The organism is Nonomuraea sp. NPDC000554 (assembly GCF_040300065.1).
Classification (GTDB): Bacteria; Actinomycetota; Actinomycetes; order Streptosporangiales; family Streptosporangiaceae; genus Nonomuraea.
Genome location: NZ_JBEPDC010000017.1, coordinates 170029 through 227699 on the forward strand (window position 1 = coordinate 170029; position 57671 = coordinate 227699).

The 57671-nt window shown below is 70.0% G+C and carries 43 protein-coding genes (1 of these 43 running past the window's edge); 17 read left to right on the top strand and 26 right to left on the bottom strand.

The annotated features are described in order from the left end of the window. The 3 genes from ABT294_RS29835 to ABT294_RS29845 form a co-directional block, all read right to left on the bottom strand. Positions 1 to 1154 carry the 5' portion of an ABC transporter ATP-binding protein gene (locus ABT294_RS29835; protein ID WP_350809603.1) on the bottom strand. Its footprint begins 799 nt before the window's first position, so the window shows 1154 of its 1953 coding nt (coding positions 1-1154); the start codon lies at positions 1152 to 1154; its stop codon lies off the left edge, out of view. A 132-nt stretch (positions 1155 to 1286) separates the two neighbouring features. Next, positions 1287 to 3023 (bottom strand): ABC transporter ATP-binding protein, encoded by a 1737-nt coding sequence (locus tag ABT294_RS29840; RefSeq protein ID WP_350809604.1) that lies wholly within the window; start codon positions 3021 to 3023, stop codon positions 1287 to 1289. Then, on the bottom strand, positions 3023 to 3646 hold the full coding sequence (locus ABT294_RS29845; protein ID WP_350809605.1) for a TetR/AcrR family transcriptional regulator: 624 nt from the start codon (positions 3644 to 3646) through the stop codon (positions 3023 to 3025). The genes ABT294_RS29840 and ABT294_RS29845 overlap by 1 nt, the downstream gene beginning before the upstream one ends. A gap of 134 nt (positions 3647 to 3780) precedes the next feature. On the opposite strand from ABT294_RS29845, the gene ABT294_RS29850 reads away from it, so the two are divergent. Beyond that, positions 3781 to 4122, top strand: coding sequence for an RpnC/YadD family protein (locus ABT294_RS29850; RefSeq protein WP_350809606.1), 342 nt, complete (start codon positions 3781 to 3783; stop codon positions 4120 to 4122). 179 nt (positions 4123 to 4301) lie between these two features. On the opposite strand, the gene ABT294_RS29855 is transcribed toward ABT294_RS29850, so the two are convergent. Further along, complete coding sequence (locus ABT294_RS29855) at positions 4302 to 5447, bottom strand: MalY/PatB family protein (protein WP_350809607.1); 1146 nt, start codon at positions 5445 to 5447, stop codon at positions 4302 to 4304. Next, positions 5444 to 7072 carry an APC family permease gene (locus ABT294_RS29860; RefSeq protein ID WP_350809608.1) on the bottom strand — a complete coding sequence of 543 codons (1629 nt, stop codon included), beginning with the start codon at positions 7070 to 7072 and terminating at the stop codon, positions 5444 to 5446. The genes ABT294_RS29855 and ABT294_RS29860 overlap by 4 nt, the downstream gene beginning before the upstream one ends. 73 nt (positions 7073 to 7145) lie before the next feature. On the opposite strand from ABT294_RS29860, the gene ABT294_RS29865 reads away from it, so the two are divergent. After that, positions 7146 to 8066 carry a LysR family transcriptional regulator gene (locus tag ABT294_RS29865; protein WP_350809609.1) on the top strand — a complete coding sequence of 307 codons (921 nt, stop codon included), beginning with the start codon at positions 7146 to 7148 and terminating at the stop codon, positions 8064 to 8066. Positions 8067 to 8180: 114 nt separating this feature from the next. Here ABT294_RS29865 and ABT294_RS29870 read toward each other — a convergent pair whose 3' ends face one another. The 6 genes from ABT294_RS29870 to ABT294_RS29895 all read right to left on the bottom strand — a co-directional run bounded on the left by ABT294_RS29870 (position 8181) and on the right by ABT294_RS29895 (position 12352). Next, on the bottom strand, positions 8181 to 8996 hold the full coding sequence (locus ABT294_RS29870; RefSeq protein ID WP_350809610.1) for an alpha/beta fold hydrolase: 816 nt from the start codon (positions 8994 to 8996) through the stop codon (positions 8181 to 8183). A gap of 163 nt (positions 8997 to 9159) precedes the next feature. Further along, positions 9160 to 9519 carry a hypothetical protein gene (locus ABT294_RS29875; protein ID WP_502912159.1) on the bottom strand — a complete coding sequence of 120 codons (360 nt, stop codon included), beginning with the start codon at positions 9517 to 9519 and terminating at the stop codon, positions 9160 to 9162. Then, a complete protein-coding gene (locus ABT294_RS29880) occupies positions 9500 to 10123 on the bottom strand; it encodes an erythromycin esterase family protein (RefSeq protein ID WP_350809612.1) in 624 nt (207 codons plus the stop codon). The genes ABT294_RS29875 and ABT294_RS29880 overlap by 20 nt, the downstream gene beginning before the upstream one ends. A gap of 152 nt (positions 10124 to 10275) precedes the next feature. Then, positions 10276 to 11085, bottom strand: coding sequence for an alpha/beta fold hydrolase (locus tag ABT294_RS29885; protein ID WP_350809613.1), 810 nt, complete (start codon positions 11083 to 11085; stop codon positions 10276 to 10278). Beyond that, positions 11082 to 11363: a hypothetical protein gene (locus ABT294_RS29890; RefSeq protein ID WP_350809614.1), complete on the bottom strand. Its 282-nt coding sequence runs from the start codon at positions 11361 to 11363 to the stop codon at positions 11082 to 11084. The genes ABT294_RS29885 and ABT294_RS29890 overlap by 4 nt, the downstream gene beginning before the upstream one ends. Then, positions 11360 to 12352, bottom strand: a complete 993-nt coding sequence (locus tag ABT294_RS29895) for an MFS transporter (RefSeq protein ID WP_350809615.1) — start codon at positions 12350 to 12352, stop codon at positions 11360 to 11362. Before ABT294_RS29895 ends, ABT294_RS29890 begins: the two co-directional genes overlap by 4 nt. Before the next feature lie 125 nt (positions 12353 to 12477). On the opposite strand from ABT294_RS29895, the gene ABT294_RS29900 reads away from it, so the two are divergent. Then, positions 12478 to 13152 (top strand): TetR/AcrR family transcriptional regulator, encoded by a 675-nt coding sequence (locus ABT294_RS29900; protein ID WP_350809616.1) that lies wholly within the window; start codon positions 12478 to 12480, stop codon positions 13150 to 13152. On the opposite strand, the gene ABT294_RS29905 is transcribed toward ABT294_RS29900, so the two are convergent. The 3 genes from ABT294_RS29905 to ABT294_RS29915 form a co-directional block, all read right to left on the bottom strand. Beyond that, positions 13116 to 15524: a glycoside hydrolase family 84 protein gene (locus tag ABT294_RS29905; protein ID WP_350809617.1), complete on the bottom strand. Its 2409-nt coding sequence runs from the start codon at positions 15522 to 15524 to the stop codon at positions 13116 to 13118. The genes ABT294_RS29900 and ABT294_RS29905 overlap by 37 nt on opposite strands. A gap of 77 nt (positions 15525 to 15601) precedes the next feature. Further along, positions 15602 to 19999 carry an alpha-L-fucosidase gene (locus ABT294_RS29910; protein ID WP_350809618.1) on the bottom strand — a complete coding sequence of 1466 codons (4398 nt, stop codon included), beginning with the start codon at positions 19997 to 19999 and terminating at the stop codon, positions 15602 to 15604. A 117-nt stretch (positions 20000 to 20116) separates the two neighbouring features. After that, the gene (locus ABT294_RS29915) at positions 20117 to 22468 is read right to left on the bottom strand and encodes a glycoside hydrolase family 20 protein (RefSeq protein WP_350809619.1); all 2352 of its coding nucleotides are present in this window, start codon (positions 22466 to 22468) and stop codon (positions 20117 to 20119) included. 475 nt (positions 22469 to 22943) lie between these two features. Here ABT294_RS29915 and ABT294_RS29920 point away from each other — a divergent pair, with 475 nt between their 5' ends. Continuing rightward, positions 22944 to 24704: an alpha-L-fucosidase gene (locus tag ABT294_RS29920; RefSeq protein ID WP_350809620.1), complete on the top strand. Its 1761-nt coding sequence runs from the start codon at positions 22944 to 22946 to the stop codon at positions 24702 to 24704. Between the two features lie 118 nt (positions 24705 to 24822). Here ABT294_RS29920 and ABT294_RS29925 read toward each other — a convergent pair whose 3' ends face one another. Further along, a complete protein-coding gene (locus ABT294_RS29925) occupies positions 24823 to 25296 on the bottom strand; it encodes a nuclear transport factor 2 family protein (protein WP_350809621.1) in 474 nt (157 codons plus the stop codon). A gap of 127 nt (positions 25297 to 25423) precedes the next feature. On the opposite strand from ABT294_RS29925, the gene ABT294_RS29930 reads away from it, so the two are divergent. Next, positions 25424 to 25978: a TetR/AcrR family transcriptional regulator gene (locus tag ABT294_RS29930; protein ID WP_350809622.1), complete on the top strand. Its 555-nt coding sequence runs from the start codon at positions 25424 to 25426 to the stop codon at positions 25976 to 25978. Positions 25979 to 26038: 60 nt separating this feature from the next. Here the strand turns inward: ABT294_RS29930 and ABT294_RS29935 are convergent, their stop codons facing one another. From ABT294_RS29935 to ABT294_RS29975, 9 genes are all read right to left on the bottom strand, one after another. Beyond that, positions 26039 to 26872 carry an amidohydrolase family protein gene (locus ABT294_RS29935; protein WP_350809623.1) on the bottom strand — a complete coding sequence of 278 codons (834 nt, stop codon included), beginning with the start codon at positions 26870 to 26872 and terminating at the stop codon, positions 26039 to 26041. After that, positions 26869 to 26997: a hypothetical protein gene (locus ABT294_RS29940; RefSeq protein WP_350809624.1), complete on the bottom strand. Its 129-nt coding sequence runs from the start codon at positions 26995 to 26997 to the stop codon at positions 26869 to 26871. Before ABT294_RS29940 ends, ABT294_RS29935 begins: the two co-directional genes overlap by 4 nt. After that, on the bottom strand, positions 26994 to 28529 hold the full coding sequence (locus tag ABT294_RS29945; RefSeq protein WP_350809625.1) for a sugar ABC transporter ATP-binding protein: 1536 nt from the start codon (positions 28527 to 28529) through the stop codon (positions 26994 to 26996). Before ABT294_RS29945 ends, ABT294_RS29940 begins: the two co-directional genes overlap by 4 nt. Then, positions 28529 to 29521 (bottom strand): ABC transporter permease, encoded by a 993-nt coding sequence (locus ABT294_RS29950; RefSeq protein WP_350809626.1) that lies wholly within the window; start codon positions 29519 to 29521, stop codon positions 28529 to 28531. Before ABT294_RS29950 ends, ABT294_RS29945 begins: the two co-directional genes overlap by 1 nt. Next, positions 29518 to 30588: an ABC transporter permease gene (locus ABT294_RS29955; protein WP_350809627.1), complete on the bottom strand. Its 1071-nt coding sequence runs from the start codon at positions 30586 to 30588 to the stop codon at positions 29518 to 29520. The genes ABT294_RS29950 and ABT294_RS29955 overlap by 4 nt, the downstream gene beginning before the upstream one ends. After that, positions 30585 to 31670, bottom strand: a complete 1086-nt coding sequence (locus tag ABT294_RS29960; protein WP_350809628.1) for a mandelate racemase/muconate lactonizing enzyme family protein — start codon at positions 31668 to 31670, stop codon at positions 30585 to 30587. The genes ABT294_RS29955 and ABT294_RS29960 overlap by 4 nt, the downstream gene beginning before the upstream one ends. Positions 31671 to 31697: 27 nt before the next feature. Then, positions 31698 to 32750 (bottom strand): sugar ABC transporter substrate-binding protein, encoded by a 1053-nt coding sequence (locus ABT294_RS29965; RefSeq protein ID WP_350809629.1) that lies wholly within the window; start codon positions 32748 to 32750, stop codon positions 31698 to 31700. 115 nt (positions 32751 to 32865) lie between these two features. Further along, entirely contained in the window at positions 32866 to 35229 is a 2364-nt protein-coding gene (locus ABT294_RS29970) for a glycoside hydrolase family 95 protein (protein ID WP_350809630.1), read from the bottom strand. A gap of 75 nt (positions 35230 to 35304) precedes the next feature. Continuing rightward, positions 35305 to 35967, bottom strand: coding sequence for a GntR family transcriptional regulator (locus tag ABT294_RS29975; RefSeq protein WP_350809631.1), 663 nt, complete (start codon positions 35965 to 35967; stop codon positions 35305 to 35307). Between the two features lie 220 nt (positions 35968 to 36187). Here ABT294_RS29975 and ABT294_RS29980 point away from each other — a divergent pair, with 220 nt between their 5' ends. Next, positions 36188 to 38314, top strand: a complete 2127-nt coding sequence (locus ABT294_RS29980; RefSeq protein ID WP_350809632.1) for an alpha-L-fucosidase — start codon at positions 36188 to 36190, stop codon at positions 38312 to 38314. Here ABT294_RS29980 and ABT294_RS29985 read toward each other — a convergent pair. Next, entirely contained in the window at positions 38280 to 41066 is a 2787-nt protein-coding gene (locus ABT294_RS29985) for a helix-turn-helix transcriptional regulator (protein ID WP_350809633.1), read from the bottom strand. The genes ABT294_RS29980 and ABT294_RS29985 overlap by 35 nt on opposite strands. 133 nt (positions 41067 to 41199) lie before the next feature. Here ABT294_RS29985 and ABT294_RS29990 point away from each other — a divergent pair, with 133 nt between their 5' ends. Continuing rightward, complete coding sequence (locus tag ABT294_RS29990; RefSeq protein WP_350809634.1) at positions 41200 to 41670, top strand: SAM-dependent methyltransferase; 471 nt, start codon at positions 41200 to 41202, stop codon at positions 41668 to 41670. A 19-nt stretch (positions 41671 to 41689) separates the two neighbouring features. Further along, positions 41690 to 42865: an FAD-dependent oxidoreductase gene (locus tag ABT294_RS29995; RefSeq protein WP_350809635.1), complete on the top strand. Its 1176-nt coding sequence runs from the start codon at positions 41690 to 41692 to the stop codon at positions 42863 to 42865. A gap of 31 nt (positions 42866 to 42896) precedes the next feature. Here ABT294_RS29995 and ABT294_RS30000 read toward each other — a convergent pair whose 3' ends face one another. Beyond that, positions 42897 to 43253 carry a hypothetical protein gene (locus tag ABT294_RS30000; protein ID WP_350809636.1) on the bottom strand — a complete coding sequence of 119 codons (357 nt, stop codon included), beginning with the start codon at positions 43251 to 43253 and terminating at the stop codon, positions 42897 to 42899. Between the two features lie 213 nt (positions 43254 to 43466). Here ABT294_RS30000 and ABT294_RS30005 point away from each other — a divergent pair, with 213 nt between their 5' ends. The 9 genes from ABT294_RS30005 to ABT294_RS30045 all read left to right on the top strand — a co-directional run bounded on the left by ABT294_RS30005 (position 43467) and on the right by ABT294_RS30045 (position 57295). Beyond that, entirely contained in the window at positions 43467 to 45758 is a 2292-nt protein-coding gene (locus ABT294_RS30005; RefSeq protein ID WP_350809637.1) for a serine/threonine-protein kinase, read from the top strand. 127 nt (positions 45759 to 45885) lie between these two features. Beyond that, positions 45886 to 47769 carry a serine/threonine-protein kinase gene (locus ABT294_RS30010; protein WP_350809638.1) on the top strand — a complete coding sequence of 628 codons (1884 nt, stop codon included), beginning with the start codon at positions 45886 to 45888 and terminating at the stop codon, positions 47767 to 47769. A gap of 117 nt (positions 47770 to 47886) precedes the next feature. Then, entirely contained in the window at positions 47887 to 48660 is a 774-nt protein-coding gene (locus ABT294_RS30015) for an FHA domain-containing protein (RefSeq protein ID WP_350809639.1), read from the top strand. Positions 48661 to 48767: 107 nt separating this feature from the next. After that, positions 48768 to 50150: an ATP-binding protein gene (locus ABT294_RS30020; protein ID WP_350809640.1), complete on the top strand. Its 1383-nt coding sequence runs from the start codon at positions 48768 to 48770 to the stop codon at positions 50148 to 50150. Continuing rightward, positions 50147 to 51334, top strand: coding sequence for a tetratricopeptide repeat protein (locus tag ABT294_RS30025; protein ID WP_350809641.1), 1188 nt, complete (start codon positions 50147 to 50149; stop codon positions 51332 to 51334). The genes ABT294_RS30020 and ABT294_RS30025 overlap by 4 nt, the downstream gene beginning before the upstream one ends. A gap of 160 nt (positions 51335 to 51494) precedes the next feature. Then, positions 51495 to 52118 carry an ATP-binding cassette domain-containing protein gene (locus ABT294_RS30030; protein WP_350809642.1) on the top strand — a complete coding sequence of 208 codons (624 nt, stop codon included), beginning with the start codon at positions 51495 to 51497 and terminating at the stop codon, positions 52116 to 52118. Next, positions 52108 to 53286: a hypothetical protein gene (locus ABT294_RS30035; protein WP_350809643.1), complete on the top strand. Its 1179-nt coding sequence runs from the start codon at positions 52108 to 52110 to the stop codon at positions 53284 to 53286. Before ABT294_RS30030 ends, ABT294_RS30035 begins: the two co-directional genes overlap by 11 nt. Continuing rightward, on the top strand, positions 53283 to 55022 hold the full coding sequence (locus tag ABT294_RS30040; RefSeq protein ID WP_350809644.1) for an ABC transporter permease subunit: 1740 nt from the start codon (positions 53283 to 53285) through the stop codon (positions 55020 to 55022). Before ABT294_RS30035 ends, ABT294_RS30040 begins: the two co-directional genes overlap by 4 nt. Next, positions 55019 to 57295, top strand: coding sequence for a tetratricopeptide repeat protein (locus tag ABT294_RS30045; protein ID WP_350809645.1), 2277 nt, complete (start codon positions 55019 to 55021; stop codon positions 57293 to 57295). Before ABT294_RS30040 ends, ABT294_RS30045 begins: the two co-directional genes overlap by 4 nt. The last annotated feature ends 376 nt before the right edge of the window (positions 57296 to 57671 follow it).

The window sequence follows — 57671 nt, forward strand, 5'->3', positions numbered from 1 at the left end:
TCCAGCAACTCGAAGACCCGCTCGGCCGAGGCGACGCCCGACTGCACCAGGTTCGCCATGCCGGCCACCTGGGTCAGCGGCTGGCTGAACTGCCGCGAGTACTGGATGAAGGCCTGCACGTCGCCCAGCGAGATCGAGCCCGAGGCCACCTTGAACCCGCCCACCACGGCGACCAGCACGTAGTTGAGGTTGCCGATGAACATCATCGCCGGCTGGATCATCCCGGAGATGAACTGGGCGCGGAAGCTGGAGGTGAACAGCGCATGGTTGTGCTCGGCGAAGGTCTCGGTGGCCTCCTTCTGCCCGCCGAACACCTTGACCAGCGTGTGGCCGCCGTACATCTCCTCGATGTGGCCGTTCAGCTTGCCGGTCGACGACCACTGCTTGATGAACTGGGGCTGCGACCGCTTGCCGATGACCGCGGTGACGTAGATCGACACCGGCACCGTGACCAGCGCGATGAGCGCCAGGACCGGCGAGATCCAGAACATCATCACCAGCACCGCCACGACCGTCAGCACCGACGTGATGAGCTGGCTCATCGTCTGCTGCAGCGTCTGCGCGATGTTGTCGGTGTCGTTGGTGGCGCGGCTGAGGATCTCTCCGCGCGGCTGACCGTCGAAGTAGCTCAGCGGCAGCCGCGCCAGCTTGGCCTCGATCCGCTCGCGCAGCCGGAACGCCGCCCGTTGCACGACGATCGTGGTCAGCCGGAACTGCACGATCCCGAGCAGCGCCGCCAGCACGTAGAGCGCCAGCACCCAGCCCAGCACCTGCGCCAGCGCGATGAAGTCGATGCCGTGACCGGGCACCACGCTCATCGACGACACCATGTCGGCGAACGTGCCCTGGCCTCTGGCGCGCAGCCCCGCCACGGCCTGCTCCTTGGTGATCCCGGCGGGCAGCCGGGCCCCGATGATGCCGGAGAAGATCAGGTCCGTGGCGTGGCCGAGGATCTTGGGACCCGTCACGGTCAGCGCGACGCTGGCCGTACCGAGGGCCAGGACGACGGCGAGCAGCGCGCGCTCCGGGCGCAACAGCCGCAGCAGGCGGCGGAGCGAGCCGCCGAAGTCGAGGGCCTTCTCGGCGGGCCCGGACATCATCCTGCCCGGGCCGAAAGCGGGCTGGGGGCGGCGTGGGGACGTCTGGGTGGTCATGAACCCTCCTCGGACGGTCTCATGACCAAGGTGCTGTGCCTATGGATGACCTCGACAGGCTCGGTCATGAGCCCTCCTTCGTCGGTCTCATGACCAAGGTGCTGTGTCTATTGATGACCTCGACAAGCTCGGTCATGCCGCGGCCTCCTGTTCGGTGAGCTGGGACAGCACGATCTCCCGATACGTCGGGCAGGTGGTCATGAGCTCGGCGTGGGTGCCGCTGCCGACCACGCGTCCGTCGTCGAGGACGAGGATGCGGTCGGCGTCGCGGATGGTGTTCACACGCTGGGCCACGATGACGATCGTGGCGTCGGTGATCTCCTCGGCCAACGCCGCGCGCAGCCTGGCGTCGGTGGCGTAGTCGAGGGCGGAGAAGGAGTCGTCGAACAGGTAGACCTCGGGCCGGTGCACCAGGGTCCTGGCGATGGCCAGGCGCTGGCGCTGCCCGCCAGAGACGTTCGTGCCGCCCTGGGAGATCGGCTCGTCCAGGCCGCCGTCCATCGCCTCGACGAACTCGCGCGCCTGGGCCACCTCCAGGGCCTGCCACAACTCCTCGTCGGTCGCGTCCGGCCTGCCGTACCTCAGGTTGGAGGCGATGGTGCCGGAGAAGAGGTAGGGCGACTGCGGGACCAGGCCGACCGCCTGTGAGAGCAGGGCCGGGTCGAGGTCGCGCACGTTGACCCCGTCGACCAGCACCTCGCCGGCGGTCGTGTCGAACAGGCGGGGGATCAGGTTGAGCAGCGTCGTCTTGCCGCTGCCCGTGCTGCCGATGATCGCGGTGGTTCGGCCCGGCCGCGCCGTGAAGCTGACGTCGCACAGCACCGGCTCCTCGGCGCCCGGGTAGCGGAAGTCCACGGACCGCAACTCCAGCTCGCCGAGGCGTCTTTCCGGGGTGACGGGGCTTGCCGACGGGTGGACGGTCGGCTCGGTGTCGAGCACCTCCTCGATGCGCTCGGCGCAGACCTCGGCCCGCGGGATCATCATGAACATGAACATCGCCATCATCACCGACATGAGGATCTGCATCAGATAGGAGATGACCGCGGTCAGCGCGCCCACCTGCATGGTCCCGTCGGCGATGCGGTGGCCGCCGAACCACACCACGGCGACGCTGGACACGTTCACCACCAGCATGACCGAGGGGAACATCAGCGCCATCAGCCGCCCGACCCGCAGCGACACGTCGGTCAGCTGGTCGTTGGCCACGCCGAAGCGCTCGCGCTCGTGCCTGTCGCGGACGAAGGCCCTGATGACCCGGATACCGGTGATCTGCTCGCGCAGCACCTGGTTGATCCGGTCGATGCGCTCCTGCATCGTGCGGAAGAGCGGGCGCATCCGCATCACGATCAGGCCCACGATGACGATCATCACGGGCAGCACGACGAGCAGCAGCGACGAGAGCGCCGCGTCCTGACGCAGCGCCAGAACGATGCCGCCGACGCACATGATCGGCGCGGCCACCACCATCGTGAACGTCATCAGCACGAGCAACTGGATCTGCTGCACGTCGTTGGTGGTCCGGGTGATCAGGGACGCCGGGCCGAACCTGTTGACCTCCTGGACGGAGAAGTCCTGCACCCGATGGAAGATCGCGGCCCGCAGGTCCCTGCCCAGGGCCATCGAGGTCCGGGCGCCGTAGTACACGGCCACGATCGAGCAGGTGATCTGCATGAGCGTCACACCGAGCATCACCAGCCCGATGCGCGCGATGTAACCGGTGTCGCCCTTGACGACGCCGTCGTCGATGATGTCGGCGTTGAGTGTGGGGAGATAGAGCGTGGCCAGTGTCTGCACGAACTGGAAGAGGACGACGAGCGTGATCTCTTTCCCGTACGGCCTGAGCTGGACCCGCAGGAGACGGAGCAGCATCAAGAGGCGCTTTCTGTCGAAGGGGTGGGGGAAGGCCGCACGAGCAGCCCGTCGAGCAGAACGGAGACGATCTCCTCGTCGTCCATGTCTCCGAAGTCGCCGCCCTCGCCGAAGCCGCGGTGCACGGTCACCGCGATCAGCATGAGCAGCAGCTGTGCCGCGGCCTCGGGTGAGCGGCGCAGCCGGTCACGGTCGGGCTCGACCAGCGCGGCGAGCCCGGCCAGTATCCGACGCCGGCCGTCCATCATCTGCTCGCGGAACTCGGCGTCGTCGGCCATGAGCTCCCTGGGCGCGGCGACGAGGTTGGCGTTGGCGCTCATCCCTGCCCGCAGCCTCGTGACGGCCTCGCGCAGCCGCGCGCGCAGCTCGATCTGGGTGCCGATGGCCGCCAGCGCGTCCACCGCCGGCTGCGGGTCGAACGCGCTCATCAGCGCCGCCCGCAGCAGTGACGCCTTGTCGGGGAAGACGCCGAAGATCGTGCCCTCGGCCACGCCTGCGGCCTCGGCGATCTGGCGGGTGCTCACCGCGGTGCCGTACTCGCGGACCAAGGGGAGGGTGGCGGCGATGAGTGCGGCACGGCGGTCTTCCGGCGCCATAGCCGGCACCCTTCGCCTTTTGCTCATGTGGACGAGCATAATGAGCGAGTACTCACTCGTTCAAATGCTTTTGTGTCCTTACCGCCCGCTACGCTCCACCCAAGCCCCATGACTGCGCACAAGACAGCCGACCGGCCACCTGCACTACCTTCGCTTACAGCATGTCCGCGCCCGAGATCCGCCGCCTCATGGAGGAGATCATGAAGTCTGCGTCCACCAGCTGGCCGGTCTACAGCCCCTTCGCCCGCGAGCACTTCGGCCGTGGCAGGGCCGAAGGCAAAGTCGAGGGTAGAGCAGAGGGCAAAGTCGAAGGCAAAGTGGAGGGCAGAGCGGAAGAGGCTGCGAGATCGGTGCTGCTCGTGTTGGCCGCCCGCGGCTTCGACGTCCCCGACGATGCTCGCGCCCGGATCACTACCTGCACAGACGTTGCCCAACTCGAAACCTGGCTCACCCGCGCGGCCACCGCTCAGACCCCCCAAGATCTGTTCAACGAACCGGGCTGACAGCGCCCGCTGCGGCCTGAGGAGGAAGTCGCACAGCGCAGGGTACTCCGCGCCCCACCGCGCGGACCCGTGGGTTTCCGAGTCGACGGGGCGCGTCCGGCGGGCTCATCGCGACCAGGCTTCTCGAGAGCGTGCCGGCCCCCTTCCTCCGATGAGCAGCACTGAGACGGCCGGCCGCGTCAACCGCCGAGCAGGCAATCGGTCACCCGGTCAAGGGCGTCCGCGAGCACGCTGGGCACAGTCGCGAAGTTGAGCCGGACGAAGCCGTTCCCGGACGTTCCGTGATCGGCGCCCGAGGTGGTGGCGACGCCGGTCCGCCGTAGCAGGTGGGCTGCCGGGTCGGCGAGCCCGAACCGGCGCAGGTCGAGCCAGGCGAGGTAACCCGCCTCCGGTTCGGTGTAACCGATGTCCAGCCCGGCGAGCGCGTCGGTGACGAGTTTCCGGTTGTCGGCAAGGAATCGGACGGCCTCCCGCAGCCACGGCCTCCCGTCGCGGAATGCGGCGACTGTGGCCGCCATGCCGAGCGGGCTCATGCCGCCGACCGCCGCCCTCGGCAAGGTTGCCCAGAGCCGCGCGTCGTCCGGATTGCTGAAGACGATCAGCCCGCAGCGCAGACCGGGGAAGTTCCACGCCTTGGTCGCGCTGACCAGGGTGATCGCGTTGTCGTCGATCGAGGCGTACGGCACGAAATCGGGCTGATAACGCAGCGGCGCGTGGATCTCGTCGCTGATCACCCGCGCGCCGTGCCGGGCCGCGAGCTCGGCCAGCGTTTCCAGTTGACCGCGATCGGTGACGCAGCCGGTCGGGTTGTTGGGATGGCAGAGGAGCACGCTGCCCGCGCCTGCGCGCAGCGCCCGGTCGATGCCGTCGAGGTCGAGCTCATACCCTCGGTCCCCGGCGCGCATCGGCACCTCGACGGCCTCCCGGCCGGCGACCTGGACGGCGTCGAAGAACCGGCCGTAGACCGGGGTCGGCACCACCACTGGCGAACCCGCCCTGGTCAGATGCCTGAGCGACATGGTCACGCCGCGCATCAGTTCCGGCAGCAGCCGCACCCGGTCCGGGCCGACCGTGAGGCCGTGCTCTTCGGTGAGCCATTCGCTTGCCGCCTGGGGAACGTCGCTGCGCTCGTCGGCGACCGGGTAGCCGAACGCCTGCCGTCGCACGGCGTCCTCAACGGCGGCGAGGACGGGCTCGGCGACCGGCAGGTCCATCTCCGCGACGGTGAGATCGATGATGTCCCGGTCGTACTGGGACCAGCGCTTGGTCCGCCGGGCGCGGGATCGCTCGAGGTCCCAGTCGAGGTCGATTGCCTTCTCGGTCAAGCCGTGCTCCTTGCGGTCTCGGGGTTGTCTTCGGGGGTCTCGGCCTGTTCCAGTGATCGCTGGTGGCGCAGGCCGGATCGGTGCGCCAGCCACCAGGTTCCCGCGCTGAGCAAACCGACGAGCGCCGAGTCGTACGGCGCGGCGATGACTCCAGCGCCGCCGAACGTGCCGAGCACGGACAGCACGCCGAGCATGAGCAGGAATCCGACCAGCCAGCCGCCGACCGCCTGCTGCCGGAACGCGCCGCCCTGGCGGGACTTGGCGCGGGCGAGGTAGATCAGGAAACCGACCAGCAGCAGCGGAACCGCGATCCGGATCTTCTCCCAGGTGGACCAGTAAAGAATCAGCCCGGAGAGAACGAAGGAACCGAAGCCGACCGGAATCGTCCACTTCCGTAGCCAGCCCTTCTCCGGCGGCGTCGACGCGCCGAGCACGGTGACCGCGACCGAGACCGCCGCGTAGCTGAGCCCGTAGTAGAAGCTCAGCGAGCTGGCAATGGTCTTCCAGTTCCCGAACGCGAGCACGATGACCGAGCCGAGGCCGACGTTGAGCAGCAGCGCGCGCCGGGGAATGCCGAACCGCCTGTCCACTTTGGTCAGTGCGGCGGGCAGCAGCCCGTTCTGCGCGGCGCCGTAGGTGTAGCGGCCCTTGACCCCGATGCCGATCAGCAGGCTGCCGGAGGGGGAGAAGACCGCGTCGGCGAGTAGCACGGTGGCGAACCAGGAGAGGCCGAGCAGGGTGGCGAGCGCGGCGAGCGGCGACTGGAGGTTGATCCCGTGCCAGCCGCTGCCGAGCAGCTCGCCGGGCAGCGAGAAGATCATCACCGCCTGCAGGCCCATGTACAGCACGATCGTCCCGGCCAGCACGATCAGCGTGGCTCTCGGCACGGTGCGGCGCGGATTCTTCGCCTCGCCGGACATCACCGCGGCGGCGTTGATTCCGGTGAACGAGTACACCAGCCCGCCGCCGACCACTGCGGTGAGCGCCGCCGAGATGCCGTACGGCGCGACACCGCCGCCGGTTTCCACATTGGACGTGTCGAAACCACTGGCCAGGAGCAGAATCACCGTCATCACCGGGATCACCACCTTGATGGTGGCGACCACGTTGTTCACCTTGGCGAGCAGCTTGATCCCGAAAAGGTTGAGCGTGCAGAAGAACGCGAGCAGCGCGACGGCGAGCAGCCGGCCTGGCCAGCTCAGCGATTCGCCGGATGTCACCCACGGCAGCCACTTGCTCGCGTACTGCACGACCGCTGTCGACTCGCTCGGCCCGGCGCTGGCCGCTTGCAGGAACACCGCCCAGCCGACCACGGTGCCGACCAGCGGGCCGGAGGCCAGTTGCGGCCACCGGACGTTGCCGCCGGACATCGGATGCCGGAAGGCGAGGTCGATGAAGGCGAACGAGATCAGCGCGGTGGCGATCGAGGCGATGGTCCAGGACAGAAAGGCCGCGGGCCCGGCCGCCTTGGCCGCGGTATACGGGGCGAGCAGCCAGCCGGAGCCGATCACACTGGAAAAGGTGATCAGGGCAAGGGAAGTGGTGCCGAGTCCGCGCCGCAGGCGGAGATCCTCACCTGGCGAAACGGCGGACAGCGGTCCGGCCTTGTTCGGCATCTCAGTCATGCCCTGAAATATGACGATAACGCCACAGCTTAGGTAGACCAGAAATCACTAGGTCGAGGGTTAGGCTGTGCCTATGTCTGTCCCCGGCGTCGACGGCACCGGCCACAAGATCGAGACAATGGATCTGGTCGTGTTCACCACGGTGGCCCGTACCGGAAGTCTCGGCGCCGCGGCGACCGAACTCCGGCTGTCGACGCCCTCGGTCAGCGTCCGGATCGGTGCCCTGGAGCGCAAACTCGGCACCACGCTGTTCGTGCGCGGCGCGCGGGGCAGCACGACGACCCCGGCGGGCGAGCGGTTGCTCGACTACGCGCAGCGGTGTCTCGATCTTCTCGACGAGGCGGCCATCGGGGTGGCGACGCACGAGACCCAACGACTCGTGCTGGCCGCGCCCGCGAGCCTCGGCGACGTCGTGTTCCCTACCGCGCTGCAGGCGGTCGCGGGCCATGCGGTCACCGTGCACTGCCGGGTCGCGCACAGCGGCGAGGTGGTCGCCCGCATCGTCGACGGCAGCGTGCACGCCGGATTCGTGGTGCCGAAGGTGCCGTTGCGCGGGTTACGGTCCGAGTCGATCGGCCGGTCCGCGCTGGTGGCGGTGTGCCGTCCGGACCATCCGCTTGCCGATCGCAGGCTGCTGCGGATCGAGGACCTCTGCGACACCGCCGTCATCGTCTACCGGTGGGGCCGCGACGCCCAGGAACTCGCCGCGTCCCTCACACATCCGGACCGGGGGGTGGACGCCCCGATCCACACGACCGGGCTACCGGCGACCGCCATCCGGCTCGCGGCCGACGCGGGATACGTCGCCGTGGTCCCCCGGTTCGCCGCGGTGCGCTCGGTGCGGGACGGCGACACCGTGCTGCTGCCGCTGCGGTTCGGCGACTGGCGGGTCGACGTGCAGTTCGTCTACGCGTCAGCCACCGCCGACCGGCTCGGCGTACGGACCCTGCTGGACAACCTGCCCGCCATCCGCGCCGCCTTCGACGAGGATTAGGCGCGCAGGCGGCGGCGGGCTGCCATCCAGGCCGTCAACCTGGATGGCAGCGGATCAACCAGCCCTCCGACCGCAAGGAGCACGGGACGGGCGACGCATTCCCGGTGCCGCCGGTCAGCTCTGAATGAAGGCGAGCAGATCGGCGTTGAGCTGCTCCTGGTGGGTGATGTACACGCCATGCCCGGCGCCCGGGTACTCCTTGTAGTCCGCCTTCGGGAGCAGCTCCGCCGTACGCCTGCCTGTGACATCGATCGGGGCGGAGAAGTCCGCGTCACCATGCACGATCAGTGTCGGCACGGTGACCGCGGCCACCTCCTTCCTGAGGTCGGTGTTGAGTACGGCCCGCTGGCTGTGCAGCACCGCCCAAGGCGAGGGGGTCAGGCACTGCGCGATCACCGATTCGACCAACGCGGGCGACACGTCGTTGCCGAGGTGGGTAGCGAAGTAGGCCTGCGCCTGGCCTGCGAGCCACCTGGGGCGTTCCCGCCGTACCCGCGCCAGGGTGGCCTCGATGATCGCCTCGGGGATGCCGTGCGGGTTGTCGTCGGTCTGCTTCATGAACGGCAGCAGCGCGCTGACCAGTGCCAGCCTCGCGACCCGGCTGTCACCGTACCTGGCCAGGTAGCTCACCGCCTCGTGGCCGCCCATGGAGTGGGTGATCACGGTGAAGTTCCGCAGGTCCAGGTACTCGATCAGGTCGGCCAGGTCGTCGGCGCCGGTCTCGACGTCGTAGCCGGTCGAGGGGCGGTCGGAGCGGCCGTGACCGCGCCGGTCCAGGCCGATGACGCGGTAGCCGCGCTCGACGAAGTACGGGAACTGGTACTCCCACATATCGGTGCTGAGCATGGCGCCGTGGACGAACAGGATGGGGTCGCCCTGACCGTAGTCCTCGTATGCCAGCTTGGTCCCGTCTCGGGTCTCGAAGAACATACGTCCAAGTTTGTCGGGATTAATGAGTGGTGCGGTAGGGGCCTGGACGTACGGGTGGGTGGGGCCAGACCTACTCGGGGTCAGGGATCGCCGGGGTACTGCGCCATGGCGAAGGCCATGGAGGCGCATCAGTGGCAGGCCAGCGGCGACGACGCGGCGGTGGTCAGAATCGCACGGTTCTGTCCCGGGTGACTGTGGGGACGGCGAGCACGGCGTCGAACGCTGAGGGGATCACCGTGTTCAGCTCGGCGCTTTGGGTTCGGATCCGGTTGAGCAGCGGTGCCCCCTGGGCGTCGCGTGGTGATGGGCGCACGTCGGTCAGGGTGATCGTGGCACCGAGCCCGGCGTCGGCGAGGGCGGCCTCGACGCTGCCGGGCACGGGCGGCTGAAGGTCGACCTCGGCGAGGGTGAAGCCGGCCTCGGCGCCGGGATCGGGAAGCATGTCCGGCACGTGGTCCGCGGTGTGGAGAAGGGCCAGCGAGCGGTAGGCCGGGCCGAACATGTCATGCAGGTGCAGGCCCATGGGCACTGCGGCGAGGGTGCCGCCGGACGTCAGCGGCGTCTTTTGGATGTGGTTGTTGTGCGCGGCGAGCACGATCCGGGCCCCGGGCTCGGCGTGTTCCAGATGCCAGCGCACCGATTCGGCCATATAGCTCTCGCGCGTCCTGCTCGGCCGTGTCGAGGGCGGCCCACGCGGGCGCGGCCGCGGCGCCGGAGGTGGCGCTGCCCAGGAATCGGTCGCTGATCCGCAGAACCGTGTCGAGGATGGGCAGTGCGTCGGGGTCGATCTCGCGCAGGTAGTCGGCCACCGGTTCGAGAGCCGGTCTCAGCGCTCCGCCGGCCTCGGGAAGATCGATGCCGGCGAACCGCAGCGGATGGCCGCTGGTGCGGTTGTGGCGGCGCAGCCAGTGCATGAGGTCCGCGGCGCCCCACTCGGCGGCGGCCTTGCTCACCCGCGCCAGGTCGGCGTCGTCGCCCTCGCCCTGCAGCCACCGGTCGAGCGGGAAGGCTTCGCTGAAGCCGAACTCGAAGGCGAAGACGGTGAAGCCGCACCGCTCGGACAGGAAACGCAGCACCCGCTGGCGGGCACGGGAGAACTCCTCGACGAAGTGGGCGTTCTCCCCCACGGCGACGATGCGGGCGTCCCCGACGATCTCCCGCAGCGGCTCGAGGTCGTCGAGAGGCTGATGGGGGTCGAGGCCGGTCAGGGGGTGGCGTGCGCGCGGAACCAGTCGGCGAGCACGGCTGGGGAAGTCGTCTGGTCAGGCATGGTGGTAGCTCATCCCTCCAGGGTCGCGAGGAAGTCTCGTACGGTGCGGGCGAACCCCGCCGGGTCGTCGTCGTGCGCCCAGTGGCCGCAGCCGGGCAGCTCGCGAAGGACGGTGTTCGGCCGGCGTTCGGCCATCTGCCTGGCCATGGTGGTGGGCAGGATGAAACTGTCCAGGCCGTGCACGAGCAGGGCAGGACAGGTGGAGGCGAGCCACTCCCCCCACCAGTCGCCGATCAGGGCCCGCTGTGACTCCATCATGTCGGCGTAGTCGAACAGCAGCCCCCATCCGTCGGGGTATTCCACGGCGCTCTCCAGGAAGTAGCTCGCGTCCGGAATGCCGCGCGCCTCGATCTGGCGGCGCAGTTCGGCCAGTGTGGCCGTCCGGCGTGGCCAGTCGCTGACGTCGAGCACCGGGTGCGGCGCCTCCGGCTGCCGGTTGAGCGCGCCGCCCTCCTCGACGACCAGCGCGCGGACGAGTTCAGGGTGTCGTGCGGCCAGCTGGAAGGCGGTTACGCCACCCATCGAGTGACCGTAGACGATCATCGGGCCGAGGCCGAGCCCGCGCACGAACTCCGCGGCGTCGGCCACGTACGCGTCCTGACTGACGTCGCCGTCGCCACGATCGCTGTGACCGTGAGCGCGCTGCTCCAACGCGATCAGCCGGTATTCGGGTGCGAGATCGGCGGCCAGCGGCGCGAACGCCCGCGCACGGCCGAAGTGGCCGTGCAGGGCCAGCACCGGCGTGCCCGTACCGCCGAAGTCGATCGAGGCCAGGCGCAGGCCGCGCACGCGCGTCAAGGCTTCTACGGCCATCGTCATGGTTCGTCCTTTCGAGTGATGTGGTGAGGCTCGTGCAGGGCAAGCATGGTCAGCGCCGCGGCGGCGATCGCCAGACCCGCGGCGACGAGGGTGGCCTGGCCGAACCCGCTGCCGAAGGCGTCCCTGGCCGCGATGGCGAGGGGGGCGCCGTCCTGACCGCCAAGATGGCGGGCGACGTGCAGGGCTCCGGTGACGGATTCGGTGGCGAAGGCCCGCAGGCCCGGCGGCAGGGCGCTGTGGTGGGGCGCCAGACCCGCGACGAGGTGGCCGGTGATCACGCTGCCCAGCGCCGCGACGCCCAGGCTGCCGCCCAGCTTGAACGCGGTCTCGTTGACGGCCGCGGCGCCGTCGTGGACGGCGAATGTCCGCGGACGTCCTGCAGGTACTGGGTGATCAGGAACAGCACGCCCATCAGCGAGAAGAACCCGGTCGCCGCGGCCACCGCGGCCGGCCAGAAGGACCGGGCGGCCACCATCCGCAGGTCGAGCAGTGGGTGCGCGGCATGGCGCTGGCGTACGACGAATCCCGCGAGAAGGGCGACGGCCGCCAGGGCCGCCGGATCGAGCCGGCCCTGGCGGGGCGGCTCGATGATCGTGCGGATCAGGGCCACGAGCCCGGCCGAGACCAGGATGATCCCCGGGATGTCCAGCCGGGCGGCGCGGCGAGCGCCGAAGCCGGGCACGAGCAGCACGACCGCCAGGGCCGCGGGCAGCAGGACCGCCGCGTTGACCAGGAACAGCGAACGCCAGCCGAAGTGCTCCACCAGCAGGCCCCCGGACAGCGGCCCGAGCACCACGCCGAGGCTCGCGACGGCTCCCCATACGGCGAGCGCCTTGGGCAGCGCCGGCCGAGGGAAGACGCTGCGCACGATCGACAACGTCGAGGGCGTGATCATCGCGTTGCCCACCCCCATCAGAGCGCGCGCGGCGACGAGCTGGCCCGGCGTCCGCGTGATCGCGGCCAGCAGCGAGGCGACCGCGAACACGGCCAGCGCTGCCAGGAGCACCCGGCGCCGTCCGCAGCGGTCGGCGACAGCGCCCATCGGAATCAGCAGCGCGGCCAGGGCCAGCACCATGGATTCGGTGATCCACTGCAGCTGTGTGGTGGTGGCCCGCAGGTCCAGGGCGATGGACGGGAGCGCGATGGTGACCGCCATCACGCTGACGCTCATGACGAGCAGCGCGGCGCAGAGCGCACCCAGGATCCGCCGGCGGCGGGGGTGCCCCGCCGCCGGCTCGGGTTCGGGCGGGTGGGAGTCGGGCGGCATGAACGACCTCCAGGTGAGGGGACGAGGCCGTTAACATAACGAACGTTATGTCATTTATGCAAAACGGTCGTCATGGAAATATGCTGACCGCAGCCGTCCAACCGGGACCTCAGAAGGGAGCCGACGTGCCCAGGCCCCGCGATCCGCAGCGCCGCGCCGACCTGCTCGACCAGATCGTCGACTACCTGGCCGAGCACGGGATCGCCCAGCTCTCCTTGCGCCCTCTGGCGAAGGCGCTCGGCCACAGCACCTACGTGCTCACCCACCACTTCACCGACAAGGACGAGCTGATCAGCGCGGTGCTGGCCCATCTCGACCAGCGGCAGCGGGGCAGACTGCGGGCGCTGCCGGGCTGGGAGGAGGGCCGCGGCCTCGGCGACATCGTGCGCGCCTCCTGGGACTGGCACATGCGCCAGGACCTGCCGATGGTCCGGCTGCTCCACGAGATCGAAGGGCTGTCAGCGGCCGGTCGGCTCCAGGGGCCGTACGTCCCGCGGATGCTGGGCGATCGGGCCGAGTTCGTGGCCGAGGTGCTACGCGCCCGCGGCGTCCCCGACGCCATCGCCCTCCGCAACGCCACGCTGCTCAACGCCGCCTACGCGGGCCTGCAGACCGACTATCTGACCACCGGCGACAAGGAGCGGGTCGAGGCGGCCCTCGCCGAACTGGTCGCTCTCGCCGACGGGTGGACATCAGGGAGTGGTGCCACCGAACGCGAGGGGAGGGCCGGGTCACCCGGCCCTCCCCCGCGATCGGATCCGGCTCAGGACACGGGGGCCCCGTACACACCCATCTCGTAGATGGAGTAACCCCACGTCGACTTCCGCCGTACTCCCTGCATGCGGACGTACTGCACGGGCTCGTCCGCCGTGAGCCGGACGACGTCGTTGCCGCAGGACTCCGGACGCTGGGTGGAGACGGTCGTCCAGGTGACACCGTCGGAGGATGTCAGGATCCGGTACTCCGCCGCGCAGGCGTTCTCCCAGGCGAGTGTCACCGCCCCGACCTTCGCCGGCGCGGCGAGCTTGACCTGCACCCATTCGTCGTCGGAGTAGCCGGACGACCAGCGGGTGCCCATCTGACCGTCGTTGACGTTCCGGGCGGCCAGCCGGTCGAGGTCCTGCTCAACGCTCGACGCGGTCGCAGTGCCGTCGGGGGCGAGATTCCTGGCGCCGCCGGCGACGTCCCACAACTGGAGCCGGATGTCGGCCTGGACCAGGAAGACGTCGAGCACCCCGTCGCCGACCTTGGGCTGGACCGAACCCCAGGTGTTGCGCGGCGGGTCGACCCGGACGGCGCGCGCCTGCCGCTGCAGATCACGCGAATCGGCCAGCAACGCCTCGGCCCTGCTCTCGTCTCCGGCGTCGCGGGCCTTGAGCGCGTCGAGCATGGTGACCGTCGCCCTGCCCCACAGCTCGGTGGCGTTCAGCCAGGACGCGGCGTCCTCGGTGAACCCCTTCTGCACCGATCCGCCACGGATGGTGGCCGGGGCCGTGGCGATGGCGTTCGCGTACGTGCGCAGCGCGGTCAGCGCGTCGGGTCTCCGCCCGCCGTCCCACGCCTGCCAGAACTCGGCCACGCGGGCGGTGAGTTCGGGTGCCTGGGGCTGCCAGGGGGTGCTGCCGAAGGTCGGGGCCAGGTGCTCCAGGTCGCCGAAGACGAGCAGCGCCTCGGTGGCCGCGCGGTCGCCGCCGGCGAGATAGGCCATCGCGCGCGGCCAACTCGCGGCCGGGTCGTACGCCTTGTCGTTCCAGGTGAAGTCCGCTGTGCCGAAGACCGCGACCTTGCTCGCGTACGGCTGGTTCATCGGGTTGGCCACGATGCCGGACAGGTGCGCCGACAGACCGGCCTCGCGCTTGGCGTAGGGGGCCAGCAGCAGCCTGCCGCTGGTGTTGCCGAAGTCGTTGACCGGATAGTTGTCCCAGACGAAGACCTTGCGCCCGAACAGGGCCGACACCTTGTCGGCCTGCGCGTTGGTGATCTCCGGGGGGACGACGTCGGTGCCGGTCCACATCACCACGATCGCAGGGTCGAGCGTGGCCCGCATGGTCTGCTTGTAGGCGGTGTCGGTGAGATCGCCGTACTCCGTGGGCACCATCTGCAACGGCAGGGCGCCTTCGTGCGTGGCGATGAAGTTCCGCTGCAGGTCGTTGAGCAGGTCGACCTGGGCCTTCGCCGCCGCGGCGCGTCCGGGCGCGCCGAACGCGGTCTGATCACCCGGGCAGTTCCAGCGGGTGTAGCTGATGTCGTCCAGCGGGATGGAGAAGGACCGGGTGCCCAGCTCGTAAAGGGCCTGCAGCTTCTGCTTGAGGATCGTGCGATCCGCCGGGTCGGAGTAGCAGATCGACTCGCCCGGGGAGACGGCGAACGTGAAACGCACATGGTTCGCGCCGGCCCGCGCCACCAATTTCCCCAGCTCGGCCAGCTTGTCCGCCGGATAGGGGTCGCGCCACCTGCCGCGGTGGTAGGGGTCGTCTTTGGGAGCGTACACGTAGGTGTTGGCTTTGACGTCGCCGTAGAAGTCCATCTGGTCGAGGCGGTCGGCGTGCGTCCACGGCGCGCCGTAGAAGCCTTCGATGGTGCCACGCAGCGGCATCGACGGGAAGTCGCTGACCTGCGCGCCCGCCACCTCCCAACCGTCGTCGGACGGGACGAACAGCTGGCGCAGCGTCTGCACCGCGTAGAACTGACCCGCGGCGTCCCTGCCGCCGAGAGCGATCTCCGCGTGTGGTTTGCGGGCCGACACGCGCAGCGCGTACCCCTCGGCCCGGTCCGGCACGGCCGTGTCGCCGAGCGCTCGCGCGACGTCCGCGCGTGCCGCCGGGCCCAAGCGCACGGTGAGCAGGCCGGCCGCGGCGGCGGGAATCCCGTCGGGAGCCACCAGGTCCACCCGGTCGGCGCCGTGCGCTTTGAGCTCGCGGACGAGGCGGTCGCGAGCGGCGGGGTCGGTCTGGTCGTCGGCGACCACGAGCACCCGGCCGGTGACGACGGCGGCGTCACCGGCGGCGACCAGCGACTGCGGAGTCGGCGACACGGAGGGGAGGACAGGGGCTTTCGAGACAGTGGCGGACTGGGCGGCGGACTGGGCGGCGGGCATGGGCAGGAACGCTCCGGCACCCAGGGCCGCGGCTAATGCGACGGATGCTGTGGGGGTGATCTTGCGTCTTCTCACGAAATCTCCTTGGTCCGCGTCGGCGCTGATCAGCACGTCACCGCCGACGCCTTGCTGTGAAGAGGGGGAGCTTGAGGTCAGTTCGTCGAGGCGGCGTACTGGGCTCGAACCTGTTCGTCGGTCAGCGCCTGGGCGTAGACGGCGGCGTCGTCGATCGCCCCGTTGAGGGTGGTGCCGTTGAGCTGGCCGAAGTACGCCTGAGGCAGCGGGATGGTCTGCGGCAACGTCTGCCGGCGCTCCCCGTCGACGTACAGGGTGGTGCTCGATCCGTCGGAGACGAAGGTGAGCTGTGTCCATCGGCCCAGCGGTACCGAGTAGTCGAACGCGTAGTCCTTCACGCCGACCTTGGTGAAGCCGACCTTGCCGCCGGTGCCGTTCTGCTCCAGCTTGATGTTCCCCTGTCTGGAGCCCAGCAGGTTGGCGTCGTTCTGGGTTCCGTCCTTGCGTACCCACTGGCTGTAGGTCCACGGACCGGGGAGGTCGAGCCCGCCGATGCCGAGACCGTCACCTCGGCCGTTGAACTTCAACGCGTGGCCTGACCGGCCGTCGACGACGGACGGCACACCGATGATCTGGGTCGACATGTGCAGGGATCCGGCTCCGTCGAGCACCGGCCGGACGTTCATGCCCGGCGCGCCGTCGTTCCAGCCTTCGGGGTAGGCCGCGGGCTCGAAGGCGTAGGTGTGGATCGGCTTGCCGTCGGTAGTGGGCTGTCGCGTCTCGAAACCCTTCCACCCGGGCGCCTTGCCGATCTCGCGCTTCAGCTCGGCGAACTCCGCGTAGGTGGTGGCGGGAGCGGCATTGTGCCACATGGTGTTGCCGGCCGCGTCGCGCAGTGGTGCGGAGTACTGGTCGGAGTAGGCATCCGGAGCCCACATCTGGTAGTCGTTCCAGACGTGCACGACGCCGCCGAGCAGTTTCGGGCTTGCCTTGAGGCGCCAGGACGTGTGCGCCCATGCCGGGTTGCCGTACAACCTGTGCACCGCGTTCGCGGTGACGTACAGGTTGGCCGACGGTCCCGCCTGGATCAGGTCGTACGGCGCCAGCTGGGGGTCGTCGGCGTTGCCGAGCCAGTCCATGACGATGACGTCGGTGGAGACCTTCTGCTTGGGGGCGCTGGAGTGCTCGAATCCGTTGTAGATGATCGAGCGCTTGCCCTCGGCGACCACGTGGTCGTTCACCTTGTTGACGTAGTCGTTGAACAGGTCGCCGAACGTGCTGTACTGCTCGGAGTTGCCGGCGAGGAACTTCTTCACCGCGGGGCAGTCGGCCAGGTTCGTCGGCATCTCGTCTCCGCCGAGATGGACGTACGGGCTGGAGAACCACGGCATGAACTCATCGAGGATCCGCTTGGCGGCGGTGACCGCCTCGGGCCGCATGATGTTCATCGCGAAGCTGGGGGTCACCCAGCCGTAGGTGTACTGCTGGCCGCAGGAGTTGTCCGCCGTGGCGCCCGACCCATCGGGGTTGGGCCCGTGCCCCATGCCGACCTTGAAGTAGTTCGACACCGGGTCGGCGTGACCGGGGAACTCGAAGCCGGGGACCACCTGGACGTTGTTCTCCCGGCCGAGCTCGACGAACTCCTGGATCTGCTCGCGGGTGTAGGCGAACTTCTCCGAGGTGAGATCGGGCAGGTTGTCGCTGTGGAGGCGGAAGCCCTCCGGCTCCTCCAGGTGCAGCAGCAGCATGTTCTGCTTGGTCCACCCCATCTCGCGGATGGTGTCCTTGATGTAGTCGGGTGACCAGTACTTGCGCGCGGCGTCGAGGGCGAACCACCGCTGCGGCTTGCTCGGGACGTCGACCGCCTGTCCCTTGGGCAGGCCGGCGTGGCCGTCGTCCTGGCGCAGCAGTTGCAGCACCGACCGGCTGCCGTAGTACAGGCCGGCGGTGGTGTTCGCCTCGATGGTGACGCGATCGTCGATCGTGAGCCGGTAGCCCTCCGGTCCCAGCTCGTTCTCCGCCACCAGCCGCAGGCGGATTCCGTGATCGCCTTCGCGGGTGCCCGGGCGCGGCTCCATCGGCCGTCCGGTCACGGTCGTGTAGTCGGCGGCGATCGTCTCCGCCACCTGGGCGAGCGTCCGGTCGGCCAGGCCGGCCATCGTCGCGCCTGTCGTCGTCAGCGACTTCTGCTGCGCCGGATAGCTGACCTCTGCGTCATCGGCGAGGGTGAAGCTGCCGGAGCCGGCTTTCCAGTTCGACAGCTGAGGCACCACCGCCGGCATGGCCGCCGTGGTGGCCTTCTGGTCGTAGACCTCCACCTCCGCCAGGCTCAGCGGATCCGTGGAGGACTCCAGCTGGATCCGTAGGTAGCGTGCCTTGACGCCCCGCAGGTCGATGACGCTCGGCGTGCCGGCCGTAGCCTCCTGCCGGGTCGCGGTCACGCCCGGCGAGAGCTTCGCCTCCTCGAGGGTCTGGCCGCGGATCTCCTGCTCGGACGTCATCACCCAGTAGTTGCGCAGCCGGTCGGCGCAGCAGTCGGTCCGGTTGTAGATCCGCGCCTCCGCCAGGTTGCCGGCGCTTCCCAGATCCACCTGCCACCACGCCTGGTTGGACGGCTCGGCGGTGTGGGTCACCGAGTTCTGCCCGAACACGCCGCTGGTGTCTCCGTCCACCGCCCTTTCCGGCACTCCGCCCCAGGCGAGGCTGCTCTGGGTCACCGCCTTTCCGCGTGCCAGGTTGAGCGGCGCCACCTCGACCGTGTCGGAGGTGATCACCGTACGCCCGGCCACCGTGGCGGTCACGGTCACCGGCACGCGGCCGAGTGGCACACCGGCGGGGACGGTGACCCGCACCCGCGAGGTGGCCGTCTCCCCCGGTTGAAGGGAGGCCACCGGCTGCGCCCCTGTGATGCTCCAGCCTTCCGGCGCGATGCCGGTGACGGTCAGGCCGGTCAGCGCGGTGTCGCCGACGTTGGTGTAGGACAGCGTGCCATCCACGGTGGCACCGGCCGACGCCCGCGCCGGCAGGTCCAGCACGCCTCGGACGGCGATGGGCGCGTTCGGGGTGTGGATCTTGAAGGAGTAGGCGCTGCCGAGGGGATCGACTCCGCTTCCCCGGTCGGGCATGGCGATGACGATGTTGCCCGCGCTGTTGCGCTCCCACTTCAGCGCCGCCTCGGACGTGCCGCCGACCAGAGTGATCTTGGTGTTGGCGCTCACCGGCACGTCACCGCCGAGCGTCAGCGTGTCACCCGGCCAACCCAACGCGGTCGCGTACAGATCCCCCTTGTTCACCGTGTAGCGGACGGGGACGGCGCTCGCCGGCTCCTCGGCGCGCGTCCAGTACGTCGAGCCGTAGATCGCCTCCCCGTTGGTCTTCAGCCATCGCCCGACGTCGCGCAGCCGGGACGCTTGGGCCTCGGGGATGGTTCCGTCGGCGTCCGGCCCGACGTCGAGCAGCAGGTTGCCGTTCTTGCTGACGATGTCGACCAGGTCGTGGACGATCTCGGTGGAGGACAGGTAGTCCTCGATCGGCTCGTTCTTGTTCAGGCCGTAGGAGAAGCCGATGCCGCGGCTGGACTCCCACTTGTTCGCCCGGATGTCAGGGACCTTCTCGTACTCCGGCGTCTCGAAGTCGAGCTGGTCGCCACGGTAGCCGCCCGGCTTGACCCTGCACCGGTTGGCGACGGCGACGTCCTTCGGCTCGGGACGATCGGCGGCCTGGTTGTAGAAGTGGGCGATCGTGTCGCCCATCTTCCAGTAGCTCGCGTCCCGCTCCCACTCACCGTCGCACCACAGGATGTCCGGATCGTAGTCGTCGATGAGCTCGTTCATCTGCGGCAGCATGTAGTCGGTGACGTAGTCCTCTCCGGTGGTGACACCGGTGTAAGGGATCTGCGCTCCCGTATATGGATTGGTCGGCTGCCGCCCGGTGTAGTTGGGGTTGTACCACTCGTAGTTCGAGTAGTAGAAGCCTCGCTTCAGGCCCGAGCCCTCGGCGGCGTCGAACAGCATCTTGGCCAGGTCCTTCTTGGGGCCGTGCTGCACGACGCTGCGGGTGCTCTGCTTGGTGTCCCACAGAGCGACGCCCTCGTGGTGCTTGGAGGTCAGCACGAAGTACTTGGCGCCCGCGTCCTTGAACAGTTTGATCCACTCGTCCGGTCGGTAGTTCTCGGCCTTCCAGTCGTCCATGAACGAGTCGTAGTTCTTGGCCTCGCCGTAGGTCGCCCGGTGATGGGCGTAGGTGGGCGAGTTCTTGTTGTTCAGGTAGTTGCCGTACCACTCGGCGTAACTTCGACGAGGTCCCCATGCGGGGACGCTGTAGGCGCCCCAGTGGATGAAGATGCCGAACTTCGCGTCGTCGAACCACCGGGGCGTGGGGTGCTTGTCCAGCGAGGCGTAGTCGCCGGTGTAGCGGTCGCCCGGGACGCTGTCGGCGGTGGAGGCGAGGGCGGGGCTGGTCGTCAGGGTCAGTGCCAGGACACCCGTCATGACGGGACCGGCGATCCGTGGCAGGTGGGGGCGGCGTCGTCTCACATGCGGCTCCTGGGGGGTGGGGAAGCCATCTCGGGTAAGGCGATCAGCAAGGTGCCCCGGCGCGAGGGGTCCGCCGTGCGGGAACCCCTCGACGTCGGGAAACTCGCCTGGAGGCGCCTACGCGGGGTCGGGGCTCATGGAACGGACTTCGAAGCGCCACAGCGAGTACCCGAAGGTGGAGGCTCGCTTGACGCCTTGTATCCGCACGTACCGGGCTTTGATCGGGTCGAAGGCGAGTTCGTCGACGCGGGCGCCCGCCGGCTTTCCCCGGACCGAAACCGCCGTCGTCCAGTGGGTGGCGTCGTCGGAGACCTGGACGTCGTAGTCACGGCCGGAGGCCGTCTCCCAGTCGAGCAGGACACGCTGCACGGTCTGCGGGGTTCCGAGATCCACCTGGATCCATTCACCGTCCCGGTAGGCGCTGGCCCACCGGGTCTTGGCGTCGCCGTCGGTGGCGTTCTCCGGCCCCAGGCTCGCCACTTCCGACGACGACGCGGTGGCCGGCCGGTGCAGCGCCAGGTCCGGCACCTCGAGGACGCGCATGCTCCACAACGCGTACCCGTCCCGCTTCGTGCCCGCCTGCGTGCCGACGAGCCGTACCTGACGTGCCGTGACCGGCTCGAACGTGAGGGTGTCGGTCCCGGCCGCCTCGCGGCCCGTACGCGCGGCGACGGTGGTCCACTTCTCGCCGTCCCGTGACACCTGGATCTGGTAGTCCCGCCCGTAGGAGGGCGCCCAGTCCAGCTCGACCTTGCTGATCGCGACCGGCTTGCCCAGGTCGACCCGCAGCCAAGCCTCGTCTCCCGGACCGCTGGCCCACCGGGTGGTGCGCACACCGTCGAACGCCGCGGCCGCCTCGCCGCCCGAGGCGGTCGCCTCCTTGCCCAGGCTCACCTCCCCCGACGCCGACGCGGGCAGCGTCGTGGCGACCTTCGTCAGACCGGGGCCCACACCGAGCTTGCGCACCTTGTCGAGGAAGGCGCTGTAGGGCACGCCGGACTTGGTCCCGCTCCACATCTTCTGCGCCAGCACCCCGAAGGTGGGCTCGACCAGCCCGTGCACGTCCAGCTCCGTGTAGGTGGCCTCGGTCAGGTCGTTCCACACCGCCGACATGGCCCCGAGCAGCTGCGGGTCGCCAGGGGCCACGCTCTGGCCGCCGGGGAACACGTGCGGCTCCCACTGGTCGTAGAGGTACTTTCCGTCCAGCCCGTGGCCGTGGTAGTAGCCCGCGAACGGAACGATGTAGAGCAGGGCGTCGTTCGTGTTGATGAAGGAGTACCCGTCCCGCTTGAGAGCCTGAGGTCCGTACCAGCCGTTGTTCCAGCTGTTCATGGTCACGTCGCGGTCGTAGCCGTCGGCGCTGGCCGCCATGATCGACAGGCTGCCCCAGGCCCGCGGCTGTTTGCCGAGCGCGCGGATGTGGGCGGCCATCTCGTTGAAGTAGACCTTGTAGCGGGGCTTGTCGACCGTGTACTCATCCGCGCCGAAGTGCACGTCAGGGCTGCGGAACCAGGGGACGAACTCGTCGAACACCGACTTCATGAACGCGGTGGTCTCCGGTTTGGACAGATCGAGGTGGTCGGACTCGCCGTTGTGGAGGCCGAGCGACGGGCGGAAGCGGATGAACGCCAGCGAGTGGGCGGGCGCGTCGATCTCGGGGATGATCGTGACGCCGTTCGCGGCAGCGGTGTCCTCGAAGGAGTCCCAGTCCGCTCGGTCGTACGACCCGTCGGCGGAGGCCAGCCCGGCCAGCGCGGGATTGCCGGTCTTGAGCCGGAAGCCGGCCTGCACCTGGCTCCAGGGCTTGTCACCCTTGAAACCGTTGTCGTTGAGGTGCACCTGCAACTGGTTGAGCTTGAACCAGCCCATCAGCCGCAGGTAGTCGCGGATGTAGTCGGCGGTGAAGAAGCGCCGGCCGACGTCCAGCATGAAGCCGCGCACCTTGTAGTTCGGCCAGTCCACGGCCGTCCCGACGGGGACCGAGGCCCGGCCGTCGTCGAGGAGCAGGATCTGCAGGAGGCTGCGGGTGCCGTAGTAGACGCCCTTCGCGGTCGGCGCGGCGATCGTCACGTTGCGATCGGTGACGGTGAGGGTGTAGCCCTCCTCCGTGAAGCGCGCGCCGCCCGCCGCGTCGGCAAGGGTGGGATCGATCGACAGGACGATGTCGCCATCCTGTGGGGTGCGCGGGGAGACGTCCAGCTTCCGCCCTGTCACCTGCTCGATCTCGGCGGACAGGCGCGCCCCCTGGTCGTCGAGTTCGTCGCCCTGCTTCTTGGCCAGCACGATCCGGCTGTTGCGGTGCAGTTCGAACGAGCCCGTCCCGCCCTTCCATTCCTGGAGAGCGGGGACGACGGCGGGCTTGGCGTTGGAGTCGGTGTTCGTAGGGACGGGGTCGGCCATGGCGGACGGGACTGAGAGGGATAACGCGAGCGCCACCCCTCCGACCAATTGGACTGCTTGTCGATGCATGAGCAGTTCCACCCACTTTCGAGCGATATTGAAAGACTTATACATCAAACGAAGCCACGGGTATAGACCAGCCGTGCCGCCGTCACGAAGAAGGTCCACGCCGATCCCGCCAAGTGGTCTAGACCGGACCGCACCAAGGCCCGCCCTCCTTCCGCGCCGAAGCAGCGCGCGATCAGGCGAATCCCCCGTTCGCAGCCGGTGACGCACTCACCGTGATCGCGTCTCCGGCCGAGAGGTACGCGGTTCGCGTTCTCCGCCCAGAGGTCCGACGTCTACGGGGGACCCACCAGCGAGTAGCTCCGGCCATCTGACGCGAGGGCCTTGCGAATTATTAGAGGTGCCACTAAAAATAATCCACACACCGTTGAGAGGGACCGCGAAAGCGTGGAAACCCAGCGCGTGGTCTTCGCCGCCGAACGCGCCCGCCGTACCAGCACCGTCGTCGAGCTGTCATCACCCCCCGCAGAGGAGAGCCATGCGTTCCACGCTCGTTCTGGGAATCGCGGTCACCGCCGTTCTCGTCTCCCCGCCCGCACTGGCCGATGTCCCACACTCACCCAAGGCGCAGCAGCTGAAGATCACCGGTTCGCCCCGCACCAAGGGCGGCATCGAGGTCCACTACCGTTTTCAGGACCCCGACGGAGACGCCGAGGGCGCGACCGGCTTTCGCTGGCTCACCGGACCGACCGAGAACGGCCCATGGACACCGCTCACCGGTGTGCTGACCCGCAACATCGGCATCCCGCTCAGCTATGGCGGCAAGTACCTCCGGGCCGAGGTGACGCCGGTGGACGAGACCGGGATGGCCGGCAGTGCCCGCCTCTCCCAGCCCGTCCTGATCCAGACCGTCGAGGGCAACCCCGGCACCGACTGGCTGCGCAACGCCCGGTACGGAGTCTCCCACCATTTCCTGTCGAACTACCTCAACCGAGTGGCCGCGTCCCCGGAAGAGAAGTGGCAGGACGGCGAATCCTGGGACGATCTCGTCAAGACCTTCAACGTCGAGGCCTACGCCGATGACCTGGAGAAGGCGGGTGCCGGGTTCGCCATCCTCACCCTGGGGCAGAACAGCGGCTACATGGTCGCCCCCAATCGGACCTATGACCGCATCGCCGGGCTCCAGCCGGGCGAGCGCACCCCGGCCGGGCGCGACCTGCCGATGGAGATGGCCGACGCGCTCGCCAAGCGCGGCATCAAGCTGGTGTTCTACATTCCGGCCAACCCACCGCACTCGGCGCACAAGACCACCGGCGACTACGCGATCACCAAGGCCTTCGGCTACTCCCCCGGAACGGACGGTGTGCCCTCGCAGGAGACCATGGCCAAGTGGCAGTCGGTCATCAGGGAGTACTCCGAACGGTACGGGACCAAGCTGGCCGGTTGGTGGGTCGACGGGGTCTTTCCCTCGCTGCAGCCCGCGTATCAGGACATGACCAAGCCCTACAACTGGTCCAGCTTCGCCGCAGCGCTGAAGGCAGGCAACCCTGACCGGATCATCGCGCTGAACTCCGGCCTGGGTGCGGGCAAGCATCAGCCCACGTCGGTCTACGACGACTACACACCGGGCGAGTCCAGGAGCATCGGCGCCATGCCCCCGGCGGGGCGATGGGCCGACGCCGAGCGGAGCACCCAGTGGTTCGACTTCACCTACCTGGGAGCGCACGATCCGTACTGGGCCGGTTGGGGGAACAAGGGCACGTCCAAGGACACCACCTCGCTGGTGCGTTGGGTGAACGCCGCCACCGACCAGGGAGGTGCGATCGGCCTGGACACCAAGGTCAACAGGTACGGAAGGCTGGACCCCGACCAGCTCGTCCAACTCCAGGAGATCCGCAAGGTCGTGCGCGACGGCGCCCCCGCGCCGGAGCCGGCTGGAGGCCTCTACAACGACAGCGACTTCACGATCACGTACTCCGGCTCGTGGGCCGCCGACAGCGGCAGGCCGGGCGACCTGGCCGGGGACGTGCACTACACCTCCGCCGACGGCGACTCGGCGGAGTTCACCTTCTCCGGCACCGGCATCGAGTACGTCACCGAGCGATTCCGCGACATGGGCACGGTGGACGTCTATCTGGACGGCGTCCTCAAGGGGACCGTCGACTGCTTCTCCGACACCAAGCAGACCCAGCAGGTCCTGTTCAGGGCCGACGGTCTCACCCCGGGCAAGCACACGATCAAGGTCGTCAAGAAGTCCGGTACGTACATGCTGGTGGACGCCTTCCGCGTGATCCGCTAGCCGACCGGCCCGCGACCGGGGAAAGCCGCAGGCGACGCCCCGGTCGCGGGCCCCACCGACCTCCCCGACCTGCCGATCGTTCTGGTGCGCGAAGATCCCGGCAACCTGGAAGGCGTTCTCAGAAGCCGAGGTCGCTGAGACCCGGGTGGTCGTCGGGGCGGCGGCCCAGCGGCCAGAAGTACGTGCGCTCAGATTCGGCGATCGGGAGCGTGTTGATAGAGGCGTGGCGGGTGTGCATCAGGCCGTGCTCGTCGAACTCCCAGTTCTCGTTGCCGTGGGAGCGGTACCAGTTCCCGGCGTCGTCGCGGTGCTCGTAGACGAAGCGCACGGCGATGCGGTTGCCGTCGTAGGCCCACAGCTCCTTGATCAGCCGGTAGTCGAGCTCGGTGTTCCACTTGCGGGTCAGCAACGCCACGATCTCGTCTCGGCCCGCGGCGAACTCCGAGCGGTTGCGCCAGCGGGAGTCCGCCGTGTAGCCCAGCGACACCTGCTGCGGGTCACGGGTGTTCCACGCGTCCTCGGCGCGTCGAACCTTCTCGATGGCGGTCTCCCGGGTGAACGGCGGCACCGGCGGGCGGGTCGTGTGTGCCATGTCGGCTCAACTCCTTCGAACTCGGCGACTCGCCGCAGGTCCGGCGAGCCCCCGGAGGGGGAGAACGATCGTTCTCTCGACACTTGCTAGGCTAGAGAACGTTGGTTCTCTGTGCAAGGGGGCATAGATGCTGGACCAGGAAACGGCACGGGAACGAGTGCTCGAGGCGGCCGAGGAGCTGTTCTACAGCCAGGGCATCCAGGCGGTCGGGATGGACGCGGTGCGCAACGCCTCCGGGGTGTCACTCAAGCGCCTCTATCAGCTGTTCCCCTCCAAGGAAGCGCTCGTCCTGGAATTCCTGCAGCAGCGGGATGCGCGGTGGCAGCGGGCCCTCGCCGACTACGTCGGCGCGCAGTCGACGCCCGAGGAGCGGATCGCCGCGGTGTTCGACTGGCTGTACAAGTGGTTCTCCGAGCCGGACTACCGCGGGTGCGCCTTCATCAACTCCTTCGGCGAGCTGGGCGCGGTCGCGCCCGAGGTCGCCGAGCAGGCCCGGCAGCACAAGCAAGCCTTCCGCGACTACCTCGCCGACCTCGTCACCGCATGCGGGCGGCCCGCCGAACTAGCCGATCAGCTCGCGCTCCTCGCCGAAGGAGCGATCACCACCGCAGCGATCTTCGGCACACCTGAACCCGCACACCAGGCACGAGACGCCGCACGCCTTCTGATGCACGCGCCTTGACAGCGGGTCCAGCCCGGCCCTGGTCCCGCCCACCACCACTTCGCGGGTGTTCCGGCACCCTCAATCGATCTCCAACCGGTAGGTGCTGATCGCCGTGCTCTGGAAGATGTCGTCAGGTGTCCCGCCGAGGATCGTCTCGATCGCCTCGCGGACCTCGGTGTAGGAGGCCGCGACCTCGCAGACCGGCCAGTCCGACCCGAACATGAGCCGGTCCGGGCCGAAGAGCTGCACGGCGGTCTCGACGAACGGGCGCAGGTCGTCGATGGTCCAGTGAGACCAGTCGGCCTCGGCCACCAGGCCGGAGAGCTTCGCCACGACGTTGGGGCGGGCGGCGACCGGGGCGACGGCGGCGCGCCACTCGGCGAGTCCCTCCGCGCCGGCCACGATCCGCGGCTTGCCGAGGTGGTCGAGGACGAACCGGGAGTCCGGCAGCGCCCCGGCGGCACGTGCCACGGCCGGCAGCTGACCGACCCGGACGACCATTTCGTTGACGAGCCCCGCGGCGGCGACCGTGCGCAGCCCGGCTCGCACGTCCGGCCGGTCGAGGAAGTCGTCGGGATGGCCCTGCACCTGGTCCCGGACGCCGACGAGCAGCCGGCCACCGGGTCCGGCGCGGTGGCCGGCGATGACGGCGGCCAGTGCGGGGTCGGTGAGCGACGCCCAGCCGACGACACCGGCGATCTCCGGGGTCTCCGCCGCGGTCGCCAGGAACTCGGTGGTCTCGGCCGTCTCGCCTCGGCCGGCCTCGACCAGCACCGTGCGGTCGACGCCGGCGGCACGCAGGTTCTCCCGCAGGTCCTCGACGCCGTAGTCTCGCCGGATCCGGTCGAGCGCCGGATCGGCCAGCCATGCGTAGTCGGCGGTCCAGAAATGCTGGTGGGAATCGATGATCACAGCCTCGATGCCTCCTCGCGGCGCAGGTCCCGCCAGAGCCGGCCCGGGATGTCGTGGGAGAACATCGCGTCGGCCGGCGAGCGGGTGCCCGTCCGGCCCGGTCGAGCCCGATCAACGGAGTTCATGCCGCCTCATCCTTCCCTGTGGGAGGCCGCGCGGGGCCGGACCCAGCGTGGATCAACCGTATGATCGCCTGGCTCATCCGAGCATAGTCATGGTCGTTGACCAGCTCGCCGCGGAGGCTGAAGTCGTTCATCACCGCGATCCGGTCGGCGAGGGTGACGATCTCCGGCAGGTCTGACGAGATCAACAGCAGCCCCAGCCCGGAACCGGCCAGTTCGGCGATCAGCTCGTGGAAGGCCGCCTTGGTGCGTACGTCGATGCCGACGGTCGGCTCGTCCACGATCAGGATCTCGCAGCGCGCGGCGAGCCACTTCGCGAGGCTCACCTTCTGCTGGTTGCCCCCGGAGAGCTGGCCGGCGAGCTGGCGTGGTGAGGAGGCCCGGATGCCGAGCCGGTCGACATACTCCTCGACGAGGCGCCGCTCCGCCCGGTCTGTCACGAGCCCGGCGCGGGCGAGGCCACGCCACACGGTCACCCCGATGTTGCGCGTGATCGGCTGGTCGAGGAAGAGCCCTTCTTCCTTCCGGTTCTCCGTCACGTAACCGATCCGGTAGCGCCGCAGCGCCTCGCCCACGTCGCGGATGCGCACCGGGCGGCCGTGCACCTCTACCGTGCCGGACGTGATCCGGTCCAGCCCGAGCAGCGCCTTGGCCAGCTCGCTGCGGCCGGCACCCACCAGGCCGTACAGCCCGAGGATCTCGCCGGGGCGCACGGTCAGGGAGATGTCGCGGTGGCCCCGCGCGGTGCTCACCCCTTGCAGTCGCAGGGCCACCGGCGTCTCGGGGTCGACCTGCCGCTCGGGGAGGCGTACCGAGGCGTACGCCCGCCCGACCATCAGATCGACGACCTGGTCCTGCGTGTAGTCCGCCAGCGGCTCGGCCTCCGCGACGGTGCGCCCGTCGCGGAGCACGGTCACCGTGTCCGCGACGGCGAAGACCTCTTCCAGCTTGTGGCTGACCAGCACGACGGCGTGCCCGCTGTCGCGCAGCTTGCGGACGATCGCGTAGAGCCGGTCGGCCTCGTCGCCGGTGAGCGACGCGGTCGGCTCGTCGAGCAGCAGCACCTTGCTGTCGATGCTGAGTGCCTTGGCGATCTCGACGAGTTGCGCCTGCGCGACGGAGAGTCCGGCGACCGGGATGTCCGGGTCGAGGTCGAGGTCGAGCAGGTCCAGGCAGCGCCGGGCCTCGGCCCGCATCCGGGACCGGTCGACCAGCCCGAAGCGCCGTGGCAGGTGGTGCAGCACGATGTTCTCGGCGATGGAGAACGCGGGGATCAGGTTGCGTTCCTGGTGCACCACGCCGATCCCGGCCCGCTGGGCGTCCAGCGGGCCGGTCAGGTGCACCTCGGAGTCGCCGAGCAGCACCCGCCCGCCGTCCGGCTGGTACACCCCGGTCAAGATCTTGATCAGTGTGCTCTTGCCCGCGCCGTTCTCGCCGAGCAAGGCGTGCACGCTGCCCGCGGTGAGCCGCAGGGTGGCGCCGTCCAGCGCGCGTACCCCGGGGAATGTCTTGACCAGACCCTCGGCCGTGAGCATCACGACGACCTCCGCAACAGTCTCTGCCGGACGGTGCCGAGCAGCACCGCGCCAAGGACGACCGCGCCGACGATCAGGTCGATCCAGCGCGGGTTGATGCCGAACTGCGCCTGCATGACGTCCACCAGCCGGACCAGGAACGCCGCAAGGCAGGTGCCGACGACGCTGACCACGCCGCCGGTGAGCGCGACCCCGCCGATGATCGGCGCCGCGAAGCTCGGCAGCAGCAGGTCATCGCCGATGCTGGAGTTGACCGAGCCGGAGGCGGCCACCGTGATGATCGCGGCGACCCCGGCGAGCAGCCCGCTGAGCGCGTGCGCCACGATGATCGACCGGTCGTTGGAGACGCCGGACAGTCGCGCGGCGAAGGGGCTCCCGCCGGTGGCGAGCAGCTGCCGTCCGGCGACCGTACGCGCGAAGAAGACGGCCACGAGCGCGGCCACCGCGAGCGCGACGAGGAAGACCACCGGCAGCCCGAGCACGGAGGCGCGCCCGAAGTCGCGCAGTCCGGCCGAGTAGCCCTGGAAGGTGTCGGGGCCGTTCACCCCGTACCGGAGCCCCTCGATGATGGTCATGGTGGCGAGCGTGACGATGAAGCCGTTGATCCGGGTGAAGACGACGAGCAGTCCGTTGACCATGCCGGCGGCGACGCCGACGCCGAGTGCTCCGAGTACGGCCACGGGCGCCGGTAGGCCGGCCTCGATCATGAGCCAGGCCGCGACCATCGAGCAGAGTCCGGTGAGCGCGCCGACCGACAGGTTCATCTGGCCGATCGCGAGCACCACCATCTGGGACAGCCCGATGACGATCGGGACAGCCAGGAACCGGAAGAACGCGCCCAGCGTGCCGCTGGAGAGCAGGCTGCCACCGGTGGCGACGGCCAGCGCGACGAAACCGGCGGCTGCCAGCAGGGCGAGGGTGAACTCCGACTGACCGGCGATGCCCCTGATCCGCCCGGTCATGCCGGTACGGCCGGCCACGCTGGCGCTCATGCCCGCGCCCCCCTTCGCTCGGCGACCACGTGACGTACCCGGTCCAGAGAGAGCGCGACCAGCAGCACCAGTCCGATGTACAGCTTGAGTTGGTCGAGCTGGAACTGCAGCAGGTTCAGTCCCTTGTAGATGACCTGGGTGAGCGTCGCGCCGAGGACCGTGCCGAGAACGCTGACCGCGCCGCCGGCGAGCAGCGTGCCACCGAGCACCGGCCCCAGGAACGACGGCAGGAGGAACTGGTCCCCGATGCCGGCCGAGAACGCCCCGTTGTTCGCCGCGAGCAGGAATCCGGCCAGCCCCGCGAGCAACCCGCTGAGCGCGTGTGCCTGCACGACGCGGTTCTTCGTGGGGATGCCGGACAGCTCTGCGGCCTTCTCGTTGGCGCCCGTCATCAGGATCTCCCGGCCCAGCCGGGTGTACCGGAACAGCAGTCCGACCGCCAGCGCCGCGGCCATCGCCAGCGGAACGATCAGCGGAACGCGCGGGCCGCACACCTCGCCCATGCAGTAGTCGGCGAACGTGTCGTTGCGCAGCGTCGTCATGCCCTCCGGTTGGCCGCTGAAGGCGACCCCGTCGGTGAATCTCGTGTAGAGGATCGTGATGAGCCCGACCAGGGCGAAGTCCATTGCGAGCGTGACCACGAACGAGTTGACGCCGGTACGCGAGATGATCAGGCCGGCGAGCGCGCCGAGCAGCGTGCCGACGGCCAGTCCGATCACCAGGCCGACCAGCAGCGGCACGCCGAGCCGGTCGTAGGCGAGCCCCATGGCGAAGGCGCTCATCGCCGCCATGCGGCCGACGGCCACGTTCATGTGCCCGAGCGAGAGGACCGCCAGTTGGGCGAGCCCGACGATCGCGTACACGCTGATGTCCGACTGCAACGGCACCAGCGTGAGCGTGGTGTCGAGGAACGCCGGCCGCAACGTGGCGAAGAGCGCGACCAGGCCGATGAGCAGAACGAGCAGGCCGAGGCGGGGGTTGGCCCAGAGCGGGAGCCTCGGCGGCTTGCGCGGTCCGGGCGGGCGGACCGGCGACGCCTCCGGTGACGTCGTGGTCTGCGTGCTCACCGAACTCTCCGGTCGTCGATCGCGTCGCGGTCCCACTCGATGCCGAGCCCGGGGGCGGCCGGTGCCAGTGCGTGCCCGTCCACGATCTCGATCTCGCGCCGCGTGATCGCCCGCAGTTGCGGGATGTGCTCCAGGTAGCCGCTGTTCGGCACCGCGCAGCAGAGGCTGACGTGCAGCTCCATCAGGAAGTGCGGGCAGACCGGGACGTTGTACGCCTCGGCCAGGTGCGCGACCTTCAGCCAGGGGGTGATGCCGCCGATGCGGGCCACGTCGACCTGGACGATGCCGGCCGCCCGTCGGTGCAGGTACTCGCGGAACTGCGCCACCGAATACAGCGACTCGCCGACGGCGACCGGGATCGAGGTCGACGCGGCCAGCGCCTCGTGCCCGGCGACGTCGTCACCGGGCAGCGGCTCCTCGAACCAGTACGGGTCCGCCGGTTCGAGGAGCCGGGCCCGCCGGACGGCCTCGGCTGTCGTGAGCGACTGGTTGGCGTCGAGCATCAGGTCGAAATGGGGCCCGACGGCCGCGCGCACGGCGGCCAGCCGGTCGGCGTCCTGCACAGGCGAGCGGCCGATCTTCAGCTTCGCCCCGCGCCAGCCCGCCGCCTGGCTCGCCTTCGCGCCGGCGATCAGCTCCTCGGTGCTCAGGTGCAGCCAGCCGCCCTCTGTGTCGTACAGCGGGATGCGGTCCTTCGCACCCCCCGCGAGCACCCACAGCGGCTGGTCCACGTCGCGGCACCGCCAGTCCCACAGCGCCGTGTCCACGGCGGCGAGGGCCAGCGAGGTGATCGCGCCGACCGTGGTGGCCCGGGTCGCGGCGAACAGGTCGCGCCACACCGCCTCCACCCGTCTGGGGTCCGCACCGACCAGCCGCGGCAACAGGTAGTCGCGCAGCAGGGCGAGTACGGCGGTACCGCCGGTGCCGATCGTGTACGAGTAGCCGGTTCCGGTGCCGCCGTCATCGGTCTCGATCTCGACGAAGATGGTCTCCTGCTTGAGGAACGACTGGACTGCGTCGGTGCGTACCGTCTCGACCTCCAGGTCGACAAGGTAGGCCTCGACATGACTGATGGCGGGCAAGGAAAGCTCCTAGCTGGACGTGACCGACTACTTGCAGGACAGGTACTGGCTGTCGAACGCCTTCCGCAGCTCTTCGGTCTTCGCCTGCCGCTCGGTGTCGTAGCTGTCGACATTGGCCTTGGTGACGACGAAGGAGCCGGAGTCGATGGCCACTCCCGGCCGGTTCATCGTGCAGCCGCCGGCGAGCTTCATCAGCGCGTACGAGCCGACGGACGCCTGGCCGACCGGGTTCTGCAGCACCGTGCCGGCGACGGACCCGTCCCTGATGCCGGCGAGGATGGTCTGGTCGTCGTCGATCGCGATCACCTTGATCGGCAACTTGGCCTGCTTGACGCCGTCAGCCGAGGCGACCGCCGGGTTGTACGCCGTGTTGACGATGCCCTGGATCTGGGTGCCCTTTGCGGCGAGCAGGTCGGCGACGGCCTTCTGCGCGCTCTGCAGGTCCTTGTCGACGTCGGTCAACGTCTGCAGGAGCTTGACCTTGCCGCCGGTCTCGTCCACTGCCTTCTGCACGCCGGCGATGCGGCGCTGGGTGTTGGAGTCCACCTTGTTGCCGGTCAGGTGCACCAGGTTGCCCTGGCCGTCCATGGCCTGGATCGCGGCCTGCGCGGCCTTGTACGCGGCCTGTTCGACATCGGTGGAGAGGCAGAAGTCGGCCTTGTCGACGTCCCCGGCCGGGCACGAACCGAGCGAGGCGGCCGGGTGGCCCTGTCGCTTCAGGTCTCCGAACGTGGCGTTGATGTTCTCCGGGGAGACCCCGAAGACGCCGAAGGCGTTGTAGCCCTGGGCCGCGAGCGACTTGAGCACGTCGTTCTGCTTGGTCTGATCCCAATCGGAGGTCTCGTTGAAGGTGACGTCGCCCAGCCCCAGGTCGGTCTTCACCTTGGCGCCCGTTTCCTTCCAGGGCTGGAAGTAGGGGTGCGCACCGCCCGGGACCAGGGCGATTTTGACCTGGTCAGGCTTCCGGGTGGACGCGCCGGCTGCTTCGTCGCTCTTCCTCGTGCAACCGGCCGTGGTGCCGACGACGAGCGCCAGGAGGGCAGCCACTCCGCCGAGCCTGGTGAATGGTCTTTGCATCATGACCGCGCCTCTCGCCACTATCATGGATCCTATAGGATGTTTTATGGATATATAGTGGGTCGTCGTTGGGCCGTCAAGGCTTTACGGGCCCCTTCCCCCTTGATCTGAACCGGTCCTACCGACGGCCGGGGTTCGCGGACACGATCCGGTAGCTCGCGCCCGCCTTGGTGAGGAACGTGATGGTGCCGTCGGCCGCACGCGAGTGGTCGACCGCGTTGCCGTCGGCGCCGGTCACCCGGACGTCGCCGGGGAAGCGCAACCGTGCGGGACCGCCCCGGTCGGAGGCGAGGCGGATCTCGGTCAGGGCGCCCTGCTGCCAGGTCGCGCCGACCGTGAACGCGCCCCGGGCGCGCAGCCCGTCGAACGAGCCCCGCTCCGACCACGCGCCGGGCAGCGCGGGCAGCACGTCGATCACGCCGGTGTGGCTCTGCAGGAGCATCTCCGCGACCGCGGCCGTGGAGCCGAGGTTGGCGTCGATCTGGAACGTGCCGGAGGGGAAGACCTTGTCCCACAGGTTGGGCATGGTGTTCTGTCGCAACTGGGTGCGGTACTGGGCGAACGCCTGGTCGCCGTCGCGCAGCCGGGCCCAGAACGCCGCCTTCCAGGCGTTGGCCCAGCCCGTCGCCTCGCCGTTGCCGCGTGCGATCAGGCTGGTCCGGGCGGCCTGGGTCAGAGCGGGATCGCCGCCGATCTGCCGTCCCGGATAGAGCGCGAACAGATGGGAGACGTGCCGGTGGGTGTCCGTCGGACTGTCGAGGTCCCGCTTCCACTCCTGGAGCTGCCCGAATCGGCCGACGCGCAGCCCCGGGTCGAGTTCGGCCAGCGCCGCGGCCACCTCTGGCTCCTCGGTCCCCAGCACCTTGGCGGCCTCCAGGACGTTGGTGAACAGGTCCCACACGATCTGCTGGGACATCGCGGCGCCCGCGGTGAACGGCCCGTGCTCGGGTGAGTAGCTCGGGGAGGCGACGAGCTTCCCGTCGGCGTCCTGGACCAGGTAGTCGAGCCAGAACCGCGCGGTCTCCTTGAGCAGCGGGTAGGCCCTGTCGCGCAGGAACGCCTCGTCCTTGGTGAAGAGATAGTGCTCGTAGGCGTGCTGTGCCAGCCAGGCCCCCGCCTCGGGGAACCAGAACGCCGTGGACCAGTCGTGCACGCCGGTGAACCCGAACGGGTTGGTCTCGTTGTGCACCACCCAGCCGTCGGCGCCGAACATCTCCCGCGCGGTGACCCGGCCCGGTGGGCGCAGCGCGTCGACGAAGTCGAACAGCGGCCTCGTCGTCTCTGACAGGTTGGTGACCTCCGCGGGCCAGTAGTTCATCTGCACGTTGATGTTGGTGTGGTAGTCGGCGCTCCACGGGGCCGCGGTGGACTGGTTCCACACGCCCTGCAGGTTGGCCGGCAGCGGGGAGTTGTCACGTGAGGAGGCGATGAGCAGGTAGCGGCCGTACTGGAAGAAGAGCACCTCCAGCGCCCTGTCACCGCCGTCGTAGGCGGCGAGCAGGTCGTCGGTCGGGATCTGCGGGACTCCCTGCCCGAGGTCGAGGCGGACCCGGTCGAACAGCCTCCGGTAGTCGGCCACGTGCGCTCTACGGAGTTTCCCGTACGGTTTCGCCGCCGCGTCGTCCACGGTGGTCGTCACCCTGGCCGCGGGGTCCGCGCCCCGATAGGCCGGATAGGTGTCGGCGTAGTTCGTTCCCGCGGCGAACACCACCGTGACCGCGTTCGCGCCGCTCACCGACACTCGCTCGGTTTCGTCGGTACGGGTGCCGCCCTCGTTGAGCACGCGGATCTGACCCTCGTAGGTCAGTCCGTTGTCGGCCAGGGCGCCACGCACGGTGATCCGGCCGTCGGCGGCGGTGATCTTCGCATTCGCGTGCGGCGTCGTGAATCTGGTCGTGAGAGCCACCTTGCCGGGCTTGTCGGCGGTGAACCTGGCCACGATCACGTTGTCCGGGTAGGAAGCCAGGTACTCGCGGGTGTAGGTCACCTTGCCGACGGTGTAGCGGACCGTGGCCAGCCCGGTGGAAAGGTCCAGTTCACGCCGGTATCCGGTGACAGCGTCACCGCTCGGGACGTCGAACCAGAGGTCGCCGAAGGTCTGGTAGCTGCCGTAGCCCACGCGTGGCTGGCCCAGCTTGCCCGCCACCCAGTCAGGATCGGCCTGGCCCTGCGTGGCGATCGTGCTGCGCACCTCGTCGAGGGCGCCGGGCCGGGGTGAGCGCCAGTTGCCGTTGTTGGAACCGATGCCGCCGGTCCACAGCGTCTTCTCGTTGAGCTGGAGGCGTTCGGTGGAGACTCCGCCGAACACCATCCCGCCGAGCGCTCCGTTGCCGATCGGCAGCGCCCGCTGCTCCCAGTTGGTCGCGGGCTCGTCGTACCACAAGGTCAGCGGGCTCGAAACTGCGGCGGCCGTGGCCGCGGCGGTCGCGGGCACGGTCAGGGGGGTGGTGGCGAGTAACACGGCCAGCAGGGCTCTCTTCATCCGATCTCCTTCAGGTGGAAGGTGTGGATCAACGCCGCGATCAACCTGCTGCTGATCACATGCGGGCCGCCGCGGTTACTCGAAGGCGGCCGACAGCCGGTCGCGGGCGCGTTCGAGGTGGGTGCGCATCGCGGACTCCGCCTCGGCGGGATCGCCGGCCACCAGGGCCGTGACGATCGCCTGGTGCTCCTCCAGCGCCCGCGAGCCGATCCGGCTGCCGTAGTGCAGCCGGAACAGGTGCAGGTGGCTGTGGGTGCGCTCCAGCGCGAGCCGGATGGCGGCGTTTCCGGCCAGCGCCATGATCAGGTCGTGCAGGCGGGCGTCGTGGGCGGTGATGGCCTTGTAGTCCTCGTAGTGGCTGCCGGAAGGGGCCTCCCCGCACGAGGCCATCTCCTCCTGGAGCGCCTGCCTGCCCTCCGGGGTCATCGCCTCCGCGGCGCGACGCGCGCTGGGCGGCTCCAGGAGGAGTCGCAGCTCGTAGAGGTCCTCGAACTCCTTGCGGGTGAGCAACGGGCTGATGCTGTAGCCGCGCAGGGGCAGCTTGACGACCAGCCCGTCGGACTCGAGGCGGGCCAGGGCCTCGCGGACCGGGGTGTGGGAGACCTCCAGAAGGCGGGTCAGCGCGTCAATGTTGATCTTCGCGTCCGGTTCGAGGGTGTGGTCCATGATGAGCGCCTTGACGGTCTCGTAGACGCTGTCCGCGAGGACCGTGCGGTGTGGCAGGGCAATCCCGGTCACCCGACATCCCTTCAACGAGCCCTTGACTACTCCGATCCACCCTAGCAATATCAGCCAGGATATTTCCTATACGATCTCGGATTCCACATCGAGAATCGGTCGCCTGCCCGTGAAGGCGACGTGGTCAGCACGTGGCGGACCGGCTCGGACGCGCGGCGAAGACAACGACCGGACCAGCCAATCCCTGATCAGGCTCATTCACTCAAAGGAGATCTGAGCCATGAAGGTAGGCCTCGCCTTACTCCTCGCCCTCTCCATGACGACGACTCCCGATTACGAACCCACTCTGGAGTCGCTGTCCCGGCACCAGGCGCCCGCCTGGTTCAACGACACCAAGCTCGGCGTCTTCATCCACTGGGGGCCGACCAGCGTCCCCGGCCAGGACGAGTGGTACCAGAACTCGATGAACATCCCGAACTCCGCGACCTGGAAGTTCCATCGGGAGAAATACGGTGAGAAGGTCGCCTACGACGACTTCTTCAAGGACTTCCAGCCGACCAAGTTCGACCCGAACTCGTGGGTGGACCTGATCAAAGACTCCGGCGCCGGGTACTTCGTGCTGACCACCAAGCACCACGACGGATACTCCCTGTTCCCCAGCGAATACTCCGACCGCAACTCGGTGTCCCAGCCGCCGCACCGGGACCTGGTCGGTGAGCTGTTCGACGCGGCGAAGAAGCGAGCGCCCGAGCTCAAACGGGGTGCCTACTACTCGCTGTGGGAGTGGCTCAACCCCGCGGAGACCGGCAAGCAGCCGCGCAACCCCTACACCGGCCAGGAGATCCCGTACACCGGGTACAAGCCCGTCGCGAACTACCCCGCGTTCATGAACGACCAGATGACCGAGCTGATCGACACCTACGACCCCGACCTCATCTGGTGCGACGGCGACTGGGTGCACGACACCGCCTACTGGAACCTGGCCCCCACCATCGCGCACTACTACAACCAGGCGAAGAACCGGGACCAGCCCAAGGACGTCCTGATCAACAACCGGTGCAAGCTCACCGACGCGTCCGGTGATCACTCCGGCCGCCGCCAGCCCGACTACCTGACGCCGGAGCGGACCAAGCTCGCCTCGATCGAGCCGTTCAAATGGGAGACCTCGGAGACCATCCAAGGCTGGTTCGACATCCGCCCGCCGTACCGACAGCTGACCTCAGAGACGATCGTGGACATGTTCGTCGACATCGTCAGCAAGAACGGCAACCTGCTGCTGAACATGTCGCCGCGCGTCGACGGCACCATCCCCGAGTACCAGCAGCAGGTGCTGCACGACCTCGGCGCCTGGATGCGGACCAACGGCGAGGCGATCCGCGGCACCACCTACTGGAACGCCTTCGAGGACAAGACGGCGAACGTGCCCGTGCGCTTCACCACCAGGCAGAACGCCCTCTACGTCACGGCACTGGACTGGCCGGGCCGGACGCTCGAACTCGCCGACACCCTGCCCATCAGGCCGGGCACCAAGGTGACCCTCCTCGGCGGGGACGGCAAGCCGCTGCCGTGGCGGCAACAGAACGGGCGCCTGATCGTCGACCTGCCGGAATCGACCGCACTGAAGCACGCCTACGTGTTCAAGTTCGACACACCCGGCGCCTCCCTCATCCGCTCGAACGTCACCGCGCCCGGCCGCATCGAACGCGGCAAGACCGCCCCGGTCGACATCACCGTCACCAACACCGGCGACCGGCGCATCCCCCTGGCCGACATCCAGGTCAGGACGGACGGACCGTTCACCTTCCAGCCGAGCGCCTTCCGCGAGCGGTTCCTGGAACCGGGCCAGACGCGCAAGCTGAGCACCACAATGAGCGTGGCACCTGACGCGGAGTACGGCCCGTACCAGATCAACACGACCACCCGCGTGGACGGTTTGTCCACACGTGTCACGACCCCTGTCGAGGTGACCCGGGCCAACCTGGCGCTGCACGCGCCCGCCAGCCAATCCAGCGTCGCCTACGACGGGCCGGCCGACCTCGCTGTCGACGGCAACACCAGCGGCGCCTACAGCGATCACTCCCTGTCGCACACCGGGCTGGAGCCGCAGCCATGGTGGCAGGTCGACCTGGGCGCGTCCCAGTCGATCAGCTCCGTTCGCGTGTGGAACCGCGACGACTGCTGCACGGAAAGGCTGAGCGACTACTACGTCCTGACCTCCGACCACCCGCTTCCCGCCTCGCTGGACGAAGCGCTCAAGACCCCCGGAGTGCACGCGGTGCGTCAATCGGCCACCGCGGGCCGGCCCACTGAGGTGCCGGTCAACGCCGAGGGGCGCTATGTCCGCGTTCAGCTCGCCGGTACCGACTACCTGGTCATGTCGGAGGTGGAGGTGTTCGGGGACCGATGACCGAGGTCGATACCCCAGGGAGGTCGAGACCCGCCAGGTCGGCGCGGGAGGAGACGCCCAGCTTGGGATAGGCCTTGTACAGGTGGAACCCCACCGTTCGCGGGCTCAGGAACAGCTGGGCGCCGATCTGCCGGTTCGTGGCACCGGTCGCGGCGAGCCGCACGACCTGCAGCTCCTGAGGGGTCAGCGCGTCGACCGCCCTGGCGTCGACGCCTCGCTCCGGCAGGTCGGCGCGGGCGCCGGTGGCGGCCAGCTCCGCGTGGGCCCGCTCGGCCCACGGTGTGGCGCCCATCGCGGCGAACCGGCCCATCGCCGAACGCAGGTGCGTCCCGGCGTCGGCGCGCCGTCGGGCCCGCCGCAGCCATTCGCCGTACAGCAGCTCCGTCCTGGCCTGTTCGAACGGCCGCCCGCCGCGGGCGTGCAGGTCGAGCGCCGCGGCGTAGTGTGGCTCGGCCTCGCCGCGCGGGGCGAGCAGCGCCCTGCAGCGGTGGGCGACCGCGGCCGCCCACGGCCGGCCGCTGGCCGCCGCCCAGGCGTCGAAGCGGGCGAACGCCTGGGACGCCCGCGCCGGCTCGCCCAGGCGGGCGCAGGCCTCGACGTAGTCGGGCAGGGCGAAGGTGACGATCACGGTGTGACCGAGCGGGCCGTCGAGCACCCGCGCCATCCGCTCGGCCGCCGCGTCGTAGCGGGTTCGTACGAGGTCGAGCAGGGTCAGCGCGCAGCCTCCCCATCCGGATCCGTTGCGTTCCCTGGCGGTGCCCTCCGCCTGCCGGGCAAGGTGCAGGCAGCTGTCGTCCTCGCCCTGGACGGCGGCCAGGCGGGCCAGGATGCCGTGCAGGTGCCGCAGCCGCCCCGCCTGCCCGGTGTCGTGCGCGATCCGCCAGGCCTCGGCCCCCGACTCGGCCGCCTCCGCGTACCCGCCGTGCAGGATGCGCGCCTGAGTGAGGAGCTGCAGGGCGTGCGGCAGCGCCCCGATCAGGCCCTGCTCCCGGCAGGCGGCGACCCGGGCGGCGGCGAGCTCGCAGGCCGCGTCGTCGTCGCCGGTCATCAGGGCGCTGAACACCCCGTACGTCCCGACGACCGGATCGCTCGCACCGATGCGCGGTGAGACGGTGGCGGCGCGCAGGAGCGACAGGCCGGCGGCCGGGTCGCCCGCGGCCACCCGCTCCATGCCGCGTACCGCTCTGGCCACGGACGCGAGGCGGGCGTCGACGTTCGGCGCGAGCGCCTCCATGAGCTGCGCGGCCTGCCCGAGCGCGGTGTGGTCGCCGGCGAACCAGGCCTCGCTGGCGGCGGTCGCGAGCAGGGACGCGGCCTCGGCAGGCGCGGTGCGCGCGACGCCCGCGGCGGCGTCGATCAAGGTACGCACGGCCGGCGTCCGGCCACCCTGCTCGGCGTCGACGGCGGCGCGTGCGGCGGCCAGCCGGGCCAGCACCACGGGGTCCTGGGCCAGGCGCCGTCCCCGTTCGGCCGCGGCGCCGGCGCGGGCCAGTTGCCCGGCGCCGATGGCCGCCTCCGCCGCGTCCGCCAGCCAGTGCGCCCGCCGCTGCCGGTCGACGGTCAGCTGCGCCGCGCGCTCGTACGCGTTGGCGGCCGAGGCGTGGCTGCCGCGCCGCCGGGCGCGCTCACCCGTGGCCGCCAGGACGGCCGAGGTCTCCTCGTCAGGCCCGAGAGCGGCGCCGGACAAATGCCAGGCCCTGCGGTCGGCGTGCTCGTCGCCGTCGAGGACGGCCGCCAGCGCGCGGTGGGCGGCCACGCGCCGGGCGAGGGGCGCCTCGTGATACGCGGCGGCCTTGATCAGAGGGTGGCGGAACCGGAGCCGGCCGTCAGAGAGCTGCGCCAGCCGGCCGCGCTCGGCCGGTTCCAGGTCGGGCAGCCCGGCCCCGAAGCCCTCCGCCGCCCTCAGGACGAACTCCAGGCTGCCGGAGCCGTCGGCGGCGGCGATCAGGAGCAGCAGCTGGGTGCGTTCGGGAAGCCGCCGGATCGCCGCGCGCAGCGACTGCTCGACCCGTCCCGCCAGGGGAAGCAGGGGCGGTTGCAGGGGCAGCGGAGTCAGTTGCCCCGCCCGCTGCTCCGGGGTGAGGCTCCCGGCGAACTCCAGCAGGGCCAGCGGGTTTCCCTCGGCGTCGTCGATGACTCGATCCCGCGCCTGGTGCGCCAGCTCGGCCGCCGACTCCTCCAGCAGCCGCTCGCAGTCGGCCCGGCCGAGGCCGGGGAGCCTCAGCTCGGGAACACCGTGGACGACCGGTTCACCGCCGTCGTCGCGCGCGGCCAGGACCATGGTGATCCGCTCGGCCTCCAGCCTGCGCGCCGCGAAGACCAGCGCGTCCACCGATGCGCGGTCCAGCCACTGCACGTCGTCGACGAGGCACAGCACGGGACGCTCCTCAGCGAGGTCGGCGAGGAGGGTGAGCACCGCGAGCCCGACGAGGAAGCGGTCCTGCGGCCCCGCGTGGCTCTCGCCGAACGCGCCGCGCAGGGCCGCCTGCTGCGCCGCGGGAAGCCCTTCGACGAGATGACGTGCCGGACGCAGCATCAGGTGCAGGGCCGCGAAGGGCAGTTCGGCCTCCGCCTCGACGCCGGTGACCCGAAGGACCAGCAGGTCGCCTCCGGCCCGGCGCGCGACCTCGGCCAGCAGCGCCGACTTGCCGATCCCGGCCTCGCCGTACACGACGACGGCGTTGCCCTGGCCGGCCCCGGACTCAGTGATCATCCCGCTGAGGAGGGCGATCTCCGCATCCCGCCCGATCATGATGGGCTCACCCTACCTAACCGGCGGTCGCCGCCCCTGCGGCGCCCTGCCCGGTTCCAGTCGTCGTGACCTATTCGGCCGAGTCCGCCGGCCCGTACGGTCGTCAGCAGCCGCCTGACCTTGAAGGAGAGTCGTGGAGAACGACGCCGTCACCTTGCACCCGGTGGGAACCGTCGTCGGCGGGCGCACCGAGCCCTTCGACGACGACTGGAACACCGAGGAAGCGCTGATCCGCCTCGACGGGACCCGCTTCGCACCGGACTCCCTCGCGGGACTGGACGCGTTCTCGCACCTGGAGGTGGTGTTCCAGTTCCACCTCGTGGACCCGGCGTCGGTGCACACCTCGGCCCGCCGCCCCAGAGGCAACCCGGACTGGCCGCCGGTGGGCATCTTCGCGCAGCGGGCCAAGAACCGGCCGAACCGGCTGGGCGTCTCCCGCTGCCGCCTGCTCGCCGTGCAGGGTCTCGACGTGCACGTCCGCGGCCTGGACGCCGTCGACGGCAGCCCGGTCCTCGACCTCAAGCCCTACATGGCGGAGTTCGGCCCGCAGGGCGAGACCGTGCAGCCGGCCTGGGCGACCGAGCTGATGCGCACCTACTACTGAGACAAGGGGATCGTCCGACATGACAACACGAACCGAGCTTCCCTCCAGTGCCGACGTCCTCGTCGTCGGAGCGGGCCCGGCCGGCCTGACCCTGGCCACCGCGCTGGCCCAGCAGGGTGTGGACGCCGTCCTGGTCGACAAGGCCGACGGCCCCGCCAGCACGTCCCGCGCCTCCGTCGTGCACGCCCGCACCCTGGAGGTGCTGCGCGCGATCGGCGTGAGTGACGAGCTCGTGTCCAGGGGCGTCACCGTGCCGCGCTTCACCGTGCGCGACCGCGACCGGATCCTGCTCACGGTGCCCTTCGACGACCTGCCGACCGACTTCCCCTTCACGCTGCTGGTGCCCCAGGACGTCACCGAGCAGGTGCTGCTGGACCGGCTCCGGAACGCGGGCGGCACCGTCCACCGCCGGCACGAGGTCACGGCCGTCGACCAGGACCCCTCGGGCGTCACCGCCAAGACGGCCGACGGCCGGCTGATCCGCGCCTCCTACGTCGTCGGGACCGACGGCATGCACAGCACGGTTCGCGAGCGCAGCGGGATCGCCTTCACCGGTGACACCTACGCCCAGTCGTTCGTGCTCGCCGACGTGCGCCTCGCGCATGCGGGCACCGCGGACGAGGTCGCCCTGTACTTCGCCCCCGAGGGGGTGACCGTGCTCGCCCCGCTTCCCGGCGGCCGCCACCGGATCGTCGCGACCGTCGACGAGGCGCCCGAACACCTCACCGTCGCCGATCTCCAGGCGCTCCTCGACGCCCGCGGCCCGCGCACCCATCCGGCCACGGTCACCGACCTCGTCTGGAGCTCCCGTTTCCGCGTCCACCATCGCCTGGCCGACCACTACCGGGCAGGCAGGCTCTTCCTCGCAGGAGACGCGGCCCACGTGCACAGCCCGGCGGGCGGCCAGGGCATGAACACCGGAATCCAGGACGCGCTCAACCTGGCTGCGAAGCTCACCGAGGTACTGCGCGACGGCGCTCCCGCCACGGCTCTGGACGCCTACGAGGCCGAGCGCCGCCCGGTCGCGGAGGAGGTGGTGGCCTTCACCCACCGAATGACGAAGATCGCGACCGTGGGCAACGGGCCTCTCCGGTCCCTGCGGAACACGGCCTTGCGCGCCCTGGACTGGATTCCCGCCGTCCACCGTGCGATGGCGATGAACGTGTCCGAGCTGGCAACGGCGGACAGAGGCTGAACACCGTCTCGCGCGGCCCGCCAGAGAGTCGTCAGCCTTCGAAGCGGACCGTCGCTCCCCGGTCCGTGATCGACAGGACGCGTACGGAGAGGCTGTTGAGGCTCCCGCTGGCGCCTTCGCCGAGGGTCGTGACGAGGCCGGGCGCCTCCACTCGCACCATGTCCGCATGGAAGAGGCCGCCGACGTACACCTTGGAGACGCGCACCCTGGAGAGGCGGTAGCGGCTGGACACGCGGAAGCTCACCGGCTTCGTGATCGTGATCTTGCATTTCCCGTCGTAGCAGGCGCGGAGGTTCGGTCCCGCCGCGGCGCTCGCCGGGGCGGCGGCGAACGGCGCCGCGACCATGACGGCGGCGAGGGTCAGAGCTGTGATGGTCGTCCGGTGCATGGAATCCCCTTTGGTCGGTCTTCGACATCGTCATGCCAAACCCGCGGAGAGCACAGGGTGTACCGCTCGTGCCGGGACGGGTCCCCGCCATCACAGGGGCGTTTCCTGCCGGCACGAGAAGATCGGGACCGGTCCCGAACCCGCGATGCTAAGACCTCACCACGCCGGCGGGGGCCGCAGGCGGCACGATTCCGGCGTTCGGAGGGACATGGCGTGGATTCCACAGTCGACTGGTTCTCATCGCCACCCGAGGTGATGCGGCAGCTGCCCGGCTACCGGATTGTCCGGATCATCTCCCAGACCGCGATGAGCTCGGTCTACCTGGCCGAGGACCTCACGCTCCCCCGCCGGGTGGTGCTGAAGGTGATGAACCCGAACCTGGCCGAGGACCCGAGCTTTCGCCTGCGGTTCACGCGCGAAGTGGCCATCGCGGCCGGCCTCGACCATCCGAACATCGTCCCCGTGTACGCGAGCGGCGACATCAACGGCACGGTCTACGTCGTGCTCCGCCATGTGAACGGAGGGGATCTCGGCGACTTGCTCCGCACCCAGGGCAGGCTCGACCTCACGCGTGCGGGCCGCATCGTCGGCCAGGTCGCCTCAGCGCTGGACGCCGCTCACCAGGTCGGCTTGATCCACCGTGACATCAAGCCGAGCAACATCCTGATCGACACCGCCGACCACGTCTACCTGTGCGATTTCGGCATCGCGAAGCTCGAATCCGCCACCACGCTCACGACCGCCGGCCAGTTTCTCGGGACGATGGACTACGCGGCACCGGAACAGATCAGTTCCGGCCGGATCGATCGGCGAACCGACGTCTACGCCCTGGGCGCCGTGCTGTATCAGTGCCTGACCGGCGAGAAGCCGTATCCGCACCGTGAGCCGTCCGCGGTGTTGTGGGCACACCTGCACAAGGCGCCCCCGAAGGTCACCGACAGCCGTCCCGACCTCGACCCCGGCATCGACGACGTGGTCGCGACCGCCATGGCCAAGCGGCCGGAGGAACGCTTCGCCAGCTGCGGCTCCCTGGCGGCGGCCCTTCCGGCGGGGGCCGAGCCCCTCACCCCGCGCCCTGTCCAGGTGCTCACGCGGACGCGTAAGGCGGCGCTGATCGCGCTGGCGCTGCTCGTCCTGTCCGCCGGAGTCGTCGCGCTGATCCGACCGTGGGCGGACGATCCCGCGACGCTCGCCCGTGTCCCTGCCGCGTTGCGCGGGACGTGCGAGCGCGCCGACACGGCCGCGGGGCCACCGCTGTCCGCCGGATCGTTGACCTGCCAGGCGTCGGGGCAGGCCGTGCTGATCGGGCTGTACGACTCCGATTCCAGCTTGGGCCAGGCCTACGACCAGGCCGTGCGCCAGGCAGGCGTCCCCCGCGCACAGGGCGACTGCTCGAAGGCGTCCGGCGCCGAGCACCGCTACCCGGGTGTCGGAGCTCCCCAGGGCCGTCTGCTGTGCTTCGAGCAGAACGCGGTGGCCTGGCTGGTGTGGACCGATGACAAGCAGAAGACCCTGACGCGGATGGAGAGCCGCACCGCCGACGAGCTCAAACTCCAGCAGACCTGGAGCAGCTGGACGGACGCGCCGCCGTTCCCCGCGCCGCCGGAGCGGGAGGTCCTGCGCCTGATCGGACGGTCGGACTGCAAGCGTGCCGACGCCGGGACGCTGGACCAGTTCCGCGACGTCGTCACCGGCGTGGACTGCACGTCGACCGAGCAGGGCGCGGACACCCTCTCCTACTACCGCTTCGCCAGCCTGGACGGCCTGCGCCGCAGCCACACCGGCCAGGTCGGCAAGGCCAAGGCGCCGCAGAACTACTGCCCGGACGACAAGTCCTCGAAGTTCCTGGGCAACTCCGCCTACGACAACAAGAGCGTCCGCCTCGGCGAGATCCTCTGCTACAAGCAGGACACGCCGACCGTCGAGTGGACCGTCGAACCGCTGCTCCTGATGGGCCGGGCCACCGGTAAGGACGCACGAGCCCTCACCACGTGGTGGGACGGCTCCCGCGTCCCCTCCACCAACACGGTGATCACGGCGGTCAACGCGCAGGCCACGCCGCCCTTCCCGGCCCAGCAGGAGCAGGCCCTGCTCGCGCGCGTTCCCGCCGCGTCACGCGTCAACTGCCTGAGGCCGACGGCCGAGCAGGTCAAGACCAACGTGCCGCGCGCCCACGTGACGGCGGTGGCGTGCGGCCCCACGCCTGGCGCGGGCGTCGTCTTCTACTACCGGTTCCCCGACACCGCCTCGATGCGGCAGAACTACCAGGCGGTCGCCCCAGCCGGCGGCTCGTGCGGCGCCGAGTCGCGCACCTTCGTCGGCGAGGGCGCGTACGCGGTCGGCGGCAAGCCCACCGGACGGCTCCTGTGCGGCCAGAGCGGCGCCGGCAGCCCGTACATCTCGTGGACCAACGAGGAGTTGAAGATCCAGGGGTTCGCCTTCAACACCCAGGAACCCGCGGTGCTGCTGAAATGGTGGAAAAAGGACGCGGGACCGATCTCCTGAGCGCGGCCGGGCATGAGGGCGCAGGGCCGCACACAAGTGTGCGGCGAAGGCGCTGTCGTCCCGGCCCATCGCCCGGTAGGGTGCGGTCCGCACACTGGTGTTCCGGGCACGGCTGAAGGGAATCGCGGTGCGTCTGGGCATGTCGGTCGGCCGTCGCTACCGGCTCACCCACGGTCCCATCCGCAGCCGGACCAGCGAGGTCTGGCTCGCCCGCGACGAGCAGCTGGGGCGGGACGTCGTGCTCAAGCGGATGCTGACCGGCCACGACAGCGTCCGCGGGTTCAGCAGGCTGCAGGCCGAGGCCCGCGCGCTGGCGCGGTTCAACCACCCGCACATCGTCACCCTCTTCGACGCCGTCCAGGTGGGCCGGGGTCGTCAGGCCACGTCCTGGCTCGTCATGGAGCACGTGTCCGGCGGGAGCCTGAACGGCCGGCCGGCCGTGCCGCCGGAGGTCGCCGCGATCGTCGGCGCGCAGGTCGCCGACGCCCTGGTGTGCCTGCATGCCGAGGGCATCGTCCATGGCGACATCAAGCCCGGCAATGTCGTGGTGACCAGCGACGGCACGGTCAAACTCGCCGACTTCGGCGCCGCCTACCGCGTCGGTGGAAAAGAGACGATCACCCCGAACAGCGCCATCAGCTACACGCCCGACTACGCCGCCCCCGAGGTCTTCCGTGGCCGGCTGGAGCCGAACTCGGACGTGTTCTCCCTCGGCGCGATGCTCTACACGCTCGTCGCCGGTTCGCCCCCGCGGCGCGGCACCGATGGCTGCGAGGTCGACGCCTTCCTCGCGGCCAGGGGCCGCCTCTCGCTGGAGGCCGATCTCGGGGTGCTGGACGACGTCCTGCGTGCGATGCTCCGCGTGGAGCCCGCCCGTCGTCCGGACGCCGCGGAGGTTCTGCGCCGGATGACGGAGATCGCGGGCGAGGTCCATGCGACCGCGGCCGTCCTCGCCCGCGGCCTGGCCAGCGACATGCACAGCGCCATGGACTTCCGGACGGACGGGGACGCCGGCGGCGGCGTCATGGCCGCCGTCAGGAACCACCCGCGTCTGGTCGGCGCGACCGTGGCCGTCGTGGCCCTGGCGGTGGCCGTGCCCATCGTCCTGTCGGCGTCCGAGGAGGGCGGCGGCGCGCAGGCGGGAGAGCGGGAGCGTGCCGTGCCGCCCCCGTCCTCGGCGGGGCCGGCGTCCGTCATCGGCGATCCCCGCACGGCCGATCCGTGCGCGCTGACCGAGCCTGTCCCGCTGGGCCGGTTCGGCGACACCGAACTGGACCCGGCCTACGGCAACTTCGACCGGTGCGACGTGCTGGTTCAGCCGGACGGCGACAGCGTCGTGGACGTCAGGGTGCAGCTCAGCCGCGACCCGGCCCCCGAGCAGCCGGCTCCGGCCAGGACCGTGGGACGGGTCGGCGTCGTGGAACACCGCCCCGAGCGCGACGCGTGCTTCCGGACGTTGCTGCTGGCCGGGGAGGGCGACACCACCGTGACGGTCACCGCCAAACGCGATGAACAGGGCAGAGCGCCTCTGTGCGCCATCGCCGACGTCGCCACCGGCAGCGCCGTCTCCGCGCTGAACAGCGGCCCGCTGCCCCGCCGGACCCTGCCCGCGCGATCGCTGGTGCATCGGGACGCCTGCGCGCTGCTGCCCGCCGGCGCGCTCGAGGTCATCCCCGGCATCGACGCCGACGACCCCGAGGCCGGGTTCGGCGGCTGGCGGTGCGCGTGGGCGAGCACGACCCGCGAGCTCTGGCTCGACGTGCGCTTCGACCAGGGGGGACCACCGAACGCCACGAACGGCTCCGCCACCCGGCTCAACGGCTACCGCACGTTCCTGCGGCCGAAGGCCGAAGGCGACAGGACGTGCCTGGCCCAACTGGTCTACCGCGCCCACAACAACCAGGTGGAAACCGTCAACTTCGTCGTCGGCGGGTCACGCTCCGCCGATCGGCTCTGCCAGCTGGCCAGGCGGCTCACCGCGTCCGCCGCCGCCCGGCTGCCCCCTGCCTGACCCTGCCTGACCCTGCCTGCCCCTGGCACGTCCCGGGATTCGGGACGGGTCCCGGGGCGGGCGGTGGATGCTGATGTGCGGGCCACCTGGAGCCTTTGTCCCTGAAGGAGACGAGCGATGCTTTTCCCTGACAGCCTTGCCCGTGGCGTCACGCCCGTTCGTCCCGGCACGCTGCACGCCCGTACCGTCACGGGCGGCGTCAGAGCGGCCCCGCGCACGGGCGCCGTCATCAGGTTCGGCAGGGCCGGGCAGCCGGAGGTGGACCTGGGCGTCGGCGAGGACGACCTGCACGTGAGCCGCCAGCACGGCGAGCTCACCTACCGCAGGCGGCAGTGGTGGCTGCGCAACACCGGCCAGCAGCTCGTCCGGCTGCCGCGCGGGCAGTTCCTGCACGCCACGACGGAACCCATCCCCCTTGCCACCGGCTACACGCCGCTGTTCGTGAAAGGCTCCGGCTATCGCGAACACCTGGTCGAGTTGTACGTGGCAGGCCACGACGACGAAGGGCTGGTCCCGCGCCGCCGAGCCGACACCCTGCCGCCCAAGATCTGGCCGCTCGACGACGTCGAACGGCTGCTTCTCGTCGTCCTCGGCCGCCGGTACCTGCTGTACGAGGAGAACCCCCGTCCGCTGACCTACCGGCAGGCCGCCGACTACCTCGCCGACATCCGCCGGGACGAGAACTGGGGCGAGCGCAAGATCGAGGCCAGGGTCGAGACCGTGCGTCGTCGTCTCGACGCGGGCGGGTTTCCGTTTCCGCTGATCCACGACATGGCGACGGGCAGGCCCAGCGACAACAACCTCCTGCACAACCTGCTGAGGGGCCTGGTCGACTCCACGACCCTCGTCCCGACGGACCTCGAACTGATGGAGGACGACCACCACGACTGAACCCGCCGCCGCGCGCAGGTCTCCGCAGCTCAGGCCGACGCCGAAGGCGGGCGGATTGGTCCGGGGTGTACCGATATGCGAGCGCTGATTTCGGTATGTTGCGTAGTTTGAGACCGACCGAAATCTGCGACAGAAGGGAACGGCACGTGCTCGACGATGCCGGCCTGCAGGCGCTCCGCGAGGCGGCGCGCCTATCCCCGGACAACCTCCCCCTGCGGCAGCACCTCGCCGGCCAGCTCCTGGCCAAGGGGTATCTCGCCGAGGCCGAGGCCGAATACCGCGCCGCGCTCGTGCTCGCGCCCAAGAACGCCGACATCACGGCCGGGCTGGCGGAGGCGTTCGTCCGGCAGAGCGCCCACGGCGCGGCGCTGGCGGCGCTCGAACCGTTGCTGGCCTCGCCCGGCTACCCGCCCAGGCTGGGCGTGCTGGCGGCACGGGCGCTGTTCGGTGAGGGCGACACGGCGAGGGCGGGGTACCGCTACCACGAGGCGGTCTCCCGTGACCCGTCCGTGGCCGACGCCGACCTCGCCGCCCGGCTGTCGGCCCCGCCCGCCCCGCTGTACGCCACCCCGGAAACCCCTCCAGCGGCCGCCGCGCCGGCGGGCGAGACCAGCGCGGAGGTGGAGCGCTCCGGCCTCACCTTCGCGGACGTGGCCGGCATGGACACGGTCAAGGAGGCGCTGCGGGTCAAGCTGCTGCTGCCGATCCAGCAGCCGGAGCTGTTCGCCGCGTACGGCAAGCGCGCGGGTGGCGGGGTGCTGCTGTACGGGCCTCCGGGAGCGGGCAAGACGCACCTGGCCAGAGCCGCCGCCGGTGAGCTCGGCGCGTCCTTCGTCAGCGTGGGGCTGGCCGACATCCTGGACATGTACATCGGCTCCAGCGAGCGCAACCTGCGGGCCACGTTCGAGCTGGCACGCCGCAACCGCCCGTGCGTGCTGTTCTTCGACGAGGTCGACGCGCTGGCCGCCCGCCGCTCCGACATGCGCCAGGCGCACACGCGGCAGATCGTCAACCAGTTCCTGGCCGAGCTCGACGGCGTGGACCAGAACGCCAACGAGGGCGTCCTGGTGCTGGCGGCCACGAACGCGCCCTGGTACGTGGACGTGGCCTTCCGCCGTCCCGGCCGGCTCGACCAGCCGGTGTTCGTCCCGCCGCCCGACGCCGCGGCGCGCGCGGCCATCCTGCGCATCCTGTGCCGTAACAAGCCCCTGGCCGAGATGGACTTCGACGCGGTGGCGCGGGTCACCGACCATTTCGTCGGAGCGGACCTGAAGGGCCTGGTGGACCGGGCGGTGGAGGCGAAGCTCCAGCAGTCGATCAGTGCGGGCCGTCCCATCCCGCTGTCGACGCCCGACCTGCTGGCCGCCGCGAAGAGCGTGCGGCCCACGGCGGTCCGCGAGTGGATGGCCACGGCGCGCAACTACGTGATGCACGCCAACGACTCCGGCGCCTGGGACGAGCTGATGCCCTGGGTCAAGGGCAAGTGGTGACGGTCGCCGACCCACTCCAGCGGGCGCGGACGCTCATGCAGATGCGCCGCCCGGCCGAGGCCGAGCGGGAGCTGCGCGGCCTGCTCGCCCAGGAGCCGCAGCACACCACCGCGCACGCCTTCCTGGCGCTCGCCCTGGTCGAGCAGGGCAACGTGGCCGAGGCGGTCGCGGAGGCGCACGAGGCGGTGGGGCTGGCGCCCGACCAGTGGTTCTCGCACTACGCGGCCGGACAGGTGTACTACCGCGCCCGCCGGCCCGGCGAGGCGATGGCCGCCGTCAACGCGTCCCTGGACCTCGAGCCCGAGTACGCGCCGACCTGGGAGCTGCTGGCCCGCACGCAGATGCTGACGGGCCAGTGGCCCCAGGTGGCCGAGGCGGCGCGCCGCGGGCTGGCCATCGATCCGCACGATTCGGACCTGGCGAGCCTGCTGGCGCTGGCCCTCACCCATCTCGGGGACGCGGAGCAGGCCAGGGCCGCCGCCGCGCACGCCGTCCAGCTGGACCCGGAGAGCGCCACCGCGCACCTCGTGTACGGCCGTGCGGCGCTGGCCTTCGGAGATCCCCGGACGGCGGCGGACGCCTTCCGCGAGGTGCTCCGCCTCGACCCCGGCTTCGACCAGGCCAGGGATCTCCTCGTGACGGCGCTGAAGCAGCGCAATCCCCTCTACAGGGGGCTCGCGCGGCTGCGGGGCCGGTTCCGCGGCGGTTGGCGGCTGGTGTTCCTGCTGCCCGCGGTCCCGCCCCTCATCGCGGTGTTCGTGCTCATCGCGGTGCTGCACTGGGCGGCCTGGGTCGCCGAGGCGTGGACCACGCTGCGGCTGGCCCGCGCCAAGGCCACCCGGCTGCTCTTCGAGGGCGCCGAGGCCCGCGTGGCGGTGCTGGGGTGCTGCCTGGTGGCCGTGGGCGCGGCGCTGCTCGTCCTGGGGGTGGCGCTGGGCCAGGACACGATCGGCACCGCGGGCGTGGCCGTCATGGCCCTGGTCACCCCGGTCCAGGAGGCCGTGCACACCGGCTCGGCCCGCGGGCGCGCGGTCCTGTACGGCTGGACGGTCCTGCTCGTCCTGGCCATCGTCACGTCGGTGGTTCTCACCTCGGTGACCACGGCGCTGCTGGGCGTGTACGCCGGGCTGGCCACGATCTGGGTGGCGGCGGGCGTACGACGCGTACTCGGCCACGACGGGTGACAGAGGATCGCCGGAAAGGCGGAAGCGGGTTATGCGCCTGCCAGATTCCTCATCGTTTCGGGCGCCGCAAACACGGTGAAACCGCTCGTACCAAACCGCCGTTCTCCGGAGAGAGTAAGGGAACACTGATACCTTGACTCTTGGCCGGGAGGTGACCGTCATGGAAAGCATCCTCCTGCGAGGGCTCGTGTGGGAGACGAGATCAGGGCGATTCCAGTTGGATCGGGATGAGCTGAGCGCGCGGCCCGGACAGGTGTGCGTGGTCGTCACCAAGCAGGCAGCCATCGCCGATGCCTTCGTGGATGTCCTTGTCGGTCTCGCGGTGCCGCTTGACGGGAGCATCCGGGTCAGCGGCGAGTCAGTGGCCTCCCAGCCGGCCGGGTCCAGGAAGATGGCGTTGGTGCCGCTGGGTGGTGGGCTGTTTCCGCACATGACGGTGGAGGCCAACATCGCATATCCGCTGGGGCCTGGCCGGTCCAGGAGCTATCGCGGAAAACTCGCCAGGTATGCGGCGCGGCGCGTCGGAATGGAGCCCTTTCTGCGCCGATATCCTCCGGCGCTGTCGGCCGATGAGCAGGTGAAGGCGTCTTTGGCCCGAGCGCTGTGCGGCGAGCCCGCGGTCGTGGTGTTCGAGGATCGCCGAGGTCATGCGCCCTGCCACACCGCGGTGGCCGCGGCGGTCCGCGCCGACGTGGCGGTGATCGTCGTGACCGATGATCCCTCCCGCGTCGAGGGGGCCAGCGAACAGCCCGCGTGGGAGGTGGTCGAGAGCGATGAGACGTAGGCGGGCGCTGGCTGCGCTCGGCGGCCTGGCGGTGGCGGCGGCCGGATGCTCTCTTGGAGGTGACACCGCGCAGATCGCCTGCGTGTGGAGCGGCCGGGAGCTGTCGGCGTTCAAATCCGCCCTGAGGCAGGTTGGGGCCGACGCCACGACGTTCACCGTGGGCGACGACATCGGGCCGCTGCTGAGGAGCCAGGTGGCGCCCGCCATGCTGCCTGACGTCGCGATCGTCCCTCAGCCCGGTCTGGTGACCGATCCGCTCTCCCGGCTCCAGCCGCTCACCTCGCCGGATCCACAACGCTGGAGCAGGCTGGTGACGCGTGACGGGCGGGTCTACGGGATCTGGTTCAAGGTCTCCCACAAGTCGCTGGTGTGGCATCGCCGGTTCGGTGCCACGCCACCTCGAGACTGGCCTGGCTGGGTCGGCTGGTGCCAGGATCTCGCCGCGAAGGGGCAGCATCCCCTCTCGCTGGGCGCGGCCGACGGCTGGGTCCTGACGGACTGGTTCGAGAACGTCCTGCTCGGCATCGATGTCGACACCTACAGGCGGCTCTCCACGGGAGGCGACGACTGGGCTCACCCGTCCGTGTGGCAGGCCCTCGTCCGGCTCGGCAGGCTGTGGCAGATCAGCGGCCTGTTCCCCGGAGGGCCGCGGCGGGCACTGATCACACAGTTCGAGGAGTCGGTTCTCGACGTCTTCGCGCGCGGGCAGGCGCTGACGGTCGCGGGAGCCGATTCCGCCTGGCCGGTCATCCGGTACTTCGGCCGTTACCCGGCCGCCTGGTCCGCCTTTCCCGGCAGTCACGCCAGGCGCCCGCTCGTGGGCGGTGACGTGGCGGTCCTGCTGAAGGACAGCGAGGCAGGACAGCAGCTCATCTCCAGGCTGCTTTCCGAGGCCGCGGACGTGTGGGCGCGCGACGGCGGACTGCTGCCGCTGCGGCATCCTCCCCGCGACGCTCCTGAGGCGTTACGCGCACCCGAGCTGTGGAACGACGTGCAGAGCGGGGAGTTCGACCTGTCGGACCGCCTCACCGGCAGACTCGCCGCCGGGGAGGGCAAGGGCACGTGGAGGATCTTCAAGGACTTCTTCCGCCAGGTCGCCGTCGACCGGCTCACCCCCGAACAGGCCGCCGACACCGCGATCGTCAGCCTGACAGGACAGCGCGCGTGAGCCGCGCCGACGATCTCCTCTTCGACGTTTCCCCGGTCGAGGACACGCGGACGCCGCCGCACGGTCGGCGTTCCAGGCCGTGGCCGATGCTGCTGCTCCTGTTGCCCGCGGTGGTCCTGACCACCCTGCTGCTCATCGCCCCCCTGGTGGCCACCGCCGTCGAAGGCTACGGGCACATCGGGGTGCTGCTCGACAACGAGCAGGTACGGCAGGCGACGGCCAACAGCCTGCGGTTCGTCGCCCTCGTACCCGTCATCTGCCTGGCCGGGTTCCTCCTGGCCCTGCTGACCAGAGCCGTGCCGCCGCTGATGCGCAAGGTCCTGCTGGCCGCCCTCATCATCCCGTCCGTGGCCTCTCCGCTCGTGGTCGGGGTGACCTACCGCCTGCTGTTCGACCCCGACCCCGCGCGGGGCACGGTGAGCGCGCTCCTGCCGGACGAGAATCTCAGCGCCTTCCTCGGCCAGGACGGCATCGGCCTCATCCTGGCCCTGGCCTTCGCCTGGCAGTGGACCGGCCTGGCGGTGTTCGTGCTGGACCTCGGCCTGGCCGGCCTGCCCTCTCGGCTGCTGCGCGCCGCCAAGGCGATGGGAGCGGGGCCGCTGCGGCGGCTGTGTACCGTGGCGCTGCCGGCCTTCTCCCCTTCGGCCGCGCTGTCCCTGCTCATCGTGCTGGTGGCGGCCGTGCGCGTCTTCGAACTGGTGATGATCACTGCCCCCGGTTCCATGCAGGACCGCACGGCGGTGATCGGGCTGGTGTGGTGGCGCCAAGGAAACGAGCTGGGAGAGGGAGCGTCGGCGGCGCTGTCGATGTCGATGTACGCGGTCGTGATCGTGCTCGCCGCCGTGCTGGCGCTGTGGGGGCTGGCCGGGCAGCGGCCCGCCGGTGAACTGCCGGCCGAGCGGGCGTTGCCCCGCACCAGGCCCGCCGGCCCCGCCATCGGCCTGGTGACGGCCGCGGTGTGGTCGCTCCCGCTGCTCGTCCTGGGCCTGACGTCCGTGCGCGAGCCGAAGGAGGCGGCGCTCAGCGGCTGGTGGAGCGGCGGCTACGGACTCGGCTCGTACGCCGAGGCGTTCGCCGGCGGAGAGCTGGCCGGCGCGCTCACCACGACCGCGGTCCGCGCGCTGGTGGCCGCCGCCCTCGTCGTCAGCGTCGCCGCACCGGCGGCGTTCGTGCTGACCTGGGGTGGCCTGCCGCGGACGGTACGCCTGACGCTGATCGCACTGGCCGGGGTCCTGGCCGTCGCCCCTCCGCAGGCTGTCGCCGGGCCGCTGTTCAGCACGCTGAAGGGGCTCGGAGTGTTGGGCGCACCGGCGTTCCTGACCCTGATCTACGCCGCGCTCGGCCTGCCGCTGGCCATCCTGATGCTGCGCAACGCGTTCGCCTCCGTGCCGCACTCCGAGGTCCGTCGCGACCTGATGCGGCCGGACCCGGGCACGGCGCTGTTCACCGTCCTGACGCATCGCCGGTCGGCCCTCGTGGCGGTGGCCGTGGTCCAGTTCGTGCTCGTCTGGAACGACCTCGTCGTGGGGCTGGTTCTCGGCGGATCCACAGCCGGTCAGGTGACCACCGCCATGGTCGGCCAGGCCCGCCAGTTCGTCACCTCATCAGGGCCGCTGGCGGCGGGCTCGATGACGGCCCTGCTCATCACGCTGCTCGTCATCGGCTCGACGTGGCGGCACCTGCTTCCCGGGCTGCGTCTGTGCCTGGGGACGCACACCCGAGAGGGCCGCCGATGAACTGGCGGGCCCCGCTCAACCGGCTGGTGGAAGCCACCAGGGCACGGCCGTGGCGGGCCGCGGGTGTGGGCACCTCGACGCTCTTCGTCGCGGTCGTCGTGGACATCATCGCCAACCTGACCGGCAACATCCTGCTGAACATCAGCGCCTGGCTGGCGGTCGGAGTCCTGGCGGCGCTGCTGATCGGTTACCTGCTGGCCTTCGGCGGCGGCCGGCCTGCCCCTCACCCGCAGCTCGCGCCCCGAGGCGAGATGCCGGAGCCGAACTCCTTGCTCGGCCGCGAAGACCTCCTCGTCACGGTCGTGCGGGAACTCATGGAGCACGGGATGATCACCGTGCACGGACCTGTCGGCATCGGTACCTCGGCCCTCGCCATCAACGCCGCCTGGCGGCTGACGGCCGCCCCCCGCTACTACGCCGATCTTCGCGGGCCGGACCCGGGCCGGGCCGAGGACGTCCTCAGCGTGGCCACCCGGGTGCTCGGCACCCTCAAACTGCCCTCCCGGGAGATCACCTCGGCCGAAGAGGCCTTTCCCATGCTCGACGAGGCCCTGCGCGGCACGGGTGCCGTGCTCGTCCTGGACAACGTCGACAACTGGCATCAGGTCGAGTGGCTGGCCAGGCCGATCGAAAGCGCGTGGATCATCGTGGCGGGGCATCTGCCGACCGACCACGTGCCGGCCATCATGCCGCGTGTCCACGTCGACTGGCTCGAACCCGATCACGGGCTCAGGCTGATGCGGGAGGTGGGCCTTGGCCCCTGGATCGACGCCGAACCCCAGCAGGCCGGCGAACTGGCCGCCTCCTACCTCCGAAGCCCTTCAGTGATCATAAGTGTGGCCGACTGGCTCGTTCGCAACCGCGCGGTCACGCTCACCGCCCTGCTCGGCGACCTGCAGAAGAGCACCGAGCGCGGGCATGGTGAAGCAGCACTGGGGTTCATTCTGAGCAGGCAGCTGAGCGGCGCCTCCCAGCCGGCGCGGCGGCTGCTCGCCTACCTCGTCGGCGCCCCGGTCGCCGAGCTGGGCGCGGATGCGGCGGCCGAGCTCACCGGCGACAGCCGCGAGACAGTGGAACGGCACGTGGCCGAGCTCACCGACCGCCTGCTGGTGGAGCGGGTCGGGCCGCACAGATACCGGACGATCGACGCCGCAAGGCCGGCGGCGGCCCGGTTGAAGCCGCGCGAACGGCACCGTAGCTGGTCCAGGCTGATCACCTTCTACGCCGGGCAGGCCGAGAGCTACGCGGCCGAGCTCCGCTCGGCTCACCATCACGGAGCGAGAGCGTGGTTCCAGACCGAGGACATCACGCTCCTGGAAACCATCGAGGCCGTCTCCGACCAACCGGCCAAACCCTACAAAGCCGTTCTGCCGAACCTGACACGTATCGCTGACGCCCTCGACATCTGGTTCGAGCTGGCGCAACGTGCCAGCTTCCGCAGCCGTACCGCTGACGCCGTGGCGCGACTTGCCGACACCCTCGACGACCCGGTTCTCCGCCTCGCGGCCGGCCTACGCCGCGCCGCCCTGGCGCGCGCGGCCGGTCAGTTCGCCGAAGCCGGCAACCGGTGGAACGAGGCGGCCGCACGGTGGCCGCACCGGGCCTGGACCCCTCAGATCCACACCTCCCATGCCATCCAGCTCATGGTGACGGGCGATGACTACGAAGGGGTGGAGCGGGCGTTGCTGGACTGCCGCGAGTCGCTGCCCGGCGGAGATTCCTTCGGCCGCGTCGTGGAACTGGTCAACCGGGCCTCGCTGCGACTTCGCCACGGCCAGAGCGTCGCCGCCTCCGATCGTCCGGAGGCAGCCCAGAAGCTCTACGCCGAGGCGAGAGACCTGCTCATCCTCGCGCTGGGCGACGACGTCGACGACATCGGGCTGCAGGCCCACGCCCACGAACTGCTCGGGCTGGCGTCGTGGCTCCTCTCCCAGCCCGAGCGAGCCACCAAGCACTGGGAAGAGGCGAGACAGCTCTACGAGCAGGTCCACGACTCCCCCGGGCGGGCGCGCTGCCAGCTCCACCTCGGTACCAGCCTGATGGCGGCCGACCCCGAACAGGCAGCGGAGCTGCTGACCGAGTCGCTGCACGACAGGCACGGCGTGAGCGTCGCCCTGGCCCACCTGCATCTGGCCAGGCTCGGCCACCACGTCGACGACCATGTCGTCAAGGGGCTTGCGGCGCTGCCCACCCACAACGGCCACGGCGAGCCCACACAGGTCGCGGAGATCCGCAGACGACTCCAAGCCCTGAGGCCGTCCTCGACCGAATGATCGCTCGCCCCTCAGGTCGAGCCCAGGTCACGGTAGACGGTCTCGACGGTGACCGGCACAGCGTCCACGACATCGGGATGCTGCAGGAGGACCTCGACTGGACCCGGTTCGGCTGGCATCAATCGGTCACCTTCTCCCCTGTGCGCGTCTCGTCAGGAGCGAAGGGAAGGCAGCAGGCCACGCCGTATCAGAAAAGGCCGGCTCCGAAGGCTCCACGCAGAGCTGGAAAACTCAGGGCTGGCGTCGCTTCCCCTGAAGTGTGGACAATTACTGGAAAGGATCTCATGCTGGAAGACGCTGAAGGGGGGCACGGAATCCCTGGCTACCGAGAAGAGACGCTTCACCGGATCTGGTCGGACATTCTGGGCCACGAAGA

Excerpts from the sequence above, each read along its gene's own strand:
- ABT294_RS29840 (WP_350809604.1), bottom strand. The coding sequence starts at position 3,023 with ATGCTGCTCCGTCTCCTGCGGGTCCAGCTCAGGCCGTACGGGAAAGAG.
- ABT294_RS29845 (WP_350809605.1), bottom strand. The coding sequence starts at position 3,646 with ATGAGCAAAAGGCGAAGGGTGCCGGCTATGGCGCCGGAAGACCGCCGT.
- ABT294_RS29850 (WP_350809606.1), top strand. The coding sequence starts at position 3,781 with ATGTCCGCGCCCGAGATCCGCCGCCTCATGGAGGAGATCATGAAGTCT.
- ABT294_RS29860 (WP_350809608.1), bottom strand. The coding sequence starts at position 7,072 with ATGACTGAGATGCCGAACAAGGCCGGACCGCTGTCCGCCGTTTCGCCA.
- ABT294_RS29865 (WP_350809609.1), top strand. The coding sequence starts at position 7,146 with ATGTCTGTCCCCGGCGTCGACGGCACCGGCCACAAGATCGAGACAATG.
- ABT294_RS29870 (WP_350809610.1), bottom strand. The coding sequence starts at position 8,996 with ATGTTCTTCGAGACCCGAGACGGGACCAAGCTGGCATACGAGGACTAC.
- ABT294_RS29875 (WP_502912159.1), bottom strand. The coding sequence starts at position 9,519 with ATGGGCCTGCACCTGCATGACATGTTCGGCCCGGCCTACCGCTCGCTG.
- ABT294_RS29885 (WP_350809613.1), bottom strand. The coding sequence starts at position 11,085 with ATGACGATGGCCGTAGAAGCCTTGACGCGCGTGCGCGGCCTGCGCCTG.
- ABT294_RS29895 (WP_350809615.1), bottom strand. The coding sequence starts at position 12,352 with ATGCCGCCCGACTCCCACCCGCCCGAACCCGAGCCGGCGGCGGGGCAC.
- ABT294_RS29915 (WP_350809619.1), bottom strand. The coding sequence starts at position 22,468 with ATGCATCGACAAGCAGTCCAATTGGTCGGAGGGGTGGCGCTCGCGTTA.
- ABT294_RS29920 (WP_350809620.1), top strand. The coding sequence starts at position 22,944 with ATGCGTTCCACGCTCGTTCTGGGAATCGCGGTCACCGCCGTTCTCGTC.
- ABT294_RS29925 (WP_350809621.1), bottom strand. The coding sequence starts at position 25,296 with ATGGCACACACGACCCGCCCGCCGGTGCCGCCGTTCACCCGGGAGACC.
- ABT294_RS29930 (WP_350809622.1), top strand. The coding sequence starts at position 25,424 with ATGCTGGACCAGGAAACGGCACGGGAACGAGTGCTCGAGGCGGCCGAG.
- ABT294_RS29940 (WP_350809624.1), bottom strand. The coding sequence starts at position 26,997 with ATGAACTCCGTTGATCGGGCTCGACCGGGCCGGACGGGCACCCGCTCG.
- ABT294_RS29945 (WP_350809625.1), bottom strand. The coding sequence starts at position 28,529 with ATGCTCACGGCCGAGGGTCTGGTCAAGACATTCCCCGGGGTACGCGCG.
- ABT294_RS29950 (WP_350809626.1), bottom strand. The coding sequence starts at position 29,521 with ATGAGCGCCAGCGTGGCCGGCCGTACCGGCATGACCGGGCGGATCAGG.
- ABT294_RS29965 (WP_350809629.1), bottom strand. The coding sequence starts at position 32,750 with ATGATGCAAAGACCATTCACCAGGCTCGGCGGAGTGGCTGCCCTCCTG.
- ABT294_RS29970 (WP_350809630.1), bottom strand. The coding sequence starts at position 35,229 with ATGAAGAGAGCCCTGCTGGCCGTGTTACTCGCCACCACCCCCCTGACC.
- ABT294_RS29980 (WP_350809632.1), top strand. The coding sequence starts at position 36,188 with ATGAAGGTAGGCCTCGCCTTACTCCTCGCCCTCTCCATGACGACGACT.
- ABT294_RS29985 (WP_350809633.1), bottom strand. The coding sequence starts at position 41,066 with ATGATCGGGCGGGATGCGGAGATCGCCCTCCTCAGCGGGATGATCACT.
- ABT294_RS29995 (WP_350809635.1), top strand. The coding sequence starts at position 41,690 with ATGACAACACGAACCGAGCTTCCCTCCAGTGCCGACGTCCTCGTCGTC.
- ABT294_RS30000 (WP_350809636.1), bottom strand. The coding sequence starts at position 43,253 with ATGCACCGGACGACCATCACAGCTCTGACCCTCGCCGCCGTCATGGTC.
- ABT294_RS30015 (WP_350809639.1), top strand. The coding sequence starts at position 47,887 with ATGCTTTTCCCTGACAGCCTTGCCCGTGGCGTCACGCCCGTTCGTCCC.
- ABT294_RS30030 (WP_350809642.1), top strand. The coding sequence starts at position 51,495 with ATGGAAAGCATCCTCCTGCGAGGGCTCGTGTGGGAGACGAGATCAGGG.
- ABT294_RS30035 (WP_350809643.1), top strand. The coding sequence starts at position 52,108 with ATGAGACGTAGGCGGGCGCTGGCTGCGCTCGGCGGCCTGGCGGTGGCG.
- ABT294_RS30045 (WP_350809645.1), top strand. The coding sequence starts at position 55,019 with ATGAACTGGCGGGCCCCGCTCAACCGGCTGGTGGAAGCCACCAGGGCA.